Origin of the sequence: Ectothiorhodospira shaposhnikovii (assembly GCF_016584105.1) — a bacterium.
Lineage (GTDB): Bacteria > Pseudomonadota > Gammaproteobacteria > Ectothiorhodospirales > Ectothiorhodospiraceae > Ectothiorhodospira > Ectothiorhodospira shaposhnikovii.
On record NZ_NRSM01000010.1, the window covers coordinates 1 to 57671 of the forward strand.

Annotated in this window: 57 protein-coding genes and 1 pseudogene (1 of these 58 running past the window's edge); 16 read left to right on the forward strand and 42 right to left on the reverse strand. The window is 62.6% G+C overall.

What is annotated here, in order from left to right:
- The first annotated feature begins 79 nt into the window (after positions 1–79).
- The 4 genes from CKO35_RS07190 to CKO35_RS07205 all read left to right on the forward strand — a co-directional run bounded on the left by CKO35_RS07190 (position 80) and on the right by CKO35_RS07205 (position 1971).
- Entirely contained in the window at positions 80–583 is a 504-nt protein-coding gene (locus CKO35_RS07190; protein ID WP_200174100.1) for a hypothetical protein, read from the forward strand.
- Positions 558–827: a hypothetical protein gene (locus tag CKO35_RS07195; protein WP_200174103.1), complete on the forward strand. Its 270-nt coding sequence runs from the start codon at positions 558–560 to the stop codon at positions 825–827. The genes CKO35_RS07190 and CKO35_RS07195 overlap by 26 nt, the downstream gene beginning before the upstream one ends.
- A gap of 89 nt (positions 828–916) precedes the next feature.
- On the forward strand, positions 917–1783 hold the full coding sequence (locus tag CKO35_RS07200) for a PH domain-containing protein (protein ID WP_200174111.1): 867 nt from the start codon (positions 917–919) through the stop codon (positions 1781–1783).
- A gap of 11 nt (positions 1784–1794) precedes the next feature.
- Entirely contained in the window at positions 1795–1971 is a 177-nt protein-coding gene (locus CKO35_RS07205) for a hypothetical protein (RefSeq protein ID WP_200174113.1), read from the forward strand.
- A gap of 32 nt (positions 1972–2003) precedes the next feature.
- Here CKO35_RS07205 and lpxA read toward each other — a convergent pair whose 3' ends face one another.
- From lpxA to rpsB, 13 genes are all read right to left on the reverse strand, one after another.
- A complete protein-coding gene (gene lpxA / locus CKO35_RS07210; protein WP_200174115.1) occupies positions 2004–2795 on the reverse strand; it encodes an acyl-ACP--UDP-N-acetylglucosamine O-acyltransferase in 792 nt (263 codons plus the stop codon).
- Positions 2792–3238, reverse strand: a complete 447-nt coding sequence (gene fabZ, locus CKO35_RS07215) for a 3-hydroxyacyl-ACP dehydratase FabZ (RefSeq protein WP_420870744.1) — start codon at positions 3236–3238, stop codon at positions 2792–2794. The genes lpxA and fabZ overlap by 4 nt, the downstream gene beginning before the upstream one ends.
- A gap of 210 nt (positions 3239–3448) precedes the next feature.
- Positions 3449–4507, reverse strand: coding sequence for a UDP-3-O-(3-hydroxymyristoyl)glucosamine N-acyltransferase (gene lpxD / locus CKO35_RS07220; protein WP_200174124.1), 1059 nt, complete (start codon positions 4505–4507; stop codon positions 3449–3451).
- Positions 4508–4521: 14 nt separating this feature from the next.
- Positions 4522–5055, reverse strand: coding sequence for an OmpH/Skp family outer membrane protein (locus tag CKO35_RS07225; protein ID WP_242467079.1), 534 nt, complete (start codon positions 5053–5055; stop codon positions 4522–4524).
- Between the two features lie 79 nt (positions 5056–5134).
- Positions 5135–7432, reverse strand: a complete 2298-nt coding sequence (bamA, locus tag CKO35_RS07230; protein ID WP_242467080.1) for an outer membrane protein assembly factor BamA — start codon at positions 7430–7432, stop codon at positions 5135–5137.
- A gap of 6 nt (positions 7433–7438) precedes the next feature.
- Positions 7439–8800 (reverse strand): RIP metalloprotease RseP, encoded by a 1362-nt coding sequence (gene rseP, locus CKO35_RS07235; protein WP_200174127.1) that lies wholly within the window; start codon positions 8798–8800, stop codon positions 7439–7441.
- Positions 8797–10011, reverse strand: a complete 1215-nt coding sequence (gene ispC / locus CKO35_RS07240) for a 1-deoxy-D-xylulose-5-phosphate reductoisomerase (protein WP_200174129.1) — start codon at positions 10009–10011, stop codon at positions 8797–8799. The genes rseP and ispC overlap by 4 nt, the downstream gene beginning before the upstream one ends.
- A gap of 60 nt (positions 10012–10071) precedes the next feature.
- Complete coding sequence (locus tag CKO35_RS07245) at positions 10072–10896, reverse strand: phosphatidate cytidylyltransferase (RefSeq protein WP_200174131.1); 825 nt, start codon at positions 10894–10896, stop codon at positions 10072–10074.
- Positions 10889–11641, reverse strand: coding sequence for a polyprenyl diphosphate synthase (uppS, locus tag CKO35_RS07250; protein WP_200174133.1), 753 nt, complete (start codon positions 11639–11641; stop codon positions 10889–10891). The genes CKO35_RS07245 and uppS overlap by 8 nt, the downstream gene beginning before the upstream one ends.
- Before the next feature lie 22 nt (positions 11642–11663).
- On the reverse strand, positions 11664–12221 hold the full coding sequence (gene frr, locus CKO35_RS07255; protein WP_200174135.1) for a ribosome recycling factor: 558 nt from the start codon (positions 12219–12221) through the stop codon (positions 11664–11666).
- A 5-nt stretch (positions 12222–12226) separates the two neighbouring features.
- Positions 12227–12955 (reverse strand): UMP kinase, encoded by a 729-nt coding sequence (gene pyrH, locus CKO35_RS07260; RefSeq protein WP_200174137.1) that lies wholly within the window; start codon positions 12953–12955, stop codon positions 12227–12229.
- Positions 12956–13072: 117 nt separating this feature from the next.
- The gene (gene tsf / locus CKO35_RS07265; RefSeq protein ID WP_200174139.1) at positions 13073–13948 is read right to left on the reverse strand and encodes a translation elongation factor Ts; all 876 of its coding nucleotides are present in this window, start codon (positions 13946–13948) and stop codon (positions 13073–13075) included.
- Between the two features lie 70 nt (positions 13949–14018).
- Positions 14019–14783, reverse strand: a complete 765-nt coding sequence (gene rpsB, locus CKO35_RS07270; RefSeq protein ID WP_200174141.1) for a 30S ribosomal protein S2 — start codon at positions 14781–14783, stop codon at positions 14019–14021.
- Between the two features lie 253 nt (positions 14784–15036).
- On the opposite strand from rpsB, the gene map reads away from it, so the two are divergent.
- The 4 genes and pseudogenes from map to dapD all read left to right on the forward strand — a co-directional run bounded on the left by map (position 15037) and on the right by dapD (position 20673).
- Positions 15037–15810 (forward strand): type I methionyl aminopeptidase, encoded by a 774-nt coding sequence (gene map, locus CKO35_RS07275; RefSeq protein WP_200174143.1) that lies wholly within the window; start codon positions 15037–15039, stop codon positions 15808–15810.
- 11 nt (positions 15811–15821) lie between these two features.
- Positions 15822–18485 (forward strand): annotated as a pseudogene (gene glnD, locus CKO35_RS07280) ([protein-PII] uridylyltransferase); the annotation flags it as partial.
- Positions 18486–18596: 111 nt separating this feature from the next.
- Positions 18597–19793, forward strand: coding sequence for a succinyldiaminopimelate transaminase (dapC, locus tag CKO35_RS07285; protein ID WP_200174353.1), 1197 nt, complete (start codon positions 18597–18599; stop codon positions 19791–19793).
- Between the two features lie 58 nt (positions 19794–19851).
- Positions 19852–20673, forward strand: a complete 822-nt coding sequence (gene dapD, locus CKO35_RS07290) for a 2,3,4,5-tetrahydropyridine-2,6-dicarboxylate N-succinyltransferase (RefSeq protein ID WP_200174145.1) — start codon at positions 19852–19854, stop codon at positions 20671–20673.
- Positions 20674–20680: 7 nt separating this feature from the next.
- On the opposite strand, the gene CKO35_RS07295 is transcribed toward dapD, so the two are convergent.
- Genes CKO35_RS07295 through cysM form a run of 4 tightly spaced genes read right to left on the reverse strand, consistent with a single transcriptional unit; the run spans position 20681 to position 23896 of the window.
- On the reverse strand, positions 20681–20830 hold the full coding sequence (locus CKO35_RS07295) for a hypothetical protein (protein ID WP_200174146.1): 150 nt from the start codon (positions 20828–20830) through the stop codon (positions 20681–20683).
- Positions 20831–20850: 20 nt separating this feature from the next.
- Positions 20851–22185 (reverse strand): 23S rRNA (uracil(1939)-C(5))-methyltransferase RlmD, encoded by a 1335-nt coding sequence (gene rlmD, locus CKO35_RS07300; RefSeq protein ID WP_200174157.1) that lies wholly within the window; start codon positions 22183–22185, stop codon positions 20851–20853.
- Between the two features lie 17 nt (positions 22186–22202).
- Positions 22203–23009, reverse strand: coding sequence for a 3'-5' exonuclease (locus CKO35_RS07305; RefSeq protein WP_242467081.1), 807 nt, complete (start codon positions 23007–23009; stop codon positions 22203–22205).
- On the reverse strand, positions 23006–23896 hold the full coding sequence (cysM, locus tag CKO35_RS07310; protein ID WP_200174159.1) for a cysteine synthase CysM: 891 nt from the start codon (positions 23894–23896) through the stop codon (positions 23006–23008). Before cysM ends, CKO35_RS07305 begins: the two co-directional genes overlap by 4 nt.
- A 339-nt stretch (positions 23897–24235) precedes the next feature.
- Here cysM and CKO35_RS07315 point away from each other — a divergent pair, with 339 nt between their 5' ends.
- Both CKO35_RS07315 and CKO35_RS07320 read left to right on the forward strand, forming a co-directional pair.
- Positions 24236–25141, forward strand: coding sequence for a hypothetical protein (locus CKO35_RS07315; protein ID WP_200174161.1), 906 nt, complete (start codon positions 24236–24238; stop codon positions 25139–25141).
- Positions 25138–27873, forward strand: coding sequence for a response regulator (locus CKO35_RS07320; protein ID WP_200174163.1), 2736 nt, complete (start codon positions 25138–25140; stop codon positions 27871–27873). Before CKO35_RS07315 ends, CKO35_RS07320 begins: the two co-directional genes overlap by 4 nt.
- Here CKO35_RS07320 and acpS read toward each other — a convergent pair.
- The 8 genes from acpS to lepA form a co-directional block, all read right to left on the reverse strand.
- Positions 27860–28240, reverse strand: a complete 381-nt coding sequence (gene acpS / locus CKO35_RS07325; protein WP_200174165.1) for a holo-ACP synthase — start codon at positions 28238–28240, stop codon at positions 27860–27862. The two genes, CKO35_RS07320 and acpS, sit on opposite strands and share 14 nt — an antisense overlap.
- Positions 28231–28980: a pyridoxine 5'-phosphate synthase gene (gene pdxJ / locus CKO35_RS07330; protein WP_200174167.1), complete on the reverse strand. Its 750-nt coding sequence runs from the start codon at positions 28978–28980 to the stop codon at positions 28231–28233. The genes acpS and pdxJ overlap by 10 nt, the downstream gene beginning before the upstream one ends.
- Positions 28977–29681, reverse strand: coding sequence for a DNA repair protein RecO (gene recO, locus CKO35_RS07335; protein ID WP_338031767.1), 705 nt, complete (start codon positions 29679–29681; stop codon positions 28977–28979). Before recO ends, pdxJ begins: the two co-directional genes overlap by 4 nt.
- Positions 29678–30586 (reverse strand): GTPase Era, encoded by a 909-nt coding sequence (gene era / locus CKO35_RS07340; protein WP_200174356.1) that lies wholly within the window; start codon positions 30584–30586, stop codon positions 29678–29680. The genes recO and era overlap by 4 nt, the downstream gene beginning before the upstream one ends.
- A gap of 13 nt (positions 30587–30599) precedes the next feature.
- Positions 30600–31289, reverse strand: coding sequence for a ribonuclease III (rnc, locus tag CKO35_RS07345; RefSeq protein WP_200174169.1), 690 nt, complete (start codon positions 31287–31289; stop codon positions 30600–30602).
- A 3-nt stretch (positions 31290–31292) separates the two neighbouring features.
- On the reverse strand, positions 31293–31664 hold the full coding sequence (locus tag CKO35_RS07350) for a DUF4845 domain-containing protein (protein WP_200174171.1): 372 nt from the start codon (positions 31662–31664) through the stop codon (positions 31293–31295).
- 205 nt (positions 31665–31869) lie between these two features.
- Positions 31870–32664, reverse strand: coding sequence for a signal peptidase I (gene lepB, locus CKO35_RS07355; protein ID WP_200174173.1), 795 nt, complete (start codon positions 32662–32664; stop codon positions 31870–31872).
- Positions 32665–32725: 61 nt separating this feature from the next.
- Positions 32726–34549, reverse strand: coding sequence for a translation elongation factor 4 (lepA, locus tag CKO35_RS07360; RefSeq protein ID WP_200174175.1), 1824 nt, complete (start codon positions 34547–34549; stop codon positions 32726–32728).
- Between the two features lie 196 nt (positions 34550–34745).
- Between lepA and CKO35_RS07365 the strand changes: the two genes are divergently transcribed.
- Positions 34746–35252 (forward strand): hypothetical protein, encoded by a 507-nt coding sequence (locus tag CKO35_RS07365; protein WP_200174177.1) that lies wholly within the window; start codon positions 34746–34748, stop codon positions 35250–35252.
- 20 nt (positions 35253–35272) lie between these two features.
- Here the strand turns inward: CKO35_RS07365 and CKO35_RS07370 are convergent, their stop codons facing one another.
- From CKO35_RS07370 to rpoE, 6 genes are all read right to left on the reverse strand, one after another.
- Positions 35273–35515 carry a glutaredoxin family protein gene (locus CKO35_RS07370; protein WP_200174179.1) on the reverse strand — a complete coding sequence of 81 codons (243 nt, stop codon included), beginning with the start codon at positions 35513–35515 and terminating at the stop codon, positions 35273–35275.
- Entirely contained in the window at positions 35512–36960 is a 1449-nt protein-coding gene (locus tag CKO35_RS07375) for a DegQ family serine endoprotease (RefSeq protein ID WP_200174181.1), read from the reverse strand. Before CKO35_RS07375 ends, CKO35_RS07370 begins: the two co-directional genes overlap by 4 nt.
- Positions 36961–37022: 62 nt before the next feature.
- Positions 37023–37499, reverse strand: coding sequence for a SoxR reducing system RseC family protein (locus tag CKO35_RS07380; protein WP_200174183.1), 477 nt, complete (start codon positions 37497–37499; stop codon positions 37023–37025).
- The gene (locus tag CKO35_RS07385; protein WP_338031768.1) at positions 37496–38497 is read right to left on the reverse strand and encodes a MucB/RseB C-terminal domain-containing protein; all 1002 of its coding nucleotides are present in this window, start codon (positions 38495–38497) and stop codon (positions 37496–37498) included. Before CKO35_RS07385 ends, CKO35_RS07380 begins: the two co-directional genes overlap by 4 nt.
- Before the next feature lie 3 nt (positions 38498–38500).
- Positions 38501–39133, reverse strand: a complete 633-nt coding sequence (locus CKO35_RS07390) for a sigma-E factor negative regulatory protein (protein ID WP_200174185.1) — start codon at positions 39131–39133, stop codon at positions 38501–38503.
- Positions 39134–39159: 26 nt separating this feature from the next.
- Positions 39160–39735 (reverse strand): RNA polymerase sigma factor RpoE, encoded by a 576-nt coding sequence (gene rpoE / locus CKO35_RS07395; RefSeq protein WP_200174192.1) that lies wholly within the window; start codon positions 39733–39735, stop codon positions 39160–39162.
- 304 nt (positions 39736–40039) lie between these two features.
- Between rpoE and nadB the strand changes: the two genes are divergently transcribed.
- Both nadB and CKO35_RS07405 read left to right on the forward strand, forming a co-directional pair.
- Positions 40040–41674 carry an L-aspartate oxidase gene (gene nadB / locus CKO35_RS07400; RefSeq protein ID WP_200174194.1) on the forward strand — a complete coding sequence of 545 codons (1635 nt, stop codon included), beginning with the start codon at positions 40040–40042 and terminating at the stop codon, positions 41672–41674.
- 16 nt (positions 41675–41690) lie between these two features.
- The gene (locus CKO35_RS07405) at positions 41691–42515 is read left to right on the forward strand and encodes a sulfurtransferase (protein WP_200174196.1); all 825 of its coding nucleotides are present in this window, start codon (positions 41691–41693) and stop codon (positions 42513–42515) included.
- A gap of 11 nt (positions 42516–42526) precedes the next feature.
- Here CKO35_RS07405 and orn read toward each other — a convergent pair whose 3' ends face one another.
- Positions 42527–43072: an oligoribonuclease gene (orn, locus tag CKO35_RS07410; RefSeq protein ID WP_200174198.1), complete on the reverse strand. Its 546-nt coding sequence runs from the start codon at positions 43070–43072 to the stop codon at positions 42527–42529.
- Positions 43073–43222: 150 nt separating this feature from the next.
- Here orn and CKO35_RS07415 point away from each other — a divergent pair, with 150 nt between their 5' ends.
- Complete coding sequence (locus tag CKO35_RS07415; protein WP_200174199.1) at positions 43223–43561, forward strand: 4a-hydroxytetrahydrobiopterin dehydratase; 339 nt, start codon at positions 43223–43225, stop codon at positions 43559–43561.
- Between the two features lie 23 nt (positions 43562–43584).
- Positions 43585–44472: a ribosome small subunit-dependent GTPase A gene (gene rsgA / locus CKO35_RS07420; protein WP_200174202.1), complete on the forward strand. Its 888-nt coding sequence runs from the start codon at positions 43585–43587 to the stop codon at positions 44470–44472.
- Positions 44473–44501: 29 nt separating this feature from the next.
- Here rsgA and CKO35_RS07425 read toward each other — a convergent pair whose 3' ends face one another.
- From CKO35_RS07425 to CKO35_RS07455, 7 genes are all read right to left on the reverse strand, one after another.
- Entirely contained in the window at positions 44502–44846 is a 345-nt protein-coding gene (locus CKO35_RS07425; RefSeq protein ID WP_200174203.1) for a histidine triad nucleotide-binding protein, read from the reverse strand.
- Positions 44847–44873: 27 nt separating this feature from the next.
- Positions 44874–45470, reverse strand: coding sequence for a recombination mediator RecR (gene recR, locus CKO35_RS07430; protein WP_200174205.1), 597 nt, complete (start codon positions 45468–45470; stop codon positions 44874–44876).
- Between the two features lie 3 nt (positions 45471–45473).
- Complete coding sequence (locus CKO35_RS07435; protein WP_200174207.1) at positions 45474–45800, reverse strand: YbaB/EbfC family nucleoid-associated protein; 327 nt, start codon at positions 45798–45800, stop codon at positions 45474–45476.
- Between the two features lie 80 nt (positions 45801–45880).
- Positions 45881–47728 (reverse strand): DNA polymerase III subunit gamma/tau, encoded by a 1848-nt coding sequence (gene dnaX / locus CKO35_RS07440; protein ID WP_200174209.1) that lies wholly within the window; start codon positions 47726–47728, stop codon positions 45881–45883.
- A gap of 117 nt (positions 47729–47845) precedes the next feature.
- Positions 47846–48340, reverse strand: coding sequence for a ribonuclease E activity regulator RraA (gene rraA, locus CKO35_RS07445; RefSeq protein ID WP_200174215.1), 495 nt, complete (start codon positions 48338–48340; stop codon positions 47846–47848).
- Between the two features lie 120 nt (positions 48341–48460).
- A complete protein-coding gene (gene aceA / locus CKO35_RS07450; protein WP_200174221.1) occupies positions 48461–49771 on the reverse strand; it encodes an isocitrate lyase in 1311 nt (436 codons plus the stop codon).
- A gap of 480 nt (positions 49772–50251) precedes the next feature.
- Positions 50252–52930, reverse strand: coding sequence for an ATP-binding protein (locus CKO35_RS07455; RefSeq protein WP_200174223.1), 2679 nt, complete (start codon positions 52928–52930; stop codon positions 50252–50254).
- Positions 52931–53172: 242 nt separating this feature from the next.
- Between CKO35_RS07455 and aceK the strand changes: the two genes are divergently transcribed.
- Complete coding sequence (aceK, locus tag CKO35_RS07460) at positions 53173–54927, forward strand: bifunctional isocitrate dehydrogenase kinase/phosphatase (protein ID WP_200174229.1); 1755 nt, start codon at positions 53173–53175, stop codon at positions 54925–54927.
- A gap of 49 nt (positions 54928–54976) precedes the next feature.
- On the opposite strand, the gene pgsA is transcribed toward aceK, so the two are convergent.
- The 3 genes in view from pgsA to CKO35_RS07475 are tightly spaced (at most 3 nt apart) and all read right to left on the reverse strand, a layout consistent with a single transcriptional unit that may run on beyond the window.
- The gene (gene pgsA / locus CKO35_RS07465; RefSeq protein WP_200174231.1) at positions 54977–55531 is read right to left on the reverse strand and encodes a CDP-diacylglycerol--glycerol-3-phosphate 3-phosphatidyltransferase; all 555 of its coding nucleotides are present in this window, start codon (positions 55529–55531) and stop codon (positions 54977–54979) included.
- Between the two features lie 3 nt (positions 55532–55534).
- Positions 55535–57370: an excinuclease ABC subunit UvrC gene (gene uvrC, locus CKO35_RS07470; RefSeq protein ID WP_200174233.1), complete on the reverse strand. Its 1836-nt coding sequence runs from the start codon at positions 57368–57370 to the stop codon at positions 55535–55537.
- Positions 57367–57671: the 3' portion of a uracil-DNA glycosylase gene (locus tag CKO35_RS07475; protein ID WP_200174235.1), read on the reverse strand. Its footprint extends 355 nt past the window's final position; only the last 305 of its 660 coding nucleotides appear in the window; its start codon lies off the right edge, out of view — the gene reads right to left on this strand; the stop codon is at positions 57367–57369. The genes uvrC and CKO35_RS07475 overlap by 4 nt, the downstream gene beginning before the upstream one ends.

The following is a 57671-nucleotide window of genomic DNA, read 5'->3' on the forward strand; positions in this document are numbered from 1 at the left end:
CACAGGTGGATATTATGTGATATATGGTTAGGAGGCAACAAAACAACCAGCTTTTCCGTTGAGAAAGTGAAATTTGTGAATGAACGCCAAGGTAGAGATCAACCAGATATTCCGGTTACCCCATCTGCAGAAGAACCTCTCCCGCCACGGTCTCTCCGCCAATCCGCTGATCCGGGAGCGCTATGACGTGATCCGCCTGCAGATTGCCAGGGTACTGCGGGAAATCCGCCAGCTCCGGACCCAGGACCCGGAGACTGTCACCAGACTGTCACTGGATGCCATTAAGCTGTCGGTGCAGAAATCCGGCCGCAGCTTCACGGCGGACCTCAATGAGCTGATCCGTGGCAGACGCCTGTCCTCCTCCATCGCCACGTCGATGATGAACGACGAGAACTATGCCTTCGAGATCTGCTCGAACCTGATCGAGGCCAGCCATGCACTGCTGCTCCCACCCACGCGGGCGGAACAGTCCGCCGAAGGTCAGCTGGCACTGAATGAACAGGATATTGCGCGGATGGCCGGGGGCAACACCAATCCCAGGACTCGGACGCACACTGATGAAAACGAAAAAACTGCTGGCTAGGCTGGCCGGTTTTCTCAGCGCGGATCAGACCGCCCAGCAAAAAGAGCTCAAATCCATCCGCAAGGTGTTGAAGAAACTCAAGGCCAAGGAACGGGATCTGAATGCCAGGCTGGAACAGACCCCGCCCGGCGATGAGCACGGGGAGATTGTGCAGAAACTGCAGGTGATCTACGCCCAGCGCCGCAAGGGCGTGGAACGGGTACGGGAGCTCAAGGGACGCAAGCAGGATCCGTCCACCCCCTGATCCCGGGCATGGGCATCGGGACCGGATATGAGGCAAAATGAAGGCTCGACCCGGCCCGGGGTCCCATCGTGCCTAACTGGAGCCTCACCTTGAGTACGACAACGAAGGACACCACCCGATCTCCCCGCTGGATTCCCATCACCCTGGCCCTGAGTTCCCTGGCCAGTCTCATGGGGTCCATGGTCCTGCTGGGACAAGGGGCGCTGATCTCCCTGACCCTGTTCATCATCCTGTTCCCCATCACGCTCATCAACCTGCTGGTGCGCTGGTGGCCGCGACATCGCTGCGAACGCATGCGCAACGAAAGACGCTGGAAACGCCGCCTGAATTTCACCGCGGCGGGGGTGCTGGTGGCGGCCGGAATCAACCTGTTCGCCGGGGTGAACTTCTTCGGCACCCCGCTCGGGACCACCCTGCTGGTGGCCGGCACCCTGCTGCTGCCACCGGCCATCATCATGGCCATCCTGTCCTTTTCCCTGGGACGTTCCGACGTGACCCAGACCGTGCTGGCCGAAGACGAACACCTGGTCTTTCAGGCCGATACCCACTGGGCCATATTCCTGCCTCCCATCCAGCTCGTGACCCTGTGCCTGCTGCTGGTGCTGGGCCCCTTCGGGCTGGGGGGCGAGGTCATTGCCGCCATCATTTACCTGGCGGTGCTGCCAGGCATGATGGCCCGGGCACTGGCCATCTTCCTCAACACGGAAGTCTCCATCACCGATCGACGCATGATCACCGTGACAGGTACGGTGCTGCGCCGGACCCGGGTCATGGAACTGGGCGAGATCAAGGCGGCGGGGATTTACCGAAGCTGGCTGGGTCGTCTGCTCGGCTACGGCAAGGTGGGCATCATCTGCCATGGCGGACAGAGCCTGAAACTGCCCGGAATCGCGGATCCGGAATCCTTGAGGGACATGCTGGATCCGTCCGGACGGGTGGTCACCAGCTCATTCTGAGGTGTGTGCCGATGAAAGTGGAAGTGACCGTGGAACTGGACATCGCCCTGTCCAAGGTCAGCCTGGGTGACATGCGCAGGCTGGCGGAACAGCTGTTCGCCGACCATGAGATCGAAGCGATCAGGCAGGTGCGGATCGTGGACGTAAAATTGAAACGGGAGTCCGGGTCCGAAGACTCCCGGTTCTGAATGTGTCGGCCTTCCCGCGAAAGCGGTGCTGATCAGTCCGTGGAGCGGCGCCGGTCGGTGCGCAGGATGCCCCGGGGGCTTGCCCGCACAAATGCCACGAAATCCGCCACTTCCGGATGGACCTGAGCCAGCGGTGCCACGGCCTCCAGGCCCTGCTGCCGGTCACGCCCATCCACCAGATGCCGGAAGGCCTGATGCAGCGCACGGATGGTCTCGCCGGAAAAACCGCGGCGTCTGAGCCCGACCTTGTTGATGCCGACGGCACGGGCATAATTGCCGGAAGCCATGCAGTAGGGTGGCAGATCCCGGTTCAGGGCTGAGCCCATGCTGGTGAAGGCATGATGTCCCACCCGGCAGAACTGATGGACCAGGGTGAATCCCCCAAGCACCGCCCTGTCACCCACCTCACAATGCCCGGCCAGGGAGGCCGCATTGGAAAAGACGACATGGTCGCCCACATGGCAGTCATGGGCGATATGAACATAGGCCATGATGAGATTATCGGAACCCACCCGGGTCACACCGCCGCCCTTGGGGGTGCCGCGGCTGATGGTGACGTACTCCCGGATCACGGTGCGATCACCGATTTCCAGGGCAGTGGCCTCATCCCGGTACCCCAGATCCTGAGGGGCTTCCCCCAGGGAGGCGAACTGATAGATCTTGCAGTCCTCACCGATGCGGGTATCCCCGGTGATCACCACATGGGGACCGATCCAGCTCCCCCTGCCGATACTCACCCCGGGGCCAATAACGGAAAAGGCCCCGATCTGCACTCCCTCCTCGATGCGCGCCCCTGGGTCCACGACGGCACGGGCATCGATCATGACTCCAGATCCTTACCGGCACACATGAGCGTTGCAGTGGCCACCACCTCGCCATTCACCCGGGCCTCGGCATTGAAGCGCCAGATACCCCGAACCACCCGCAGCAGTTCCACCCGCAGGTGAAGCTGATCGCCCGGCTCCACCTGGCGACGGAAACGGGCCTCGTCAATCCCCACGAAGAGATAGAGCTGCTGTTTGTCGGTCTCGCCCCGATGTTCCTGGGTCTTGAAGGCCAGCAGACCGGTGGCCTGGGCCAGTGCCTCCAGGATCAGTACACCGGGCATGACCGGACGAATGGGAAAGTGCCCCGGGAAATAGGGCTCATTGATGGAGACATTCTTGATGGCCTCCAGATATTCACCCGGTTTCACCTCGGTCACCCGATCCACCATCAGAAAAGGAAAACGGTGCGGCAGGTAACGCAGCACCTCATGTATGCTCATGGAATCCAAGTTGTCATTCCTTATGTTGTTTCAGGAACTCCCGAACAAGCCCCCCTGACGTCACTCCCGCGGAGGCGGGAATCCAGCACTGTCAGCCCGTGACCGGGTTCCCGCTCGCGCGGGAGGGACTTGCCCGGAACATCCTTCATATGATCATTCGTTCACGATCACCCTGCAGATAACGCCTGCACACTGCCCGCGAACCACCAATTATTCGTTGTCGGAGCCATCTCCGGCACCCTGGCGTGGGGCCTTATCCTCCAGGGACCTGACCCGCCGCGACAGACTGTCGAGCCGTCGCAAATGCGCCAGGCTGCGATTCCATTCCCGCGCCGGTGAAAATGGTACGCCGGAGGAATACACACCGGGCTCCGGGATGGAGCGACTGACCAGGGTCATGCCGGTCACGGTTACACCATCGGCAATCTGGAGATGCCCCGCGATACCAACCCCTCCCCCGATGGAGCAGCCTCTGCCGATCCTGGCACTACCGGCAATACCCACGCACCCTGCAATGGCGGTGTGGGCGCCGATATGGACGTTGTGGGCCACCTGAATCAGGTTATCCAGCTTCACGCCATCTTCGATCACGGTGTCTTCCAGCGCCCCGCGATCAATGGTGGTGTTGGCCCCCACCTCCACATCGTCGCCGATGATCACCGAACCCAACTGCGGCACCCTCACCCAGGACTCCCCGTCCCTGGCAAATCCGAAACCTTCCGACCCCACCACGGCCCCAGGGTGCAACAGCCCAAAGCGACCGATCCGGACCCGCGCCCCCACCGTGACCCGGGCAAAGAGACGGGTACCCTCTCCGATGAGGGCATCCTCGCCAATGATGCAACCCGGCCCCAGAATCACATGGGCATCCAGCCGCGCCCCCGCCTCCACAACACACTGTGGCCCGACACATGCCGTAGGGTGTATCCGGGCCTGATCGCTGACCACGGCGGATGCGTGGATTCCGGGCTCTGGAAGGGGAGGCGGATGGAGCAGGGTCGCCGCTCGCGCAAAAGCCAGATGAGGATTGGCGCAGACCAGGGCGGGTACCGGACACTGGCTCTGATGGCCGGCCTTCAGAATAACCGCGCCCGCCCGGGTCTGGCGCAGATCCGGGAGGAAGCGCTCATTGTTCATGAAGCCCAGTTGCCGGGGCGTGGCCTGGCCCAGGGTAGCCACCCCTTCAAGGACCAAAGCCCCGGCGTCGATGCCGGCCGCATGAATCTCGGCCCCGATGGCTTGCGCCAGCGTCTTGAGTGAAACCCCCATCACCCGTGCCCGGATCAGCGCCGACTTCTCTGGTGCTGGCGACGCAGCTCCTCAAGTACCTTGCCGGTGATGTCGATGCGATCGCTGGCGAACATGACCGTGCGCTCGGTGACCACCAGGTCCACGTTTTCGGCACGGGCAATCTCCATGATCACGTTGTGCACCAATCGCTGGAGCTTGGCCAGTTCATCATTGCGCCGTACGTTCAGGTCTTCCTGAAACATGTCCTGGTCGCGGGTGAAGTCCCGGGAACGGGTACGGAATTCGCGCTCAAGCTCGGCGCGGCGATCCGCTCCCATCACATCTGCATCCCGCTGCAGACGTTCCTGCATGCTGCGCAGGGCATCCCGTTCCGCCACCAGCCGCGCATCCCGGGGGGAGAATTCCTCTTCCAGGGCTCGCAGGGATGCCTCCGCCTGGGGAGACTGCTCCATGACACGATTGATGTTCACGAAGGCCACCTTGGCATTGGCCGCGGCAGTACCAGAGATCGCCAACAGACACACCAGCAGCAGGCTGGTCGTGATTCTCAGGATGTTGCGGTTCAAACTGTTTCTCCAATACATGTTCGGACAGGAGGCATATCAACCTCGCGGAACGACTACACCGTGGTCCCGCGGGATGCCATCAGAAGGATGCACCGATGCTGAACTGAAAAGATTGCAGGCGATCTTCGGGCTTGTCATTTAACGCCTGCGCCAGACTGAATGTCAACGCACCAACGGGGGACAGCCAGGTCATGCCGGCACCGATGGAAGCCCGGATCTCTCCGGTTTCGAAATCATCATAGCTGGCAAACACCTGGCCGGCATCCAGGAACAGGCTCATGCGCACATTGGGCGCTTCATCCATGAACGGCGGCGGGAAGATCAGTTCGGCACTGCCCAGTACCCGGAAATTACCGCCAAACGGATCGTCGCGGCTGTCCCGGGGACCCAGGCTCAGATCCCGGTAACCACGCACCGAGCGGGTACCACCGGCGAAGAATTTCTCGAAGAACGGCAGATCACTGGAATCACCGTAGGCATCACCATAGGCCACCTCTCCCGACAGGGCGAAGGTCAGCCCCGGCCGTACGGGGACGAAAAGCTGGTTGCGGTAATCGACCTTGTAATATTCAAGATCGCTGCCCGGCAATGAAGCCTCCAGGCTGATCCGCTGCAAATTGCCCTTCTCCGCAAACACCGTCCGATTGCGGGTGTCATGGATAAAACTGGTGTTCAGGGTATAGAGGTCATAGCGTTCGCCATTATCCTCAAGATACTGGAAGATCTCGTCCGGGGTGTTGTCGGAAGTGAGGATCTCCACCCGCTCATACCCTGGCGTGATGCGGAACGTGTTGTATTCGGTCAGTGGTATACCATAGGTGACGTTGGCGCCCAGCCGATTGGAAGAGTAACGGGATATGTCCGCCCGATACGCGTCGGTTTCCCGGTAGAAGATGTTGAACCCGCGACTGACGCCATCCAGGGTATGGTAGGGATTGGTGAAGGACAGGCTATAGAGGGTGCTCACCCGGCTGTTGTTCAATGCCAGGGAGACCCGGTTGCCGGTGCCGAAGAAGTTTTCCTGGGACAGGCTGGTATTGAACAGCACGCCCTGGCTCTGGGAATAGCCGGCACCGATCATGAAGCTGCCGGACATGCGTTCCGATACTGTGATGTCCAGGTCCACCTGATCATCGGTTCCGGCTACCCGGCGTGTCTCGACATTCACGTCCTCCACATAGGACAGGCGTTGCAGCCGGACACGGGAACGATCCACATTGGACGCGGAGTACCACCCTCCTTCCATCTGACGCATCTCGCGTCGGAAGACCTCATCCCGGGTACGGGAGTTGCCGGTGAAGTTGATCCGGCGCACATAGACCCGCTGACCGGGATCGACGAAGAAGGTCAGCGAAACCGTCTGATCGGTTTCATCCAGCTGGGGAATGGGATTGACGTTGGCGAAGGCATATCCTTCGTCCCCCAGACGCCGGGTAATCCGGTTGGAAGTCTCGGTGATCCGGCTGCGGGAAAATATGTCACCCGGACTGATGGCCAGCAGATCCCGGAGTTCCTGTTCATCCACGATGAGGTTGCCCGCCAGGCTCACCTCGCTGACCCGGTACTGCTCTCCTTCATCGATATTGATGGTCACGTAAATATCCTTGCGATCCGGCGTCAGGGTGACCTGGGTGGAATCCACATTGAAATTGATGAAGCCGGAATCCAGGTAACGGGTACGCAGTTTTTCCAGGTCCCCCGCCAAACGTTGCTTGGAATAATGATCGCGGCGGCTGAACAGGGCGTACCAGCGGGGTATGCCGGAGTCGAAACGGCGGATCAGATCCGGCTCGGAATAGGCCTCGTTACCCACCACCCGAACCTGCTGGATCCTTGCCACCTGCCCCTCGGCGATCTCGATGACCACGTCCACCCGGTTGCGGGGTAGCGGCTCCACCTCCACATCCACCTGCACGTTGTACTTGCCGCGGGCGAAATACTGCTGCAGCAGTTCATTCTCCATGCGCTCCAGCACGGTGCGATTGAAGACACGCCCCCGGGCCATGCCCACCTGCCGGAGGGCATCCATGAGCTGATCGGTCTTGATGTCCCGATTGCCACTGATGCGGATCTCGTTGATGGCGGGCCGTTCCTCCACCACCACCACCAGCACATCGTCACGACGGCGCAGGGAGATGTCGGAAAAAAAACCGGTACGGAACAGGGCCCGGATGATCTCCGGTGCCTGGCCGTCATCAAAGGCGTCCCCCACGGCTACTGGAAGATAGGTAAACACCGTGCCGGCAGCAATGCGCTGCAGACCCTCCACCTCGATGTCCTGGATCACAAAGCCGTTATCGGCCAGCGCCGATGTTGACCAACCCAGCATGGCGGCAAGGGCCAATCCGGCAAGCAGACGTCGTGAGTCATGGGACATTCGGTATCAACCCAGGATTCGCATGAAATCATTGTAAAAGGCAAGCGTCATCAAAAGACCAATCAGCATGATTCCGACCCGCTGGCCGATGGCCTCCACCGTCGGTGACACTGGACTGCCCTTGATGAGCTCCACGCAGTAATACAGCAGATGACCACCGTCGAGAATGGGGATCGGCAACAGATTGATGATCCCCAGACTGATGCTGACGATGGCAAGAAAACCCAGAAATGCGGAGAATCCGATCACAGCCGTCACGCCCGCATATTCGGCAATGCTGATGGGGCCCGCAATGTTGCTGACCGCCGCCTCGCCGGTCAGCAGGCGCCACATCACCCGCAGGGTCATGATGCTCATGTCCCAGGTCCGTTCCACGCCCTGGACGAATGCAGTCCAGGGCCCATGACGGACATGGGCCCGCATGGCCTCTGCAGTGAGCTCGTCCACGTGAGGATAAGCACCAATCAGACCCACCCGCTCGCCGTTGACCTCGCGGCTGTCGGTCCGGATCACCAGAAATTCCTGCCGCCCCTCACGTTCGATCCACAGATCCATCGACTGCTCGGGGCGGGCCTGGACATGACCCACCCAAGACTGCCAGCTGTCGATGCGGATACCGTCCGCCTGCAGGATCCGGTCTCCGGATCGCAGTCCGGCGCGGGCCGCGGCGCCCTCAGGGATCAGCTCCCCCAGCACCGGCTCCGACCAGGCGTGCCAGGCAACGATGCCCAGCTTGTCCAGCAGAGGGCCCTCATCCAGCAGTCGGCGCCGATCGCTCAGGTCCAGTGAACGAATCACTTCCCTGCCCTGAGCATCACGCACCAGCACATCCACCCGGCGTCCATCCAGCCCCTGTTCGAGCAGATTCAGTGCGGCAAGTTCCCAGGTGGCCGTCTCGGTATCGTTCACCCGCAGAATCAGGTCCCGGGCCTCGAAACCGCCCTCGGCCGCCAGGGAACCGGGTTCCACATGGCCCACCACGGGCTTGATGCCACTGACTCCGACCATGAACATCAGACTGTAGGCAAGGATGGCAAAGAGGAAATTCGCCGCCGGGCCGGCGGCGACGATGGCCATGCGCCGACCCACGGTCTGGCGGTTGAAGGCGCGATGAAGCTCTGTCTCCGGCACCGGCTCCTCGCGCTCATCGAGCATCTTCACGTAACCACCCAAGGGGATGGCGGCGATGACATATTCGGTGCGATCCCGGCCTGCCACCCGTGTCCACAGGGGACGACCGAAACCGATGGAGAAACGCTGCACCTTCACCCCGCAGCGCCGGGCCACCCAGTAATGGCCGAACTCATGCACCGTCACCAGCAACCCGATGGCGACGATGAAAGCAAGAATGCTGATCAGAATGCTCATGAATGCAGTGATCGCTCAAGCAGTCGGCCTTCACGCACCGCAGCAGCCGTCACTTCCCGGGCCTCCTGATCCGCCGCCAGGATCCGCTCCAGGGAGTCGGCTTCCTGATGGGGCAGGGTTTCCAGGGCATGGGAGATCAGGCGGGGGATATCGGTGAAGCGGATGCGCGCCGACAGAAAGGCATCCACGGCCACCTCGTTGGCGGCATTGAGAATGGCAGTGGCGGTACCGCCGGCGCTGAAGGCCTCGTAGGCCAGGCGCAGGCAGGGGAAACGCTCCATGTCGGGGCGCTCGAAGTCCAGGCGGGCAATCTCCATGATGTCCAGCGGTGCCACGCCCGAGGTGATACGCTCCGGCCAGGCCATGGCGTGGGCGATGGGGGTGCGCATGTCCGGGTTGCCCAACTGGGCCAGCACCGAACCATCAGTGTAGGCCACCATGGAATGAATCACACTCTGGGGATGCAGTACCACCTCGACACGCTCGGGCGTGGTATCGAACAGCCAGCAGGCCTCGATCAGTTCCAGGCCCTTGTTCATCATGGAGGCGGAATCCACCGAAATCTTGCGGCCCATGACCCAATTGGGATGGGCGCAGGCCTGATCCGGCGTCACCGCCTCCAGATCCTGGGCGGGCAGACGCCGGAAGGGGCCGCCGGATGCGGTCAGAAGGATTTTTTCCACCCCCACCTCGGGCAAGCCACGGGAAAAGTCCGGCGGCATGCACTGGAAAATGGCATTGTGCTCACTGTCGATGGGCAACAGCTCCGCGCCCGAGGCCCGCACCTGATCCATGAACAGGCGTCCGGACATCACCAGCGCCTCCTTGTTGGCCAGCAACACCCGCTTGCCCGCCCGGGCCGCGGCCAGGGAAGGCAGCAACCCCGCCCCGCCGACGATCGCGGCCATGACGTAATCGGTTTCCGGCAGAGCAGCCACCTCGGCCAGGGCCTCGGGGCCGGCCATGACGCGGGTGGACAGGCCGGCGGCACGGATGCCGGCCTGCAGCGCGCCGGCATGTTCCGGATCGGCCACCACCGCATAGTCGGGCCGATGGGTCCTGCACTGCTCCAGCAAGCGTTCCACATTGCCGTTGGCGGTGAGGGCCACGGCGCGATAGCGGTCCGGATGGCGAGCGATGACGTCCAGGGTGTTGACGCCGATGGTTCCTGTGGCGCCAAGGACGGTGACGCCCTTTGGTGAAGCACTCATTGGAAGTCTCCCGGTAAACTGACCTTGGGGTGAAACGGCAAGCCGGGCCCCGGCAAGGGCTTATCTTGCCATAATTACGCCCCACAGGAGGCCCGTCAGGAAGACGGGGGCTGCCGCGGTGAGGCTGTCGATGCGATCCAGGATGCCGCCGTGGCCCGGCAGCAGGGCGCCACTGTCCTTGGCGCCGGCTTCCCGCTTGAGCACGCTTTCAAACAGATCACCCGCCACGGATATGAGGGCCGTGACCAGGCACAGGCAGACGAAGAAGAACCACAGGGCGGGGACCACGCCAAAATACCACGCACCCAGCAGACCGAAGGGAACAATGGCGATCAGGGCACCCAGCAGCCCCTCGCGGGTCTTGCCGGGGCTGATGCGGGGCGCCAGCTTGCGGCGACCGAAGCGGCGTCCGGCAAAATAGGCTGCGCTGTCCGCCGTGGCCGTCAGCAGGATGAGGTAGAGTACCAGGGACGGCTGTACCTGATGCAACCAGACCAGAGCGATGAAGGCGGGAACCAGGGTCAACACCCCGGCACTGCCCAGTCCATAGCGTCGCAACCGCTCCCGATCCTCCCGGACAGCCGGCTCATAGAAGGCCAGCACCACGAGAACCCCGCCCCACCACACCACACCCAGCACCACGGGCCAGATCTGCTCCAGGGTAAAGGCGGCAAGGGCACCCAGCCCGGCCAGGGTGGCGACACCGACCACATACAGACCCCGCTGCCGGACGGATTCCAGCCCGCAAAGCCGGGCCCATTCCCAGGCACCTCCCAGACACACGGCCAGTACCGCAAGACCGAACCAGAAGGACGGCAGCACCAGCACCGCCGAAAACACCACCACGGCCAGCAGAAGGCCGGTTATGACTCGCTGTTTAAGCACCACTGCCTCCGGCCAGTTGCTCTTCGATATATCCGAAACGGCGCTGACGGCCGGCAAAACAGGCAAAGGCCTGGTTCAGGTCGTCCTCGCTGAAATCCGGCCAGAGCACGTCGGTAAAGAACAGCTCCGTATAGGCGAGCTGCCACAGCAGGAAATTGCTCACCCGTTTTTCCCCGCCGGTGCGAATGAACAGGTCGGGGTCGGGCAGACCGGCGGTGGAGAGATGGGCATCCAGGATCTCCGGCGTGATCTGCTCGGGTGTCAGCACACCGGCACGGACCTTTTCGGCCACCACGACCGCGGCATGGGTAATGTCCCAGCGCCCGCCGTAGCTCACCGCCACCACCAGGTCCATCAGGGTATTGTCCCGGGTACGGCGCTCCGCCTCCGCCATGCGTTCCTGCAGCCGCGCGGAAAAGGCACTGCGGTCACCGATGAAACGCAGCCGGATGCCCTTTTCCTCCAGCTCCGGCAGTTCGCGGCGGATCGAGCCCACGAACAGCTCCATCAGGGTCCCGACTTCCTGCCGCGGCCGACGCCAGTTCTCGCTGCTGAAGGCGAACAGGGTCAGCACCTTGACCCCCCGGGAGGCGCAGGTGCGCACCACCATGCGTACGGCATTGACGCCCTGGCGATGGCCTTCGGTACGGGGAAGGTGGCGGGCACGGGCCCAGCGACCGTTACCATCCATGATGACGGCCACATGACGCGGAATACCCGGTGTACTGGCGGGCGCTTGAGTCACTATCGGTGGTTCATCCCGCGGCTCAGACGGCCATCAGTTCCTTTTCCTTTTCCGCCAGTACCCGATCGACTTCGGCGATGTACTGGTCGGTCAGCTTCTGCACTTCTTCCTGGCCCTTGCGATCCTCATCCTCGGAGATGGACTTGTCCTTGACCAGGTTCTTGAGTTCGTTATTGGCGTCACGACGGATGTTGCGGATGGCCACACGGGCATTCTCCGCCTCGTGGCGCACCACTTTCACCAGATCCTTGCGACGCTCCTCGGTGAGGGCCGGCATGGGAACACGGATCACGGCACCCACCGTGGAGGGGTTCAGACCCAGATCCGAGTTCATGATGGCCTTCTCCACCTTGGCCACCATGGGCCGCTCCCAGGGGGTCACGGTCAGGGTGCGGGAATCCTCCACGCCCACGTTGGCCACCTGATTGATGGGTACCTCACTACCGTAATACTCCACCATCACGTGGTCCAGCAGGCTGGTGTGGGCTCGACCCGTGCGGATCTTGGCCATTTCCTGGCGCAGGGAATCGATGCTTTTGCCCATGCGGGTTGCGGCATCCTTCTTGATAGCTTCAATCATGCTGTTCAACCTCTCTCGACCAGGGTACCCACATTCTCGCCCATGATCAGGCGCAGCAGGTCCCCTTCCTTGAATATGTTGATGACCCGCAACGGCATGTCATTGTCCCGGCACATCACGATGGCCGTGGCATCCATGACACCCAGGCGGCGGGTAAGCACTTCCTCGTAGGTGAGGCGCTCGTAGCGGCGGGCATCGGGATTGGTCATGGGGTCCGAGTCATAGACACCATCCACCTTGGTGGCCTTGATCATGACATCGGTGTTCATCTCGATGGCCCGCAGGCTGGCCGCCGTGTCGGTGGTGAAGAAAGGGTTCCCGGTGCCTGCGGCAAAGACCACAATGCGCCCCTTTTCCAGATGACGCACGGCACGACGACGGATGTAGTCCTCGCAGATCTGGTTGATCTTGAGGGCGGACATGACGCGACAGAACTTGCCTTCCCGCTCCAGGGCATCCTGCATGGCCAGGGCATTCATGACCGTGGCCAGCATGCCCATGTGATCGGCCGTGACCCGGTCCATGCCACCCTGGGCCATGCCGGCGCCGCGGAAGATGTTGCCGCCGCCGATGACGATGGCCACTTCCACGCCCAGGCGGCTGAGTTCGGACACCTCGCGAGCAACCCGGGCCAGGATATTCGGACAGATGCCGAAATCCAGGTCACCCATCAGGGCCTCGCCACTCAGCTTCAGAAGGATACGCTTATAGGCGGGACGCTTGTCGTCACTCATGGGAAACCTTGTTTGTATTGTGTCGAGCCTGAAACCGGGTGACGCCGGCGAGCCGGCACACTCATGCAAACGGCGGCGGCCCCATCCGGAGCCACCGCCATCAGGATACAGAAGATATCAAGCGCCCTTGGCCTGGGCCATCACTTCTTCGGCGAAATTTTCCACCTTCTTCTCGATCCCTTCACCCACTTCGTAACGCACGAAGCGGTTCACCTTGGCGCCGGCATCCTGCAGCAGCTTGCTCACAGTGTTGTCGGGGTCCTTGACGAAAGGCTGACCCACCAGGGTGATTTCCGCCAGGTATTTCTTGATGCGGCCACCGATCATCTTTTCGATGATTTCGGCCGGCTTGCCGCTTTCCTCGGCCTGGGCACGGAAGATGTTCTTTTCCTGCTCCAGCAGTTCCTGGGGCACCTGGGACTCATCGACGCAGACCGGACGGCTGGCGGCAACGTGCATGGCCACGTCACGGACCAGGTCATCATTTCCACCGTTCATTTCCACCAGCACGCCGATACGGGTGCCGTGCAGGTAATGGCCCAGACGGCCTTCGCTGTTGATCACTTCGAAACGACGCACCTGGATGTTCTCGCCGATCTTGGCCACCAGGCCGGCACGGACTTCTTCCAGGGTCCCTTCCGGGGTGGACAGGGCCATCAGGGCCTCCACGTCGGCGGGGGCCTGGGCCACCAGGGTGTCGGCCACCAGGCGGACGAAGCCCTGGAAGTTGTCATCCTTGGCCACGAAGTCGGTTTCGCAGTTGACTTCCACGATGGCGGCACGACGACCGTCTTCGCTGGCGGCGACCATCACCTGACCTTCGGCGGCCACGCGACCGGCCTTCTTCACCGCCTTGGCGGCGCCGGACTTGCGCATCTGTTCGATGGCGGCTTCCATGTCGCCGCCGGCTTCGACCAGCGCCTTCTTGCATTCCATCATGCCCGCGCCGGTACGTTCGCGCAGTTCCTTAACCATGGATGCGGTAATCTGCATGGGGTGACTCCTGATTCAATTCTGTGTCGCCGGGGCCGTTCCCGCGGATGGGCGCGGCCCCGGCAGCGTGTTACTTGTCGCCGGCTTCGGCGGCAGGCTGGGCAGCAGCGGCCTCTTCCACCTCGACGAACTCGCTGGAGGCGGTGGTGCGGGCCACGTTGAGGCCATCACACACGGCATCGGCCGCGGCGGAGAGATAGAGCTGAATGGCACGCATGGCGTCATCGTTGCCGGGAATGACGTAGTCGACACCTTCGGGGGAGTTGTTGCTGTCCACCACGGCGACCACGGGGATGCCCAGCTTGCGGGCTTCGCTGATGGCGATGCGCTCATAGCCCACGTCGATCACGAACATGGCATCGGGCAGACCGGGCATGTCCTTGATGCCGCCCAGGCTGCGCTCAAGCTTTTCCATCTCGCGGGTGCGCATCAGGGCTTCCTTCTTGCTCAGGCGGTTCAGGGTGCCGTCTTCCTTCATGGCCTCCAGTTCCTTGAGGCGACGGATGGATTCGCGCACGGTCTTGAAGTTGGTGAGCATGCCGCCGAGCCAGCGGTGGTTGACGTAGGGCATCTTGCAGCGCTGGGCATGTTCGGCCACCAGGTCGCGGGCGGAGCGCTTGGTGCCCACGAACATGATCTTGCCGCCATTGGAGGCCATCTTGCCCAGATAGTTCATGGCATCATTGAAAAGGGGGACGGTCTTTTCAAGGTTGATGATGTGGATCTTGTTGCGATGCCCGAAGATGTACTGGTCCATCTTGGGGTTCCAGTAACGGGTCTGATGGCCGAAATGGACACCGGCTTCGAGCATTTGACGCATGGTCACGTTAGGCATGATGAGAATATCTCCTCGGGGTTGGGCCTCCATGCGCCCCGAACAGCAACCCCTGTGACAGGGCACCCAGCTGAACGTGTCGGCGCATGTGTGGAATCAGAAACACGGATTGGATAAAAAGCGCCCCCACAGTTTGGTTTGCATGGAGCGCGGGCGCTTTATACCATAAACAGTCTTTCACAACAAACGCATAGCGCGGCCCGCCAATCCCACCGGCGAAGCCGAAGCGTTTTACCCCCGGACCCTCCCCAGCATGCCCGTCAACATCAAGACCCCGGAAGAAATCGAAAAAATGCGCCTGGCCGGCCGCTGTGCCGCCGAGGTCCTGGAAATGATCGCCCCCCATGTACAGGCGGGCATCACGACCGGTGAACTGGACCGGCTCTGCCACGACCACATCACCCGGGTACAGCAGGCCATCCCCGCCCCGCTGAACTACCGCGGCTTTCCCCGGTCCATCTGTACATCCATCAATCACCAGGTCTGCCACGGCATTCCCGGTGACCGCAGGCTCAAGGACGGCGACATCCTCAACATCGACATTACCGTGATCCGGGATGGCTATCACGGGGACACCAGTCGCATGTTCATCGTCGGCAAGCCCTCCGTGCAGGCCCAGCGGGTGGTGGATGTGGCCCATGAAGCCCTTTGGCGGGGCATCAGCATGGTGGCCCCCGGCGTCCGCCTGGGTGACATCGGTCATGCCATCCAGACCTACGTGGAAGGAGAGCGCTTCAGCGTGGTGCGGGAATACTGCGGTCACGGCATCGGCCGCGAGTTTCACGAAGACCCCCAGATCCTGCACTTCGGACGGCCGGGAGAAGGGGTGGAACTCAGGCCCGGCATGACCTTCACCATCGAGCCCATGGTCAATGTGGGCAAGCGACATACCCGACTCCTGGCCGATGGTTGGACCGTCGTCACCAAGGATCACAGCCTGTCCGCGCAGTGGGAACATACCCTCCTCGTAACCGATGACGGCCACGAGATCCTCACCCTGCGCCGGGACGAGACCCCACGTTGCTGAGACTGCCCCCCATGAGCCTCCTGACCCCCCTGCCGGACCACATCGCCCACCGTCTGGGCTGGGAGGCGGCATACCAGGCCCTTCGCGACGGGCAACTGCCTGAGCGGCAACGGTATGCGGCCCTTGTCACCCGGGTACGCAAGGACCTGGAAGCGGCCTTCACCGACGGGGTGGATGTCACCGACCTGGTCCAGGCCAGGGCCGCCGCCATGGACCGCCTGCTGGTGGCGGCCTGGGAAGCCCTGTCACTGGACCGGCAGGCAGGACTGGGCCTGGTGGCCGTGGGCGGCTACGGTCGGGGCGAACTGCATCCCGGCTCGGACATCGACATCCTGGTGCTCTTCGACACGTCCCTGAGCCGGGAACAGGAAGAACGGATCGGTCAGTTCCTCACCTTTCTCTGGGACATCGGCCTTGAGGTCGGACACAGCGTGCGCACCCTGGATGACTGCACCCGGGAGGCCGCGCGGGACATCACCGTCGCCACCAATCTGCTGGAATCACGCCCCCTGCTGACGCCACCGGGTCAATTCGAGGCCCTGCGGCAACGGATCGCCCCGGCGCGCATGTGGAACAGCCGCGAGTTCTTCGCCGCCAAGCTGGCGGAACAGGAAGCCCGGCACCTGCGCTTCGGCGAAACCGCCTATCGCCTGGAACCCAACCTCAAGGAAGGTCCCGGCGGCCTGCGGGACATCCAGATGATCGGCTGGGTGACCCAGCGCCACTTCGGTGCCAGCGCCCTGGCGGAACTGGTCTCCCACGGCTTTCTCACCGAAGCGGAATGCCACGACCTGGTGGCCGGGCAAAGCTATCTGTGGCGGGTGCGCTTTGCCCTGCACATGCTCAGCGGCCGCAAGGAAGACCGGTTGCTGTTCGATTTTCAGCGCCGCCTTGCCAACCTGCTGGGCTTCACCGACCAGGACCACAATCTGGCCGTGGAACAGTTCATGCAGCAATATTTCCGCACGGTGATGGGGCTGGAGCGTCTGAACGAGATGCTGCTGCAACACTTCAGCGAGGCCATCCTGCTGGAGGACCACCGTGACGAGGTGGTGCCCATCAATCGCCGCTTCCAGGCCCGACGGGGATTTCTGGAGATCACCCACCCCCAGGTCTTTCGCCAGTACCCCCCCGCCCTGCTGGAAACCTTCCTGATGCTGCAACAACACCCGGAACTCAAGGGCATCCGGGCGTCCACCATCCGCGAGATCCGTGCCCAGCGGCATCTGATCGATGACGAGTTCCGCCGTAATCTCGCCTGCCGCACCTTGTTCATGGAAATCCTGCGTCAGCCCCATGGGGTTACCCGGCAGTTGCGGCGCATGAACCGTTACGGGGTACTGCCCGCCTATCTGCCGGCCTTCGGGATGATCGTGGGACGGATGCAGTACGATCTGTTCCACATCTACACCGTGGACGAGCATATCCTGGGGGTGATTCGCAATCTCAGGCGATTCGCGGCACCCGAACACGAGAGCGACCTGCCCGAATGCGCGCGGATCTTCCGCCAGATTCCCAAACCCGAACTGCTTTATCTGGCCGGGCTGTTTCATGACATCGCCAAGGGGCGCGGCGGTGACCATTCCGAACTGGGCGCCGACGAGGCGCGCGCCTTCTGCCTGCATCACGGCCTTGCGGTCCATGACGCCAGTCTGGTGGCCTGGCTGGTGAAAACCCATCTGCTCATGTCCCTGACTGCGCAACGGCGTGACATCTCCGATCCGGGGGTGGTGATGGAATTCGCCGCCCAGGTGGGCAACAGCATGCGTCTGAACCATCTCTACCTGCTGACCGTGGCGGACATCCAGGGCACCAATCCGCAACTCTGGAATTCCTGGAAAAGCTCGCTGATCTCCAGCCTCCATGCCTCCACCCAGCGCATGCTGCGCCGCGGCCTGGACAATCCACCGGGACAGGACGAACTGGTAGGCGAGGTGCAGACCCATGCCCTGGAACTGCTCAAGGCCCAGGGTATGAAGGCACCCGACTGTCTGGAAATCTGGGCGCATTTCGACGCGGAATACTTCCTGCGCCACTCCGCCGACGAGATCGCCTGGCACACCCGCGCCATCCATGAAGTGGATGAAGCGGATCTGCCGCTGATCCTGGTCCGCCAGGAAACCGCCCGCGGCAGCACCGAGATATTCCTCTACACCCAGGATCATCCCCATCTCTTCGCCCTGACCGCCACGGCCCTGACCCAACTGGGACTGGACATCGTGGATGCCAGAATCATCACCACCCGCACCGATCGAACCCTGGATACCTTCCTGGTACTGGAAGACACCGGTCAGCCCATTGCCAGTGCCGGGCGGGTCCAGGAGATCGGCCGACTGCTCAGGGAAAGGCTCAATGATCCGGACAAGCGTCCCGGGGTCATCCGGCGCACCACACCCCGCCGACTCAAGCATTTCGACGTGGCCACCCAGGTGAGCTTCGATCCCCTGCCCCACCACAACCGCACGGTACTGTCCATTTCCACGGCCGACCGGCCGGGATTGCTGTCACGGATCGGCATCGTGCTGATGGACTGCGGGGTCAAGGTCTACAACGCCAAGATCGCCACTGCCGGAGAACAGGCCGATGACGTGTTCTACGTCACCGACCTGGATGACCGGCCGATCCAGGATCCGGAACGTCGTCAATTGATCGCCGACCGCCTGCGGGAGGCGCTGCAGGACCCGGCCCCCCCCCCCAGACCGCGTGAGGACCACCGGATCGGCCGGATCATGTCGTTATGGCGTATACTGTCGCGCCGCTTAACCGACCACCGACGACACGGCACGATGAATCCCGATCTGGATCGACTGCAACCCTACCCTTTCCAGAAGCTGGCCTCCCTCAAGCAGGGGGTGACACCCCCAGCCGGACTCGGGCACATCGCCCTGTCCATCGGAGAGCCCCGTCACGCGGCGCCCGCCGTGGCCCGGGAGGCCCTCATCGCCCATCTGGACGGCCTGTCGGGCTATCCCCTTACCCGGGGTTCGGATGCCCTGCGCGAGGCCATCGCCGGATGGGCCGGCCGACGCTTCGGCCTGCCCGCGGGCCTGTTGGACCCCCAGCACCATATCCTGCCCGTGAGCGGCACCCGGGAAGCCCTGTTCGCCCTGGCCCAGTGCGTGGTGGACCGTGGCCGGCAACCGGTGGAAGTCTTCATGCCCAACCCGTTCTACCAGATCTACGAAGGAGCCGCCCTGCTGGCCGGTGCCAGGCCCCACTTCATGGACCTGCTGCCGGAGCACGGCTTCCTGCCGGACCTGGATGCCGTCACACCGGCACAGTGGGACCGCTGCCAGCTCCTGTATCTGTGCAGCCCGGGCAATCCCAGCGGCAGCGTGATGCCGGAGGACTACCTGGTGCGGGTGCTGGAACTGGCCCATCGCCATGATTTCATCATCGCCGCGGACGAGTGCTATTCCGAGATCTATTTCAACGACCAGCCACCGCCGCCGGGCCTGCTCGGGGTCGCGGCCCGGCACCAGGGCGACTTCAACCGGGTGGTGGTCTTCCACAGCCTGTCCAAGCGCTCCAATCTGCCGGGCCTGCGTTCCGGCTTCGTGGCCGGTGATGCCCGGGTCATGACGGCCTTTCATCAATACCGGACCTACCACGGCTGCAGCATGGCGCCCCCGGTACAGGCAGCCAGCATCGCGGCCTGGAATGACGAGACCCATGTGGCGGAAAACCGGGATCTCTACGGCCGCAAGTTCGACGCCGTCCTGGAGATTCTGGGTGATGTCCTGCCCATGAGCCGCCCTGATGCGGGGTTCTATCTATGGCCGGAAATCCCCATGGATGACGAGCATTTCGCCCGCGAACTCTTTGCCCGCCAGAACATCACCGTCCTGCCCGGCAGCTACCTGTCCCGGGACACCGCCGCCGGCAACCCCGGCCGCAACCGGGTACGCATGGCCCTGGTGGCCCCCCTGGCGGAATGCGTGGAAGCCGCCAGGCGCATCCGGGCGTTCCTGGCGGATCACTGAACCTGCCGATCCCCGGCCTATAATCACCTTCATCACACCGTATCAGCGGAGTTTTTCCATGACCGACATCCAGACCCTCATCGAAGACGCCTTTGAAAGACGCGTCGAGATCAACCCGCGCAATGCCGACACCCGCCTCAAGGATGCGGTGATGGAAGCCATCGACATGCTGGATCGGGGCACCGCCCGGGTGGCCGAAAAGCGCGACGGCCAGTGGGTGGTGAACGAATGGCTCAAGAAGGCCGTTCTGCTGTCGTTCCGCATCAACGACAACCAGCTCATGAAGGGCGGTTTCACCAACTATTACGACAAGGTGGACGCCAAGTGGGCCGACAGCAATTCCCGGGAACTGCGGGAGAGCGGCGTGCGCATCGTGCCGCCCGCCACCGCCCGGCGCGGCGCCTACGTCGCCCCCGGCGTGGTGCTGATGCCTTCCTACGTGAACATCGGCGCCTATGTGGATGCCGGCACCATGGTGGACACCTGGGCCACCGTGGGTTCCTGCGCCCAGATCGGCAAGAACGTGCACCTCTCCGGGGGCGTGGGCATCGGCGGCGTGCTCGAACCCCTGCAGGCCTCTCCCACCATCATCGAGGACAACTGCTTCATCGGCGCCCGCTCCGAAGTGGTGGAAGGGGTGATCGTGGAGGAAGGCTCGGTGATCTCCATGGGGGTCTACATCGGTCAGAGCACCCGCATCTATGACCGGGAGAAGGACGAAGTGACCTACGGCCGCATCCCCGCCGGATCGGTGGTGGTGTCCGGCAACCTGCCGTCCAAGGACGGCAAGTACAGCCTCTACTGCGCCGTGATCGTGAAGCGGGTGGATGAAAAAACCCGTTCCAAGGTGGGCATCAACGAACTGCTGCGGGATCTCTGATCCCGCTTCAGGTGCGGTCCGGGGGCGGGGATTCCCGCTCCCGCCGCCGCGCCGCCAGGGCGCGGCGCACCGACAGGATCTGCCATCCGCACAGGCCCAGCAGCACGGCGGCGGTCAGCAGTCCCTTGCCCAGGACCAGGGTGGTGGTGTCGATCATGACGGCACTGCCTCGCAGGTTCAGGCCCGGACGAACAGTGCCATGGACTCCACATGGGCCGTATGGGGAAACATGTCCATGACACCGGCGGCGACCAGACGATACCCGTGCTGGTGGACCAGCTCCCCCGCATCCCGCGCCAGAGTGGCCGGATTGCAGGACACATAGACCATGCGCTCGGCCCCCAGACGGGCCAGCGGCGCCAGCACCTCCCGGGCCCCGGAACGGGGCGGATCCAGCAGCACCCGGTCCACCGGACCCGACAGCCAGGGGGCGTTGCCCGGGTCGGCGGCCAGATCGGCGGCATGGTAGCGGGTATTGTCGATGCCGTTTTCGACCGCATTGCGGCGCGCCCGTTCCACCATGGCCCCATCCCCTTCCACGCCGATGACTTCCCGCGCCATCCCCGCCAGGGGCAGGGTGAAATTGCCCAGGCCGCAGAACAGATCCAGTACCCGGTGTTCCGGCGCCACCTCCAGCAGGGACAAGGCCCGCGGCACCATGGCCCGGTTGATGGGGGTGTTCACCTGGAAAAAATCCACCGGGGCAAACGGTACCCGGGTGCCGTACCCGGGATGGCCATAGGTCAGCACCGGAGGGGAGGTCGGCCACAGCGGCGTGATGGTTTCCGGACCGCCGGGCTGCAGCCAGACCTGCAATCCGGTTTCCTGACCAAAACCCGTCAGGATCGCCTCGTCCGCGGCATCGAGCGGGTCCAGATTACGGAACACCAGGGCCACCTGGTCGGCGTCATCCACCGCCACCTCGATCTGGGGAATGCGGTCCCGGGCCCGTAACCGGCCCATCAGCTCACGCAGTACCATGATCCGCTGCCCCACCGCCGGATGCAGCACCTCGCAGGTGGTCAGGGCCGCCAGGTAGGGGCTGCCCTTTTCCCGGAATCCCACCAGCACGCCCCCCTTTTTCGGCACATGCTTCACCCCCAGCCGGGCCTTGCGGCGATAGCCCCAGACCGGGCCGGTGATGGGATCCAGGATGTCTTGCGGGGCCACGTCACCGATGTGCCGCAGATCGTCCAGCAGGACCTGCTGCTTGGCCCGCACCTGGGCCGCCGGGTCCATGTGCTGCAGGGCACAGCCGCCGCACAGGCCGAAATGGGGACAAAGGGGCTCGACCCGGTCCGGCGAGGCCTCCAGCACCGTCTCCACCCGGCCCTCGTCATAGCGCCGATGCTGCTTGTGATAGCGGAAGGTGACGGTTTCCCCGGGCAGGGCGCCGTCGATGAAGACGGTCTTGCCCTCGATACGGGCAACGCCCCGGCCTTCGTGGGTGATGGCGTCAATACGGGTCTGGACTGCCTCCTGGGGCAGCCGGGATCGGCGTCGGGAACTCATGGATGTGATTGGTCGATTCAGGTGGAAGAAACGGAGGCACCCTGCCAGGCTGCCAGAAATTCCTGCAGATGGGGCTGGGATGCGGCGGCCAGCATCTCGGCCAGGCGGGACTGTTCGCGGGCCAGCCCGTCAGGACTCAGGCGACCGCGCAGATGCTCGAAACGCAGGTAGACCAGATAGGTATTGAGGACGTCGGTCTCGCAGTAATGGCGGATACCCTGGATGTCGCCGGCCAGCCAGGCATCCCAGACACCGGCGCCGCTCATGCCCATCTTGCCGGGAAAACCCAGCAGGGTGGCCACCTCGTCCAGGGGGGCATTAGCGCGCATCTGGAAGCCCGCCAGTACGTCCATCAGGTCCAGGTGACGCCAGTGGTAGCGGGAGAGATAGTTGTTGTAGCGAAAATTGCGGTCATCATCGCCGGTATCCCAGTAGCGCGGGGCCGACACCCCATGCAACAGACTGCGGTAGTGGAGCACCGGCAGATCGAAGCCGCCGCCGTTCCAGGTCACCAGGGTGGGTGCATAGCGCTCAATGCCTTCGAAAAAGCGCCGGACCAGCTCGCCCTCGTCGGATTCCGGTCCCCCCAGGGACCAGACCCTGAGCTGATCCCGGGTGGCGAGCACCACCGAGATGGCCACCACCCGATGCAGGTGGTGGGCAAGGAACTCACTGCCGGTCTTCTGGAGCCGAAGCTGGAACATGGCCTTGGCGGCTTCCGCGTCTCCCAGCCCGTCCAGACCCAGGAGCCGGCGACCACCCGCCACGTCGGGAATGGTCTCGATATCGAAGACCATCACTGGTTCGGACAATGCCACACTCATGCGGGGTAGATCCCGGTGGAGATGTAGCGATCCCCCCGGTCGCAGATGATGGCCACGATCACCGCATTCTCAAGTTCCGCCGACAGGCGCAGGGCGGCGGCCACAGCGCCGCCGGAAGAGACGCCGGCAAAGATGCCCTCCTCCGCGGCCAGACGGCGCATGGTGTCCTCCGCCTCGGCCTGGGTCACGTCCATGACCGAATCCACCCGGGCAGGGTCAAAAATTCTGGGCAGATACGCCTCGGGCCAGCGCCGGATACCTGGAATGGCGGCCCCCTCCGCCGGCTGCACGCCGACGATATTCACTCCGGGGTTCTGCTCCTTGAGGTAACGGGAAACCCCCATGATGGTGCCGGTGGTACCCATGGCGCTGACGAAGTGGGTGACGCCGCCCTCGGTATCGCGCCAGATCTCGGGTCCGGTGGTTTCATAGTGAGCCAGGGGATTGTCCGGATTGGCAAACTGGTCCAGCACCCGCCCCTTGCCCTCGGCCTGCATCTGCTGGGCCAGGTCGCGGGCGCCTTCCATGCCCTCCTCCTTGCTGACCAGGACGATCCGGGCACCGAAGGCCTTCATGGCGGCCCGCCGTTCCGCGCTCATGTTGGCCGGCATGATGAGGATCATGGGATACCCCTTGATGGCCGCCGCCATGGCCAGGGCAATACCCGTATTGCCGCTGGTGGCCTCGATCAGGGTATCGCCGGGACGAATGTCACCACGGGCTTCGGCACGTTGTATCATGTGCAGGGCCGGGCGGTCCTTGACGGAGCCGGCGGGATTGTTTCCTTCCAGTTTGGCAAGAATGGTGTTGGAGGTCTGCCCTGGCAGACGCTGCAGGCGGATCAGGGGCGTATTGCCCACAAAGGATTCCAGGGTTGGATGATTCATGCGAAAACAGCCTCAAAAGACGGACCCCATTATATACATGGTGTCACCGGAGTTAGAAAGACGGCGGGACCGCGCTGAAGCCCACGCCATGGATGACGATTTCATCCCACCTGGCAACGCCGGAAACATCCGCCGTGCCCAGCCGGGAATCCAGGTCGGGACATTCCGGTTACCCAGTGCGGCTGGGAAGGCAAACCACCGGGACGATCCGCCACCCAGAGGGCGTGGGCTCGCCATCATGCCGTCGGTCCGGATCATCGGTCCCGGTAAAAGATGGACTCCGTCTTCCTGAGCGCCACATTCCGGCACATGTCAACGGGCTCTGGATAAGCTATTTCCATGACAAGGACAGCCGCATTTCTCAATCCAGTGATGATCCTGTTGACCTGGATCGGGATATGGATATCCCCGGCCACGGCACAGGCTACAGATATCTTTCATGAAGGGGTTCCCCGCATCCTTTTCGTGGCCAGTCAGGACAGCGAGATCCATCAGAGTGCCTATGCACCGCTGCGTCGCGGCCTGGCCTATCCCCCGCCGCTGTTCATATCCGCCGACGACACCAATGCGGCCCAGTGGATAGGACATTTCGATTGCCGTGACTGCATGATCGTCACATCGGGGACCAGAGCCTTGCAGGACGTGTTGAATTTCACGCAACAGGCACGGGTACTGAGTTTCATGATTCCCATGGAAAGCCATGAGCGACTCATCCGGTCGGTGGCGGATCAGGAACGCTTTGCCGCCCTTTACATGGACATCCCCCTTGAAAAGCGCATGCTGATTGCCAGACGGCATGTACCGGCCCTCAGACGTTTCAGCGTCGTGGAAAGCCAGCCCCAGTCACAAACCGATACCGGCACCCCCGTCGAAAACCTGCAATATTTCGTAAAACAACCCGATCAGAATCTTCTTGATGTATTCATTCAGGCGGCCCGGCACTCGGACGCCATACTCACCCTTCCGGATCGGGAGATCTACAATCCCAGGAACATCGTCAGCATCATGATGACCACTTACCGCCTTGGGACGCCACTGATCGGTCACTCGGAAGCACTACACCGCGCCGGTGCCCTGATCTCCATTTATGCCGAACCTGAAATGCTCGGTGAAGAAGCCCTGGCAGTGATCCGCGGACAGGCAAGGGAAGGCTGGAAGGCGCTTCGCCGGCATACCGAACTCTACCAGGTATCGGTCAATCATCAGGTGGCCAGATCCCTGCGCATCACCGTGGAGGCGCCATGACGCAGTGGCGCATCCGCTATCGGGTCCTGACTCTGTCACTGTTACCCACCCTGCTGGTGGCCATTGTGCTGACCATCTACTGGGGCAGTGTCAAGGTCATGGAACTGGAGGCCCAGACCCGGGAACGGGGAGAAACCCTGGTTGCGTTCCTCGGACCCGCGGCGGAATACGGGATCATTTCCGGTAACCAGGCTTATCTGGATGCCATCACCGCCAAGGCCAAGGCACAGCCGGACGTAGCGAGCATCCTCATTCAGGATCATCAGGGGAACCTGATCTACGCCTACGAAAATCACCACGGACAGGGCGACATTCCTCACTGGAAATATCGCTTCGCAACCCGCCTGTTCCCGGAAAAAAGTGCGCTGTTCCACCAGGACATTCTGCTGAGTGCCCTGGACCTGCGCGACCTGCCGATGCCCGAAGGCACCGGTTCGTCCATGCAGGACCCCCGGCTGATCGGCAGTGTGCAGATCAGCCTGAGCAACCTGCACACCAGCGTTCAGCAGTTCCAGTGGATGCTGCAGAGTGTTGCGCTGATCATACTGATCGTCATCGGGATTCTGATGATCATCCCACGCTGGACCCTTTCCCTGTCCCGTCCGCTGGAAAGGATCGCCGCCACCGTCACCCAGATTCAGCAAGGTGACCTGGCGGCCCGAAGCCGCGTGCGGGCGGGTGGCGAGATCGGCACATTGCAAAAGGGCATCAACAGCATGGCCGAAAGCATTGAACGCTCTCACCAGCTGATGATTGACCGGATCAATGCCGCCACCGTGACCCTGCGGGAAAAACTGGACCTCATCGATGAAAAGAATCAGGCCCTCACTGCCGCTCATGAAAGGGCCGAACTCATCAACCAGCGCAAAACCCGGTTCCTGGCCAGCATCAGCCACGAGCTGAGAACCCCCCTGAGCGCCATCAAGGGGTATTCCGAGTTGCTATGCCAGCATGGCAGCCTGGATGAGCAGGAACGGCAGTGGGTCAACGTGATCGAGGATGCCAGCCGTGACAGCCTGAAACTGGTCAACGACCTCCTGGACATCTCACGCATCGAAGCGGGCACGGTGGCCATCCACCATACCCGTTTCGACCTCAGACAGATGCTGCAGGAAGTCATCGGCCTCTGCCGCAAGGGCTCCGGCCGGCAAAATGTGGACATCACACTGCTCATGCACCCGGCCACCCCCAGCTGGATCACCAGCGACCCGTTGCGCATCAAGCAATTGCTGACGAACGTGATGACCAACGCCGTTAAATTCACCGGCAACAATCATGTCATCCTGCGTGTCGGCCCACACCCGGATGCCCAGGGGATTCTTTCACTGTCAGTGGAAGATTTCGGTCCCGGCATAGAGAAGGAGTATCTGGACCAGATTTTCGAACCGTTCTACCAGATTCGCAAGAATGAACACGCCCTGCAGGTGGGGTCGGGTCTTGGCCTGAGCATCGCCCGCGGCCTGGTGAGCGTACTCAGTGGGGAGCTGGTGGTAGACAGCGAACCGGGCGAAGGCTGCATCTTCCATCTGCATCTTCCAGTCATGGGCGGCCCCGTTCACCCGCCGCGTTCCTGTCACGATATCTGCCCGGAAGGTGTCATCCTGCTCACCGATGATGCCGAGGTTCGATTCATCGCCCGTAGCCACCTGGAAATGCTCGGTCTTGATGTAACCAGTGTTCAACGTGCCTCGGCATTCCTCAAGGGGCTTGAAAGCACCAGCGGAACCATTGGCCTGATATGGCTGCGAGAACCCTACCAGGAACTGATCGAAACCATAATTCGCCACGAGCACCTGGCCAGAAGGGTGATCCTGACCGCCTTCATCACGATCCCGGAGACATTACTCCAGCAACTCAGACGCCAGGGTGTACTGCTGATCCCCCCCTTCCTCACGCTGGACATGCTGCAAGCGCATCTGGAGCGCCGGTTGCGGGTCGGCCCGAATAACGGGGCCCTTGAACCAACCGATGACAATTCCCCCCGGAACGAGAGCCTGTCCGGACTTCGGGTCCTGGTGGCCGACGACAATGCAACCAACCGGCGGCTGCTGTGTGAGTTCGTGCTGAATTGCGGTGCCCGGGTCGATGAGGCGGAAAACGGTGAGCAGGCCATGTACCAATATCTGACCAGCTACCATGATCTGATCCTGATGGACATGCACATGCCCGTGATGGATGGCATGACGGCACTTCTGGAGATCCGCCGGCAGGATCCCGGGGCCAGAATCATTGCGGTCACCGCGGATGCCCGCCAGTCCGTGCACCAGCGTCTCATGACTACGGGTTTTGATCATGTACTCACCAAGCCCGCCAGCCAGTCAGATATCAGGGACTGCCTGACACGATTCCCGCGGGATCTGCCCGCCACCCCTGCCCCCGCACAATCGGTCAATACAGCGTTAACCCATGACCCGGAGCGCGCCTTGCGCATGGCCGGAGGGTCCGCGGAACTGGCCCACGAACTGGCGACGCTTTTTTTCAGGGATCTCAAGCGGGCGCGTCAGCAACTCAAGGACAGCGGACTCAAGCGCCAGATCCTGCTCAAGCTCGCCCACCAGCTCAAGGGGGCTTCCCGCTACTGCGCCACACCCAGACTGGAAACCGCGGCCAGCGCCCTGGAAAGTGCGCTGCGCGACGGGCGGGAAACCTCCATTCCCAGACTCCGGCTGGCGCTGCTCACGGAGGTCGAGGATCTGCTTTCACGGGAAGACGACATCCTCAGCCAGCCATGATTACGAAGGCCAGGGCGTACTCCCGCTCGTCGGACAGGCTGATCTGGATATCCCTCACTCCCAGCCCCTTCGCGGTGAGCGCGGCGGGGCCGGACAGCACCAGCAAGGGACGCCCGCGTTCATCATGATCCACGCGGGCGTCCTCGAAGCGCATGTGGGCACCGATCCCGACCCCCAGGGCCTTCGAGGCGGCTTCCTTGGCGGCAAAACGCCGCGCCAGGAAGGCGGCCGGCTGGGCGGCGGCCTGGAAACCGGCATATTCAGCGGGGTGCAGGATGCGCCGGGCCAGGCGATCACCGTGGCGCTCCAGCATCGCCGTCATGCGCACGATGCTGGTGATGTCGGTGCCGATGCCGATCAGGCGCATGCACGCCCCGCGTCCATGGCTGCCCGCATCTGCACCACCGCCTCGCGGATGCCGCAGAACAGGGCCCGGGCGATGATGGCATGGCCGATATTGAGTTCATGCAGCTGGGGGATGGCGGCAATGGCGCCCACATTGTCGTAGTCAAGACCGTGACCGGCATTGACCGTCAGACCGATCGACTGCCCATGGGCGGCCGCCCGGCGGATCCGAGCAAGCAGTGCTTCCCGGCCAGCCGGATCCGTCGCCGAGGCATAGGCCCCGGTATGCAGCTCCACCACCGGGGCGCCGATGCGCGCGGCCGCATCCAGATGGGCCGGCTCCGGCTCCACGAACAGCGACACCTCGATGCCCGCCTCGACCAGACCCGCGCAGTAATCCCGCAGACGCGCCTCGTGGGTCAGCACGTCCAGCCCGCCTTCCGTGGTCAGCTCCTGCCGGCGCTCGGGCACCAGGCAACAGGCCCGGGGACGCACCTCCAGGGCGATGGCATGCATCTCCTCGGTGGCGGCCATCTCCAGATTCATGGCGGTCCTGATCACGCCGCGCAGACCGCGCACATCCGCGTCCTGGATATGGCGCCGGTCCTCGCGCAGGTGCAGGGTGATGATATCGGCGCCGGCATCCTCGATCAGGCCCACCGCCTGGGCCAGATCCGGATAGACGGTGTGGCGCTGCTGGCGGATGGTGGCGATGTGATCGATGTTGACACCCAGGCGCAGGGGTGAGGGAACTGAATTCATGATGAAACATCCGGTCGCCCGCGGGCGAAGAGTTGACGTGACAGAATGGGTTTGCCATCCAGATGATGATCCAGCAACCCGCGCAGCAGCCGCTTGGCCTGGATCCGGTGGGCGGGCGTATCCAGACGGTCGGTGAGCAGGGCCGCCAGGGCCTCCCCCTGGATGGTCCGGGGAGATGAAGGCGTGTCGTGGGGATCGGCCTCACGAACCCCCGACAGGGGGTCGACCCGGTAGAGTCGCCGTGGTTCCAGATCCTCGACCACCACGAACTCCAGCCCCTCTCCCAGCAGGTTGAGCAGGGCCAGTTCATAGCGCCGCAGCGCCGGCTCCAGGGCCAGGCCGGGATCGCCCAGCGCGGACAGGGTCCCGGCATAGACGGCAAGGAACTCCGGTTGCGGAATTTGCCGGGGCAGCAACCTCACCGCCAGTTCATTGATATACAGACCGCAGACGGCCCGATTGCCGCTCAGGGACACACCGCCCAGCTCTTCCCAGCCCGTCAGGGTACGCAGCTCGCCGCGGCCGCGCCAGGTCACTTCCAGCGACGCGAACAGCGGCGGCCGACGGCCCCGGTCCCGCACACCGCGCAGGACGGCCCCCATGCGCCCCTCCGCGGCCGTCAGCAATTCCAGCAACAGACTGGACTCCCGGTACGGGCGGGCATGCAGCACGAAGGCGATAGTGCCGGAGACCGTCGTCACGGCTCCACGTCGATCCCCATGCGGCGGATGCCGTCGATATCGCCCTGCCAGCCTTCCCGCAGCTTCACCCAGAGCTTGAGCATCACCTTGCGCTGGAGCAGGTCCTCCAGTTCATGCCGGGCACCGGTGCCCACCGCCTTGATCATGCGACCGCCCTTGCCGACGACGATGGATTTCTGGCTGTCCCGCTCCACCCAGATCACCGCCCCGATATGGATCGCGGTACCGGTGTCCTCCCAGGTTTCCACGTCCACCGAGGTGGCATAGGGGACTTCCTGTCCCAGGCGTTCCAGCAACTGTTCCCGGATCACTTCCGCGACCCGGAACCGCTGGCTGCGGTCCGTGATCTCGTCATCGGGGAACAGGTGCGGTCCTGCCGGCAACAGGTCGATGAGGGTGGTCACCAGGGGGTCCACGTTCACCCCGCGCAGGGCGGACAAGGGCACCACGTCATGGAAATCCAGCTTGCCGCGCACCTGATCGATAAACGGCAGCAGGATGTCCTTGTCCTTGAGCTTGTCCACCTTGTTGATCACCAGCACCACCGGGCGGCTGCCGGCGGCCAGCCAGCCGGCCAGCTGCTCGTCTCCCGCCTCCCAGCGACCGGCCTCGACCACGAACACCACCCCGTCCACATCATCCAGGGTGGCGCGGGCGGTACGGTTGAGGACCTTGCCCAACAGCTTGGGCGTGGACGGGTCCACCCCGGGGGTATCCACCAGCACCAGCTGATCCGCGCCGCGCGTGACCACACCGCGAATGCGGTGTCGGGTAGTCTGGGGCTTGCGGCTGGCGGCCGCGATCTTCTCCCCCACCAGATGGTTGAGCAGGGTGGACTTGCCCACATTGGGACGACCGACAATGGCCACATAACCACAGCGGGAGGGCATCTCTTCCGCTGCCATGGATTCGGATTCTTCAACCAAACTGCTGTTCCTCGGTATTGGTCAGGGCCGCAAAGGCCTTGACCGCGGCGGCCTGCTCGGCCCGGCGACGGCTGCTGCCCTCCCCGATCACCGAGATGTTGCGGGACTTGATGTGACAGGCCGCCTTGAAATGCTGGTCATGGGGCTTGCCGGTCACTTCCAGCACCTGGTAGCTGGGAATGTCCAGGTTCTTGCGCTGCAGCCACTCCTGCAGCCGGGTCTTGGGGTCCTTGAGGTCTTCCGCACTGGGCAGGGCGGCAAACCGCCGCCCGTACAGACGCAACACAAAGTCGCGGGTGGTGACAAAGTCCGTGGCCAGGTAGACCGCGCCGATGACCGCCTCCAGGGCATCCGCCAGGATGGAATCCCGCCGGTGCCCCCCGCTCTTTCGCTCCCCGTCGCCCAGGCTGAGCAGGGTGCCCATGCCCTGGTCGCGGGCGATCTGGGCCAGACTGTCCTGGTTGACCAGGGAAGCCCGCAGCCGGCTCAACTCCCCTTCCGGGGCCTCTGGACGCAGTGCAAACAAATGCGCCGCGACAATGAAGTTCAGGGCACTGTCCCCCAGATACTCCAGTCGCTCGTTGTGGCATTGGCTGGCGCTGCGGTGGGTCAGCGCCTGCCGGAGCAGATCCGATCCATGCAGTGACGCCGGCAACAGCGCCTCCAGACCCCTTGACGTCATGCCTTACTCCGACAGGGTGAAGCTGCGATCAAAACTGACCACGGCATCCACATTGGCAATCATGGGGGTGCGCACCTCGTATTTCACCCGCAGGCTGCGTACACCGCTTTGCTCGACGATGGTCACGTCATCACGGGTGACATGGGTCACGCCATTGATCTGGAAACGGCGATCCACCTCGCCCCAGAGCACGCGAATGTTCTTGCCGGACGCGCCGGATTCAGCGGATACATCCTTGATCACCGAAATCACCGTCATGTACTGGGTATAGACCGGGAAGAGCCGCAGACCCACGGTGCCGATCACGACCAGAAAACCGGCGATGATCAGAAAACCGATCAGGCCGATGCCCGACTGCCTGTTGATGCGATTCATGCGTAGACCCCCATTGAAGATATCTATTGTATTGCCATCAGAAATTGACTTGATCGGAACTGCCTGAGTAAACCACCACCAAGGCAACGCCGCCTTTTAATGCCGTCAGTCCCATCTCTATTTCGTCACTCCCGTGCAAGCGGGAGTCCAGAACTCCCGGTCCAAGACTGGATTTCCGCTTGCACGGGAATGACTCAGAGCATCCCTAGCGGATGCGGGTACCCAGGCGACTGAAATCCATTTCCTTGGCAGCATGATCCCAATGCATCCAGATGAACAACGCCTTGCCCACCAGGTTTGCCTCCGGTACGAACCCCCAGAACCGGCTGTCGTTACTGTTGTCCCGGTTATCACCCAGGGTGAAGTAGTGCCCTGCGGGGACGATGATCTCGCCCTCCACGGAAGGTCGGTCCGGCCACAGCAACACCTGGTGGGAAACACCGTTGATCCGCTCCTCCATCAGGTGGGCACCATCCATCACCGTCCCGGAGCCACTACCCTCATAGCGTCCCTTGAATACCTGCTCCACCGGCACATCATTGATATAGAGCTGCTTACCGTAAAATGCCACCTTGTCACCCGGCAGACCCACGATGCGCTTGATGTAGTCCTCCCGCGGATTCTCTGGATAGCGGAACACCGCCACATCTCCCCGTTCCGGTTGCCCCAGATCGATGACGCGGGTCCGCACCACCGGCAGCCGGATACCGTAGCTGTACTTGCTCACCAGGATGAAGTCCCCCACCAGCAGGGTGGGCATCATGGAGCCGGAGGGAATGCGAAAGGGCTCGGCCACGAAGGAGCGCAGGACCAGCACGATCAGCAGCACGGGAAAAAAGGAGCGGGCATAATCCACATACCAAGGCTCGGAGGGCCGGGTCTTGCCGGCCTCTTCCATTCCGCCCCCCCGGGCCTTGCGCCACCACACCACATCCGCCAGCCAGATCAGGCCGGTCACCAGCGTTCCCAGAACCAGAATCAATTCCAGATCAAACGTCATGGGCCCTCCCCTGTCGGCACCCGTATTCCATGCTCAAATCCAAACAACCCGATCCCATCACTCAGTTCTTCTGATCCACCTGCAGCACCGCCAGGAAGGCCTCCTGGGGCACTTCCACCCGGCCGATCTGCTTCATCCGCTTCTTGCCCGCCTTCTGCTTTTCCAGCAGCTTGCGCTTGCGGCTGGCATCCCCGCCGTAGCACTTGGCGGTCACGTTCTTGCGCAGGGCCTTGACCGTGGAGCGGGCGATGATCTTGGAACCGATGGCGGCCTGGATGGCTACTTCGAACATCTGCCGGGGAATCAGTTGCGCCATGCGCTCGGTGAGGTCGCGGCCCCGGTACTGAGCCTGATCCCGGTGAGTGATCAGCGAGAGGGCGTCCACCCGGTCACCGTTGATGAGCACGTCCAGCTTCACCAGCGGGGCCGCCTGGAAGCGGGTCAGCACATAGTCAAAGGAGGCATAGCCCCGGCTCACCGATTTCAGGCGGTCGAAGAAGTCCAATACCACCTCGGACATGGGCATGTCGTAACCCAGGGAGATCTGGTTGCCCACGTACTGCATGCGGGTCTGCACCCCGCGCTTCTCGATGCACAGGGTGATCACCGCCCCCACATAGTCCTGGGGCACCAGGATGCTGGCATTGATGATGGGCTCGCGAATCTCGGCAACGGTGTTCACCGGCGGCAGCTCCGCCGGATTGTGGATGGACAGCACCTCGCCGGCGGTGGTTTCCACCTGGTAGATCACGGTGGGCGCGGTGGTGATCAGGTCCAGGTCGTATTCCCGCTCCAGGCGCTCCTGGATGATCTCCATGTGCAGCATGCCCAGGAATCCGCAACGGAACCCGAACCCCAGGGCCTGGGAGGTTTCCGGCTCGTACTGCAGGGAGGCGTCGTTGAGCTTGAGCTTGTCCAGGGCCTCCCGCAGGCTGTTGTAGTCATCGGCGCTGACCGGGAAGATGCCGGCGAACACCCGCGGCTGGACTTCCTTGAAGCCTGGCAGGGCCTGGGCGGCGGGACGGTCGGCGCCGGTGAGGGTGTCCCCCACCTTGGCGCCGGTAATGTCCTTGATGGTGGCGATGACAAAACCCACCTGCCCCACCCCCAATTCCTCCCGAGGGGTGGGCTTGGGAGTGAACACCCCCACCTGGTCCACCAGATGGGCGCGCCCGGTGGACATGGCAATGATCTTCTGCTTGGGCCGCAGAACACCCTGCATCACCCTCACCAGGGCCACCACGCCCAGGTAGTTGTCGAACCAGGAGTCAATGATCAGGGCCTGCAGGGGGGCATCCGGGTCCCCTTGGGGCGGTGGAATACGGGCCACCAGGGCCTCCAGCAGGTCGGGCACGCCGACGCCGGTCTTGGCGCTGACGTGGACGGCATCCCGGGCCTCGATGCCGATGATCTCCTCGATCTCGTGGGCCACCCGCTCCGGCTCCGCCGCCGGCAGGTCAATCTTGTTGAGCACCGGCACCACTTCCAGACCCTGGTCGATGGCCGTGTAGCAGTTGGCCACGCTCTGAGCCTCCACACCCTGGGAGGCGTCCACCACCAGCAGGGCGCCCTCGCAGGCGGACAGGGAGCGGGAGACTTCATAGGAAAAGTCCACGTGCCCCGGAGTATCAATGAAATTGAGCTGGTACTCCTGACCGTCCCGAGCGGTGTACATCAGCGACACGCTGTGGGCCTTGATGGTGATGCCGCGTTCCTTTTCCAGATCCATGGAGTCCAGCACCTGCTCGGACATCTCCCGGTCTTCCAGCCCGCCGCAGACCTGGATGAAGCGGTCCGCCAGGGTGGACTTGCCGTGGTCGATGTGGGCAATGATGGAGAAGTTTCTGATTCTGCTGATCTTGGAATCGCTGGATTGACTGCTCATGGGGCCTGCTCGGGATATGGGGACCCTGACGCACATGGTCCGGCCATGTACCCACCGGGTTGATCAAGATTGGACTGCGCATTGTACAGGCTCGACCGGGGCAGTAACAGCAACGACCATATCGTGGCGCGGCAACCATTGCCTTACGGCACCACATGCGGTAAACCCGGCACTCGCGGAATCACTGGAGATCTCGATGACAGCACAGAATCACCCACAGGCCCGGGAACTCGCGGAGCAGGCATTTGCGCAGGACCGCGACGACATCCTCTGGCAACGATGCCTGATGATGGCGGATCAGGACGCGGACGCGGCCCGGGCCGCCTACCTGGAAGAGGCCGCCGCCATGTTCACGGCCAGACTGGAAGCGGAGGCACAGGCCCGGCGCCCGGATCCGGCCTGGAAAAACCCGATGCTCGGTGCCGTCCTTCCAGCCCTGATCGCCCTGGTGATCAGTTTCCTGTTCACCCTGGCCCAGTATCCCTTCCCGTTCGTGGCCTGGTCGGTCCTGATGGGAATTTTCTTCGTGCCCTCGGCGGGCATTCTGGGCTATGTGGGCGTCTTTGCCCTGCGCTATCGCCTGGAGCCGGGCTTTCGCATCGTGAATCGTGAACGGACCGAGCGCATTGCGGTGATGGGCTTCATCGCTCTGGCCCTGGTGGGCGCCATCGGCACCTACAAGCTGGTTTACTGGCCTTACTGAAACACATCCTGAACCCTGCCTTAGTCTCCCGCCAGCTCCAGCCTGAGGCCACGCTCGTCCAGGAAGTGGCAGCACAGGATCTCCTCGCCGACGGCGAGGACGGGGATCTTGGCACTGAAGCGCTGCTTCAGTGCCGGATCCCCGTCAATATCAATCTCACGGATGTCAAAATCCAGTTCATCCTGCAGCGAACGCAGCTGATGAAGCATGCGTTCGCACAGGTGACAACCATCACGATGGTAGATGGTCAGTTCAACGTTCATTCCGGCACATCCAGCGGCAACCAGAGGGGCCCCTGGGTCCGCTGCACCAGCACCCGGGCAGCACGTCCCGGAGGCAGTGCATCCACGATCTCCTTCATCCGCTCCAGAGACTGAACGGAATGACTGTTGATCATGAGCACCACATCACCGCGGCGTATGCCGGCTCGCTGGGCGGGCCCTGCCTCCACCTCGGTGACCAATACCCCTCCGTCGGTCAGTTCCAGGCGTTCCCGCAACTCATCGGGGACCTTTTCCAGATGCATGCCAAAGGGCTTGAAATCGGGTTCGGCAGGTACCGGGGCAATGGGACGGGACTGGGCCAGTTCATCCTCTGTGGGCAACTCGCCAATCACCACCTCCACGGTCATGGGCTTGCCGTCCCGCAGAATCTCCACCTGGGCCGGCTTGCCGATGGGCGCCCGACCAACGATCGGTGGAAGTGCCGAGGAACGGGGCACCTCCACCCCATTGAAGCTGAGTATCACGTCTCCGGTACGAAGTCCCGCGGCCTGTGCGGGACTGTCAGGCAACACTCTCGCCACCAGTGCCCCGGTAGGCCGCTCCATCGTGAACGAATCCGCCAGTTCCCGGGTCACTTCCTGGATGACGACACCCAGCCAGCCACGACTCACATAACCCTTGTCCTTCAACTGGTTGACCACGTCCATGGCCACCTCGATGGGTATGGCGAAGGACAGGCCCATGAACCCCCCGGTGCGGCTGTAGATCTGGGAATTGATCCCCACCACTTCCCCATCCATGTTGAACAGCGGACCACCGGAATTGCCCGGATTGATGGCCACGTCGGTCTGAATGAAGGGAACATAGCTTTCGCTGGGCAGGTTGCGTCCCTTGGCGCTGACGATACCCGCCGTCACGGAATGATCAAATCCGAACGGCGAACCGATGGCCAGTACCCACTCCCCCACCCGCAGGCTTTCGGAATCCCCCAGGGTAAGGGTCGGCAGGTCCTGGGCCAGGATCCGCAGGACCGCCACATCGGTTCTGGGATCGGAACCCACCAGCTCGGCGGTGTAGGTTCGCCGGTCACTGAGCCGGACCTCGATCTCGTCAGCCCCCTGGATGACATGGTGATTGGTAACCACATAGCCGTCCGCGGAGATGATGAATCCCGACCCCAGAGAGGTACTGTCAAATCCCCTGGGAGGCGGGGTGCTGCTGCCGCCACGTTCACCGAAAAAGCGACGCAGAAGATCACCGAACGGCCCGTCCTCGGGTAGCCCCTCGGGCAGTTGCAACGGAGGATGACCGCTGGGCAGCTCCATGGCCCTGGACGTACTGATATTCACCACCGCCGCGCTGTTGGCCTCCACCAGGGGCACGAAATCGGGAAGCCCTCTGGCCTGAGCGGGGATTGCAGCCATGCACAGGGACACAAGCAGGATCAGCAGAAAGGCATGCAGATGTTGGCTTGCTGTCTTCATCTTCGGACTCGCATGTTGTCGGAACCGCTTCCATGGACAGGTCGCGGGAAATGGAAATGCACTCATGGGGCGAGTACACCATGAACCCGGATGGCCGGAGGCCCCAGGCGACGGACCACGACCGGCTGATACCGTGGATCCCTGCGGATGCGTCGGGTGAACCAGGCCACGGCACCCAGCCCGGCCAGCAGGCCCGTCATTCCGGCCGCCACCACGGGAAGCTCGCCATGGCCGGACCACAACCACTGCCCGAAGGCGGCAAACACCAGCATGCCCAGCAGGGGCAGAATGTAGATCGCCAGCGAGCCGCGCACCAGGGCCGATTCCTCCAGGCCGATGATCACCTCGTCGCCCAGGCTGACCCCGACGGGATCAATGACCCGCACCTGGGTGCGCCGCTGCCCGAACAGTTTGGCAATCACGCTGGTGCCACATCCCTTTTGCACGGAACAGGTCCCGCAGGCGGTCTTGCGAAGGGTCTCCACCCACGCAAAACCGACCTCATCCACTGCAATCACACGGGCGTTCTCTTCGATCACTTGCCATCCTCATCATCATGAAATACCGATTCGGCAATCAGCCGGACGGTCGCCTCCGGCACCTCCCCCAGGACCGTCACCTGGTAATCCCCCCAGGGCAGCGCCATGGCGTGCAAACCACCGGATCGGGTCACTCCGCTCGCGCGATCTTCCGCACGATCGATCCGCGTGACGAAAATGGATACCGTCGCCAGGCCATCGGTGAGGATGATGTGCTGTACCGGATGGGGGCTGGCCGCCATGTTGCGCTTGCTGACGCCGGAGACACGGAATCCCGCCGGCATGGATCCTACCCGCCACTGGGGATCCGGCTCCATGAAATGTGTCTTCGCGGGAGGCGATTCCATGGGGCGGGCCGTCATTCCCTTCCCCTCCATCCGCGCCTGCAGACGCTCATCGGCCACCCGGGCGGGAAACTCGATACGGGTGAACATGAACTGCTCGAAGATGCGTCCTTCCCGGCTCAATAACCGGGATTGCAACAACATGCCGGTGGGTTCGTGGATGCAGAGCTGATGACCATACCGAAGATGATCCCTCGGGATGATCGCCAGTTCCCGACAAGGCAGGCCGGCGACCCTGTAGCGTTCTCCCAGGCGCAGCCGGTAGTTCTCGCCCAGGCCGTCCAGGCCCTGCTGACGGATGGGCATCACACCGGACAGGCCCAGCAGGCTTTTGCCCGGATCCAGACACAGCGCCGGGTCCAGGTCGTCGGGACGGACGCAGATGATGCTGTTCTCGTCCTTGATGATCTCGCGGGGAGACCCGGTCAGAGCCACCAGCCGTTCCCGGGAGCCCCGCTCATCCCTGGCATGGATGATCTGCAGGGTTTCCATGCGCTGGTCATGGGCAAAGACAAAGATGCCCTCGTAATTGAGTTCATCCACCGCCCTGATCATCTTCTGCAACAGGCCATGGGCAGCCTGCTCCGAGGCGGCTGCCGTCGCGGTGGCCAGCAGCGCCGCCACCAGTAACGTCAGGTGCAGGCGCCTCGACACGGGTTATTCACCCATGAATCCGTGACCAACCGTCCGGGCGTAGGGGGACACCGGCCCACGTCCCACCACGGATTCAGCATGATTGATCAGATAGCTGCTGAAACGGGCATCATCCATGCCGATTCGCAGGATATGCTGCCCGCCATATTCCAGGGGTGAGTGCTGTACCTGGGCGGCACGGCTGTCCGGCTCCAGTATCGACTGCAGGGCATTGCGCTGGCCGGCATCCCATTGGGCGGCACGGATCACCGGCTCGCTGCCTGCCAGGCTGGGCTCAATACCCGGCTCGGAATGATCAGCAGTGAAGTTCTGCAATCCCACCAGAACAGCCACGGCCACGGCGGCTGCCATGCCCATGCCGGCTACCGGCTTGAGCAGACGCCCTTGAAAAGATTGGGGGGACATACTTTCCGGCGTGGATTCCTGGTCCACCGCCGCCATGACGCGGGCGGAAAAATCGGGGGGGGCGATGCGATCCAGGTTGCCCCGCATGACATCCCCCATCAGGTGATATCGGCCCCAGCGGGCCAGATCCTCGGGGTTCTTTTCAATCTCATCCAGCAATCGGCGTGTCTCAAAGGCCTCGGCCTCGTCATCCACCAACGCCGAGAGTCTTTCCTCTTTAGTGGTCGTCATGATACGTCTCGCTCTTGAAAGCACATTTAATCAAGCAATGGCCGCAAGACGCGATCAATCGCTTCCCGCGCCCTGAAAATCCTGGATCGCACCGTACCGATGGGACACCCCATGGTCTGGGCAATCTCCTCGTAGCTCATTCCCTCCAGCTCACGCAGGGTAATGGCTGTCTTCAAATCATCCGGCAATGTACCGATGGCATTCTGCACGGCAAGGCGTATCTCCTCGGACAGCAATTCCCCTTCCGGGGTTGCATATTCCTTGAGAGCGGACTCCCCTCCCATCTGTTCGGCATCCTGGGCATCCACCTCGATATCCGGCGTGCGGCGGCCCTGGGAAACCAGGTGGTTCTTGGCCGTATTGATGGCAATCCGGTACAGCCATGTATAAAAGGCACTCTCGCCCCTGAAATTGGCCATGCCCCGATAGGCCTTGATGAAAGCCTCCTGGGCCACATCGAGGGCCATGGCGGGATCGTGCACATAGCGGGAAACCAGATTGACGATCTTGTGCTGGTACTTCTGCACCAGTACATCGAAGGCTTTCTTGTCTCCGGCTTGAACACGCCTGACCAGCTCCTCGTCGGTTACTTTATTGCCCATTCGGGCACTCCCCCTCTGAGGGCACGTCCTGTACCCTAACTGCGATGGACATGAAAACCCTCGTTAAGTTCTTGCAAATGACGCCCAATCTACACCATGCTCCAGACATTCCCGGGAATTCATGGCACAGGTCAATTTGTCAGTCTGCCCGTTGCGTGTAACACTGAAAAAAACCGTGACAAAATAACCCAGATCGAGACATCGCCTCAAGCGAGCCCCCCGCTCGGACACCGGCCTTTCGTGAAGCTTCTTCGGTCGTCGTCCCCACCCGGGCCGAGGCCCATCCATTGGAGAATAACCGGCAATGCAAGATTCAACCCGGGCGGGGGCCCGCAGATCCGTTGATGTCCTGGTGATCGGCAGTGGCGCGGCCGGCCTCAGTCTGGCCCTGCACCTGGCCTCCGAACAGCGCGTGGCCGTATTGAGCAAGGGTCCCGTCTGCGAGGGCAGCACCTTCTACGCCCAAGGCGGTGTATCCGCGGTGCTGGACCGCCACGACTCCCTGGAGGCCCATGTCCGTGACACCCTGGACGCCGGCGGCGGCCTGTGCGACGAGGCCGCCGTGCGCCATACCGTGGAACACGGCCCGGAAAGCATCCAGTGGCTGCAGGAACTCGGCGTCCCCTTCACCCGGGAACCCGGAGATGACGGCCGGGTTCAGCTGCACCTGACCCGCGAGGGTGGCCACAGTCACCGCCGCGTGGTGCATGCCGCCGACGCCACCGGCAAGGCCATCGAAAACACCCTGGTGGAACAGGTCCGGCGTCATCCCAACATCGAGTTGTTCGAGCACCACATCGCGGTGGACCTGCTCACCAGCCACAAGTTCGGCCTGACGGGTCCCCGGCGCTGCCTGGGCGCCTATGTGCTCAATCTCAAATCCCACCAGGTGGAAATCTTTGCCGCGCCCTGCGTGGTCCTTGCCAGCGGCGGTGCCAGCAAGGTGTATCTCTACAGCAGCAACCCGGACGGCTCCACCGGCGACGGCATCGCCATGGCCTGGCGGGCCGGTTGCCGGGTGGCCAACATGGAATTCATGCAGTTTCATCCCACCTGCCTCTTCCACCCCAGCGCCAAGTCATTCCTCATTTCCGAGGCGGTCAGGGGTGAAGGCGGCAGACTGCTGCTGCCGGATGGCACGCCCTTCATGGAACGGTTCGACCCCCGGGAGGAACTGGCCCCCCGGGATATCGTCGCCAGGGCCATCGACCATGAAATGAAACGCCTGGGCGCCGACTGCGTTTACCTCGACATCTCCCACAAGCCGGCGGATTTCATCACATCCCATTTCCCCAACATCCATGAACGCTGCCTGGAATACGGCTTCGACATGACCCGGGACCCCCTGCCGGTGGTGCCCGCCGCCCACTACACCTGCGGCGGCGTGATGACAGACCTGGCGGCCCGCACCGATCTGGACGGACTCTATGCCATTGGTGAAGTGGCCTGCACGGGCCTGCACGGCGCCAACCGCATGGCCAGCAACTCCCTGCTGGAATGCCTGGTATTCGCCCGCTCCGCGGCCCAGGACATGGGCCTGCGGCGCCCGCAGCCGGTGCCGATGGATCTGATCCCGGCCTGGGACGAGAGCCGGGTCACCGATTCCGACGAAGAGGTGGTGGTGGCCCACAACTGGGAAGAGTTGCGCCGCTTCATGTGGGACTACGTGGGCATCGTACGCTCCAGCAAGCGACTGCAGCGGGCGCAGCGGCGCATCGAACTGCTGCAGGGTGAAATCCACGAGTACTACAGCAACTTCCGCGTTACCAACGATCTGATCGAACTGCGCAACCTGGCTCAGGTTGCGGAAATCATCATCCGCAGCGCCCAGAGCCGCAAGGAAAGTCGAGGCCTGCATTACACTCTGGACTACCCGCAGACCGATCCGGCACTGGCCGGCAGACCCACCGTACTGACCCCGCCCGGTTCCCCGGCATGAATCAGGAGATACGCCCATGAGCGAGGACACGCCACTCGTCATCGATCCTCTGGCCCTTGAGGCAAGGCTGCAGGACCAGCGCCTGAGGATCGTAGACCTGAGCCCCGCCGACCGCCACGCCGCCGGCCATGTACCGGGAGCAATCCACCTGGATTACGGGCGCCTCGTCACCTCGGCCGGTCCGGTCATGGGACTGCTGCCGGACATCGGCGCGATCCGCGCCATCCTGACGGAACTGGGCATCGGTCCCGAGACCCATCTGGTGTGCTACGACGAGGAAGGCGGCGGCAAGGCCGCCCGCATGCTATGGACCCTGGCGGTGTGCGGCCATGAAGCGTTGTCACTGCTCGACGGAGGACTGGCCGCCTGGTCGGCGGCAGGTCTCTCCACAACCACCCGGCCCGCCGCGGAAACCGCACCAACCCGGACGGAATACCCCCTCGCCTATGGCACCGAACGGGTGGCCGACCGGGGCTGGATCCTGGATCACCTGGAAGATGAGGAAGTGATCCTGGTGGATGCCCGCAGCACCGACGAGTTCACGGGCCAGGCGGCCTATGCGGCCCGGGGGGGCCATATTCCCGGCGCCGTCTCCTTCGAATGGACGCGCTGCATGGATCTTGACCGGCATCGTCGGCTGCGTCCCGAAGATGCCCTGCGCCGGGATCTGGAGGCGCAGGGCATCACACCGGAGAAGGAGATCGTCGTCTACTGCCACACCCACCACCGCTCCGCCCTGAACTGGCTGGTGCTGGAACACCTGGGCTATGCACGGGTGCGAGGATATCCGGGTAGCTGGTCCGACTGGGGCAATCAGGATGACACCCCCATCGAAACCTGAAGCAGGCCGGCTCAGACCTTGAGCATGTGCTCCCGGTAATGACGCAGCTCGGCGATGGAGTCGCGAATGTCCTGCAGGGCCTTGTGGGTGGCATCCTTGGACAGGCTGTTGAGCACGCCGGGGGCCCAGCGACGGGCCAGTTCCTTGAGGGTGCTCACATCCAGATTGCGGTAATGGAAGAAGGCCTCCAGGTCCGGCATGCAGCGGAACAGGAAACGCCGGTCCTGGCAGATGCTGTTGCCGCACATGGGTGATGAGCGCGGCGGCACATACTGCTTGAGGAACCGCAGGGTTTCCTGCTCCGCCTCCACCTCGTTGTAGAGGCTCAGCTTCACCCGATCCAGCAGGCCGGAACGGCCATGGGTATTGCGGTTCCAGTCATCCAGCCGGCTCAGGATCTCCTCGCTCTGATGGATGGCGATCACGGGCCCCTCCGCCAGGACATTCAGTTCCTTGTCCGTCACGATGGTGGCAATCTCGATGATGTAGTCGGACTGCGGATCCAGGCCGGTCATTTCCAGGTCTATCCAGACCAGATTCTCCGGATTGGGATTCATGGGCATCCTTTGTGCCGTGACGGCACGCTCTGAGCGTTCATTGCAAGAGGATCGTCACCGGGGGCGAACGCCAACGGCGGGGCCACAGTCTACACTGTACATGAACGCTTTTTCGAGGTCGGGCAAGCCCGCCAGGAAAGGAGGAATCCCATGAGCCAGCTCCATGACCGACACTGCACCCCCTGCGAGGGTGGCAGCCCCACCATGGACATGGTGGACATCCAGAGTTTCATGAAATCCCTGGCCCCGGACTGGGAAGTGGTGGATGAGGGCCGCGCCATCGAACGTATGTTCCGGTTTCCCGACTTTCATCGGACCATGGCCTTCGTCAACGCCGCCGCCTGGGTGGCCCATCGGGAAGATCACCACCCTGAGCTTCAGGTAGGCTATGATCGCTGTCTGGTGCGGTTCACCACTCACACCATCGGCGGTTTGTCGGAGAATGACTTCATCTGCGCCGCCCGGGTGGACCGCTTGCTGGACAACTGAATCGGACATCCAATGGGACGGCAATGAAGGCATCCAGACCCGGCAGGGTCATCACCCGTTTTGGTTCACAGGTGCTGGTGGAGGACGAGGACGGCCATGTCCACCGCTGCACGCCCCGCCGCCGGCTTGAACACGTGGTCTGCAATGATGCCGTGTCATGGCATCCCGAGCCCAGCGGGGATGGCGTGGTCACCGACATCCATACCCGCGGCAATCTGCTGGAACGTGTCGATCCCCGCGGACAGCGCAAGAACATCGCCGCCAACGTGGATCAGGTGGTGGTCGTCGCCGCCGCCGCCCCTGCCCCCAGCTGGCCGCTGGTGGATCGCTATCTGGTGGCCATCGAAGGATTGCCGGCCCGGGCACTGATCCTTTACAACAAGGCGGACCAGCCCGCCCCGGACCCGGAGGGCACGGCCGCCGCCCTGCAAGGGTATGAGGCCCTTGGCTATCCGGTGCTCAGAACCAGCGTGGCAAATGGACAGGGCATGGAAGCACTGCGAGCCTTCCTGGCCATGGGCACCAGCGTGCTGGTGGGTCAGTCAGGCGTGGGCAAGTCATCCCTGGTCCAGGCCCTGCTGCCGGATCTTGAGATCCGCATCGGCGCCCTGTCGGAACTCAGCGGCGAGGGACGCCACACCACCACCAACGCCACCGTTTACCGCCTGCCCTGCGGCGGTGCCCTGATCGACTCCCCCGGCGTGCGCGACTTCAGCCCCGGCCCCACCCCCCAGCGGGAACTGGCGCAAGGATTCGTGGAATTGAGGGCCCTGGCACCGGAGTGCCGGTTTCACAACTGCACCCATACGGTGGAACCGGGCTGCGCGGTCAAGGCCGCCCTTGAACAGGGGCGGATCAATCCACGGCGCTACGAGAGCTACCGCACCCTGCTGGAAGCAGCCGAAGCATAGCGATCCGCACTCGCCCCCGTCGCCATTGATCAGCCCGGGGGCCACTCCATCTGCCTGCCACCCAGAACGTGCATGTGCAGGTGATAAACCGACTGGCCGCCATCGGCGTTGCAGTTGATGACAAGACGGAAACCGTCCTCCACCACGCCCGCCTGCCGGGCCACTTCAAGACCCACCCAGTGCATGTGACCCAAAAGGTCCATGTCGGCCCGGGTCATGTCGGCGACGGTATCGAAATGCTGCCTGGGGATCACCAGCACATGCAGAGGAGCCTGGGGGTTAAGGTCGCGAAACGCCACCACCCGGTCATCCTGATGAACGATATCCGCCGGGATCCTGCCCTCGGCGATCTTGCAGAAGATACAGTCTGTCATTCTCTTTCCACTCGATGGATGACCGGCCTAGAGATCACGCCGGCCTGAAAATGCATGGGAGAGGGTGCCGCGGTCCACATATTCCAGTTCGCCGCCCAACGGGATGCCGTGGGCAATGCGGGTGGTCCGCACCCCGAGCGCCCGGGCCATGTCCGCGATATAGTGGGCGGTGACCTCCCCTTCCACCGTGGTCCCGGTGGCCAGGATCAGCTCCCGGATCTCGCCTTCGGCCAGACGGGCCTCCAGCCGGTCCAGACCCAGATCTTCCGGGCCGACGCCATCCAGGGGAGAAAGCTGGCCCAGCAACACATGGTACTGGCCACGAAAGCCGGTGGCCTGCTCGATCGCCATCTGGTCCGCCGGGGTCTCCACCACACACAGTGACTGCCTGTCCCGATGGCTATCGGCACAGACCCGGCAGAGCTCGTGCTCGGTCAGGGTGCGACAGCGCCCGCAATGACCGATGCGCTCGACCGCGTCCTTCAGCACCGCGGCAAGCCGCAGCGCCCCTTCCCGGTCCCGTTCCAGCACATGCAGAGCCATACGCTGGGCCGATTTGGGACCCACACCGGGGAGACAGCGCAACGCCTCCACCAGACGATCGAGAAGGGGCGCCCCGTCCATGAATCAGAACGGCAGCTTGAATCCGCCCGGCAGACCCATGCCCTGGGTGACGGCCCCCAGATGTTCGCGAGTCATGTCTTCCACCTTCTGGACCGCATCATTCATGGCAGCCGTCAGCAGGTCTTCCAGCATGTCGCGATCTTCTTCCAGCACGCTGGGATCGATGGTCACCCGGCTCACGGAGTGCTTGCCGGTCATGACCACACTGACCATGCCGCCACCGGCCTGGCCGGTCACTTCCATCCCGGCCAGCTCGGCCTGGGCACGGGCCATATCTTCCTGCATCTTCTGGGCCTGTTTCATCAGGTTCCCAAGTCCGCCTTTGAGCATATCTATCACCTTTCTAGGGTTCAGTTAATCCAGGGAGGGGTAGTGTAAAGCCTCCCGATGCATGAAACACGCACCCGTGATCAATCTCCCTCCACGGGGCGCACGGAGCCGGCCACCAGCTCCGCATCGAAACGGTCCCTGAGGGCACCGGCCACGGGGTCTGCCTCCATGTCCTGTTCCGCCGCCTGCTGGCGCTGGGCACGGGCCCTGGCCACCGCCGCCGCCGGGGTATCCGAAGCCGGCTGTCCCAGCCGGATGCGCACCCTGACATGCCGACCCAGCCGGGACTGCACGGCGGACTCAAGCCGTTGCAGGGACATGTCCGTCTTCAAGTGGTCATACTTGGGCTCCAGACTCAGCACCAGCTCCTGACCGTCATAGCCTTCCAGGGCGCAGTGACTCACCAGCTGCCCGGCCACCGCCCCCAGGCCCAGGGTGGACACCAGTGCTCCCCAGTCCAGGCCCCCTCCTGAATCCGCATCGGCCGGCGCCGGGAGAGGACGACCGACGGGTTCCGGCACAGGCGCTTCAGCGGCCGGGGCGGATGGCACCGCGGCGGGTGGAGACGAGAACTCCTCGTCCAGCCAGGGTGGAGGCTCGGGCAAATCAGGCTCGACCGGCCCTGGCGGCGCGGCCCGCGGACGGGGTACCGGCACCGGCTCAGGTACGGATGGCGCAGGCGGGGGATCGGTACGTCCAGCCGGCGCGGAGGCACGCCCGCCCTCCAGTTGGGCGAGGATATCCCGTGGCCCCCGGGGAACCGCCCCCGGCGTTGCCGGCTTCGGTTCGGTCCGGGGCGGCCCGGGTTGCGCGACCGGCGCCTGTACCCGTGGCGAGGCATCCGCCAGGGGACGAAAGGCCAGCATGCGCAGCAATATCATTTCCAGGCCACCGCGGGGTTCGGGAACCAAGGGCAGGTCGCGACGGCCGATCAGGGCAATCTGATAAAAAAGCTGGATGTCCTCGGGCGCCAGTCTCCGGGCCAGTTCGGCCAGGGCCTCCCGTTCATCCGGCAGGTTGTCCAGCACCTCGGGCACCTGCTGGGCCAGGGCCAGATGATGCAGCAGGGTGATCAGTTCGCCCAGCACCTCCCCATAGTCCGGAGACTGGGCCGACAGCTCCTCCACCATCGCCAGCACCGCCCTTGCATCTCCGGCGGCCAGAGCCTCCAGCAGACGCAACAGGTGATCCCTGGACATGGTACCGAGCATCTCCCGCACCTCCTCGGCGCGCAGCGCACCGTCGCCAAAGCCGATGGCCTGATCCAGCAGGCTCAGGGCATCGCGCATGCTGCCGGAGGCGGCGCGGGCAATCTGCAGAACAGCGGCGGGCTCGGCCTCGATCTCCTCGCTTTGCAGCACCTGGCGCAGGTGATCCGCGATCATCGGTGCCGGCATGGCCTTGAGATTGAACTGCAGGCAGCGGGAGAGGATGGTAACGGGCAGCTTCTGGGGATCGGTAGTGGCCAGCAGAAACTTCACATGGGGCGGAGGCTCTTCCAGGGTCTTGAGCAGGGCATTGAAACTGTGGGTGGAGAGCATGTGCACTTCGTCGATCAGATAGACCTTGAAGCGGCCCCGGGTGGGGGCGTAGGGCACGTTCTCCAGCAGTTCCCGGGTGTCTTCCACCCGGGTGCGGGAGGCGGCATCCACTTCGATCAGATCAATGAACCGCCCGGCGTCGATCTCGCGGCAGGCACCGCAACGACCGCAGGGGGTGGCGGTCACCCCCGTTTCACAGTTGAGGCACTTGGCCAGGACCCGGGCGATGGTGGTCTTGCCCACCCCCCGGGTGCCGGTGAAGAGGTAGGCATGGTGCAGCCGATCCTCGCGCAGGGCGTTGGACAGGGCACGGACCACATGGGGTTGTCCAACCAGTTCCTCGAAACTGCGGGGGCGCCACTTGCGGGCCAGGACCTGATAGCTCATGAATCTCGCTGGAGTTGCCGGAAAGGGTCGGACGCCCGCACCGACCGAAGGCCGCGGGCACGAGCGGTCATGATAGCGCAGCCGGGACCTCAGGTGGTGCGGTGATGGCGGCCAGGGTCAGGCCGGCAGCACGACGATGCCGTCCTCGTCGGCAAACAGCCGATCCCCGGTCTTGAAACAGATCCCGGCGAACTTCACCGGTATGTTCACCTGCCCCACTCCCAGCTTGCGGCTCTTGAGGGGATGGGTGGCCAGGGCCTTGACCCCCAGGGGCATGCCGGCGCAGGCCCGGGAATCCCGGATGCAGCCGTACATCACCACACCGGCCCAGCCGTTCTTGACCGCCAGCATCGCCAGCTGATCCCCCAGCATGGCACAGCGCAGGGAGCCGCCGGCATCCACCACCAGCACCTTGCCGCGCCCATCTTCACCCAGCATCTCCCTGACCTTGGTGTTGTCCTCGAAACACTTGAGGGTCACGATTTCACCGGAAAAGGCCCGCTCGCCGCCGAAATCCCTGAACAGGGGCTCGGCCACCTGCAGGCCCGGATGATCTTCATATTCATCACACAGATCCGCCGTTCCCTGAAAATTCAGCGCATCGGAAGCCATTGTCCATCACCTTTTTCAAATGTGTAAAAAAGCAGGGCCGTACCGCCATGCAGCGAGTACGGCCCGACCGGTTCACGGTATGTCCCGGACACCCGCCAGGGGCATCCGGGACGGACTGCATCAACCGTGGAACTGCTCTTCTTCGGTGGAACCGGCCAGCGCCTTGACGCTGGAGGAACCGCCCTGGATGACGGTGGTGACATCGTCGAAGTAACCGGCACCCACTTCCTGCTGGTGGGACACGAAGGTGTAACCACGCTCGCGGGCCTTGAACTCCGGCTCCTGCACCATGTCCACGTAGTGCTTCATGCCTTCGCCACGGGCATAGTTGTAGGCGAAGTTGAAGGTATTGAACCAGTTGACGTGGATACCCGCCAGGGTGATGAACTGGTACTTGTAGCCCAGCGCGGACAGCTCGTCCTGGAACTTGGCGATGGTCTTGTCGTCCAGGTTCTTCTTCCAGTTGAAGGACGGGGAGCAGTTGTAGGACAGCAGCTTGCCGGGGCAGGCAGCATGCACGGCCTGGGCGAACTCACGGGCAAAGCCCAGATCGGGCGTGCCGGTCTCGCACCACACCAGGTCAGCATAGGGGGCGTAGGCCACGCCGCGGCTGATGGCCTGTTCCAGGCCGTTCTTGACCCGGTAGAAGCCTTCCTGGGTCCGCTCGCCGGTGAGGAACGGCTTGTCGTTCTCATCGTGGTCAGAGGTGATCAGGTTGGCGGCCTCGGCATCGGTACGGGCCAGCACGATGGTGGGCACGCCCATGACGTCGGCGGCGAAGCGGGCAGAGATCAGCTTTTCGACGGCCTCGCGGGTGGGCACCAGCACCTTGCCGCCCATGTGACCGCACTTCTTCACCGCGGCCAGCTGGTCTTCGAAGTGCACACCGGCGGCGCCAGCGGCGATCATGTTCTTCATCAGTTCGAAGGCGTTGAGCACACCGCCGAAACCGGCTTCGGCGTCGGCCACGATGGGCAGGAAGTAGTCCACATAACCTTCGTCACCGGGATTGATGCCGCGGGACCACTGGATTTCGTCGGCGCGCTTGAAGGTGTTGTTGATGCGACGCACCATGGTGGGCACGGAATCATAGGCGTACAGGGACTGGTCCGGGTACATGGTCTCGGAGGTGTTGCCGTCGGCGGCCACCTGCCAGCCGGACAGGTACACGGCCTCAAGACCGGCCTTGGCCTGCTGCATCGCCTGACCGGCGGTGATGGCACCAAAGGCATTCACATAACCCTTCTTGGCCTCACCGTTGACGCGCTTCCACAGTTTCTCGGCGCCCATGCGGGCCAGGGTGTACTCAGGCTGAACGGAGCCGCGCAGGCGCACCACATCAGCGGCGGTATAACCACGCTTCACGTCCTTCCAGCGGGGATTGTTGGCCCAGTCCGCCTCAAGCGCCTTGATCTGTTCTTCTCTGTTCATGTTGCCTTGGTCCTCTATGATGTCTGAGTCGTTCCGGCCCGGTCTCCACGGAATGAACCCGTGGAAGGCGGCGTTCATGATGAAGCGCCTCCCGGCTTGACTTGCCTCCCGGCTCCACGGAACGGCGATCCTGTCGACCGCTGTTGGGTCACGATGAAGTCCGGCGTCATTTGCGGGACTGTGTTAGGTCTTCATTCGGAAAGGATCAACCGGCCACCCGATCCCGCAAGCCAGGGGCCAGGGCGTCGCACCCGGCAATGGCCAGATGCTTATGCCCAAGCATTCTGGTTGACCTTTCAGCATGAAGGCAGCAAGCGTAGTCCAGACTGAGACCGTAGCGGGAAATAAATTTCAATATTTAACATTAAAAAAACAAATGCTACTTCAACGCTGCTTTAATCCGGGTTAATAATAAACCCGGAGAAACGCCGATAATTTGACGTAAGCTTTTGTAAATAAGGTTATTTCCAGAATGCGCCCTCATTGCCGGGCGTCACTGCCGTCCATCACGGAATGGATGGCGGCGACCAGTTCATTCAACTTGATCGGCTTCGTCAGGTAGTCATCAAAACCAGCCTGCTGTCCCTGTTTCACATCATCCTCCATGGCCATGGCGGTAAGGGCGATGACCGGCATGCCCTTGCCGAAGCTGCTGGTGCGCAGGGCACGGAGCACCGCATATCCATCCGCATCCGGCAAATTGATGTCCACCAACACCACATCCGGCCGGCCAGTACGGGCCAGTTCCATACCTGAAGAGGCGCACCGGGCAACCATCAGGTGATAGCCACCCGCGCGGGCCAAAACACGCTGTACCAATCTGAGGCTCGCCGGATTGTCCTCGATGTAAAGCACCTTCAGTGGCGAGAGGCGGAAGCCGGGCAGTTCTTCCAGTCCGTCAGATCCGGCGTCCTCCGGCAGCCCCGCTTCGCTCGGCGACCGGGCGGCCGGCAGCTCGAACCAGAAACAGCTACCGATACCTTCGGTACTTTCCACCCCGATGCTCCCATTCATGAGCTCCACCAGTTGTCTGGACAGCGCAAGACCGATACCCGTCCCTTCTATCTCTCCATTTTCCCTTCCCAGGCGACTGAACATCCTGAACAACTCCCCCCGGCGCGACCCGGGTATTCCATAGCCGGTATCCGCCACGGAAATCCGGACCCGATCCCGGGCCTGATCAAGACACACATCGACCCTGATTTCCCCCCCCACCCGATTGTATTTCGCCGCATTGGAAAGAAGATTCATCAGGATCTGCCTGAAACGCTGACGATCCGCATACACCTGGAGAGAACCCTGACACTGCGCCTGTAGATGCACTGAATGCTTTTCAAAGAGTGGGTGCATCAGCGCCACCACTTCGTTCAGCACTTCACCACAATCCACCCTCTCCAGCTCCAGGGTCGCATTGCCGCTTTCCACGCGAGCAAGATCCAGTATCTCGTTGATCAGCTTCAACAGGTGTTCACCCGCGGCGACGATCTGTTCCACGCACTCAAGTTGCCCATGATCAAGCGAACGCTCGTCCTGAAGCAGCTGGCCAAACCCCAGAACCGCATTGAGGGGCGTACGCAACTCGTGGCTCATGGAAGACAGAAAATCACTCTTTGCGTGATTTGCCGCCTCGGCCTGCTCCTTGAGTTCAACCAACCGCCGTCGGGTTTCAATACCCATCAGGGCATTTCGCAGGATCTGGCACACCACGGTGAGTCCCTGGATCCTGCTTTGCGACCATTCCAGGCGCCGACGCACCGATTGCAGCCCGAGGGCACCAAATGCCCGTGATTCACCCTGGATCGGGACGAACAGGGCTGACCGGATGCCGTTGGATCGCATGATCGCCTGCTCGGTTGCCCATCCGGGAGGCAGCTCGTGGACATCCGGAATCTGTAGCACGGAGTTGTCCTGGATCACACGGCGATAGATTTGCGGGACATCAGACACCGGGTGGTCAATGAACCTGTCCTGCAAGGCGGACAGTTCAGACCGATACCATTCATGGGTCTTGGTGAACGTCTTGTGGTCACTGGACAACTGGAACAGTTGGCAACGATCCACTGCGAAGTATTCACCGATTCGACTCAAGGTGTCTTCCAGCTTCCGGTCGATATCCAGGGGACTGACAGCGATGAATTCCGAGGCGATGTCCGCCAGCATGCTCTGCAGGCACACCTGATCCGCAAGGCGTTCCTCGGCCTGCTTGCGATCCGTGACATCCCTGACCACGGCAGTGACACCGGTCTGCCGGCGCAGCCGCGAATAAAAGGGGGTCGCGCAAAGATCGTACCACCTGCGGCAATCCTTGGTATCCAGCCAGTATTCCACGCGCTGACTGACTCCCGTGGCGAGGGTCTCCGCCAGCGCCCGCCTGATCAGGCCCGCCACAGGCTGCGGAATGTCAAGGTCATCAAAATGACAACCGATGCTCTTTTCCGTGAACAGCGACGCCGACTGGGAAGCGGCATGATGGACGATCCTGACGATCAGGCGCTCATCCAGCAGCAATACCAGGTCATGCATGCTGCCCAACAGGGACTGATAGCGCTGCTCACTCTCTTCCACTCTTGCCAGGGCAATACAGCGACGCTTGTGGTTGAGCAGCATCTGTGCAAACAGACCCAGCAGATGGCATTCCTCCCGTGAATACGAACGGGTCTCCCGAACCGAATCAAAACCACATACGCCGATGCAAAGCCCCCCATCCATGATGGGCATGGACACCATGCTCCTGATGCCCTGGGGTTCCAGTTGGCGCCGCATGGGGCTGTCCAGGGGCAACACTGAAACATCCGGGATATGCAACAATTCACCCCGCTCGAACAGCGCCAGACCGTCCGCCACTTCCGCAAAGGAAACCGCCTGAAGATTCCGGATCTGGGCAGTGACTCCCGGCGCGCACCACTCATGCGTATTGATAAACAGACGCTTCTCGCGCAGACATTCGAACACGTAGGCACGGTCCGCGCCCACAAAGGCGCCGATCAGGGCCAGGGACGCCTGGACGGTGGCATCGATATCTTCAGCGGGACAGGTGATGTATGAGGTGGCCAACTCCAGCATGAGAGACTGCAGCTGCCGCACATTGACGGACTGGGCATCCTGACGGGACGGCCGGGCGCCTGATAACGAAGACTCCCCGTCCACAGGAGGAGGCATACCTGACCCGGTTCGGCGCCCCAACTTGACCCGATATCTCATGTCCGAACAGATCCCTTTGCCCCCTCGGGAAAACGGGGAAATGTTGTTATTGTGGATCCGGTCCACCAGAGGAAAGCAGCCCCGCAACACACGACCCACGGCCCACCGCTGTCAGACCCGCTACCCTTCCCTCCGGAGTGTAGTACATTTGGCTATTACCAAACGCCAACCAGCCCACAGTCACAGGCAGCCAGACCATCATGATCGAACGCGCGAGACAGATCGCCCGCTCCATCCTCACCGGTTTCGAGCGTCATTTCTCGTTCTTCCAGGAAATCACCAGCAGTGCACGAGAACGCTTCGAGAATGCAGACTGGGACGCGGTCCGGGCGGCATCGGTCAAGCGGATCAGTTCCTATGATCAACGGGTGCAGGAAACGCTGACCAAGGTTCGCGCCACCTTCGGCATCAATGGGCTTGAGGAAAGTCTGTGGCAACAGGTCAAGATCTCCTACATGGACCTGTTGCAGCATCACTCCCGCCCGGAACTGGCTGAAACCTTCTACAACTCCGTGTTCTGCCGTTTGTTCGAACGCAAGTATTACAACAACGACATGATCTTTCTGGAGTCAGTGGCCAATCGCCGTGAGCTGGCAGAACGCTACCGGGGTTATCTGTCCTTCCATACCCGTGATGGTGGCGTGGATACCTGCATATGGGAAATCCTGTCGGCCTTTTATTTCAACCTCTCCCACGCAGATCTGTCCAAGGATGTACACAACATCGCCAGGGCCCTCGAAAGCCGCTCGGCCTTTGGCCCCGATTCCATGGGAGACCTGCGCATCGATGTGCTGGAATTTCCCTTTTTTCGCAACAAGGCTGCCTACCTCATTGGCCGCGTGGTCCATGATGGACTCAGCCACCCCTTCATCATCCCCCTGAATAATATTGAGGGCATGGGTCTGGTGGCGGATGCCCTGCTCACCACCGAAGAGGAGGCTGAAGCCATTTTCAGCTTCGCTCGGGCCTATTTCGTGGTCAAGACCCCAGTGCCGGCCGCAACAGTCGAATTCCTGCAGGACCTGATGCCGGGCAAGCCGGTGGCCGAACTGTACATGAGCATCGGTTTTCACAAGCAGGCCAAGAACGAGTTCTATCGGGATTTCCTGCGCCACCTGGCCAACAGCACCGATCACTTCACCATCGCCCAGGGTACCCCGGGGCTGGTCATGGTGGTGTTCACCCTGCCTTCCTATCCCTATGTGTTCAAGGTAATCAAGGATCATTTTCCGCCTCAGAAAGACGTCACCCATGAACTGATCGAACGACGCTACCTGCAGGTGAAGCTGCACGACCGTGTGGGGCGCATGGCGGATACCCTGGAATTTTCAGAAGTCGCCTTCCCGCTGGAGCGTTTCTCACCCGCGCTGCTCGAAGTACTCAAAAACGAGGTGACGTCCCAGGTTGAAATCAGTGATGGCAACCTGGTCATCAAGCATCTCTACATCGAAAAGCGCATGTTGCCGCTGGACGTCTATCTGGAACAGGCGGACGAAACCGGCACCCGGGCCGCCCTGGAAGAATGGGGCCTGGCTGTCAAGCAACTGATTGGTGTGAATATCTTTCCAGGAGACCTGCTGTTCAAGAACTTCGGGGTGACCGACAGCGGCAAGGTGGTGTTCTACGATTACGACGAGATCTGCTATCTGACGGAATGTCATTTCCGGAAGATTCCCCCGTGTCCTTTCCCTGAGGACGAACTCAGCTCCGATGCATGGTATTCAGCCGGCCCCAACGAGATCTTTCCGGAAGAATTCCCCACCTTCCTGAGTACCGATCCGCGGATACGGCGCATGCTGATGCAACTGCATCCGGATCTGTTTGACTACCGCTACTGGCAGCGAAAGCAGGAAGACGTCAGGAAAGGCATCCATGGTGATGTGTTCCCCTATCCCCAGAACATGCGTTTCGACCCCAGCCTGAGACCGGAGGCACAGGGAGCGACTTCCCTTTGACCCTGGAACCGGTCAACGGACTGACACGGCGCCGGCACACCTCCCCGGCCTAGCTCTCGGCCACGCCCATGGCCGCACGCAGATAGTGGAACATGGACCACAGGGTCAGCGCAGCGGCCACATAGAGCAGGATCAGTCCCAGGGTGAACGTGGGCAGCCCCAGGATGGGCTGACCGAAAAGGAGCAGAAAGATGGCAACCATCTGGGCGGTCGTCTTGAGCTTGCCGATCCAGGATACGGCCACCTTGCCCCGCTGCCCCAGCTCGGCCATCCACTCGCGGAGCGCGGAAATGGCGATTTCCCTTCCGATGATGATGGCGGCCGCCACGGCCAGCAGCATGCCCCCGGGATTATCCACCAGCAACACCAGGGCGGTGGCCACCATCAGCTTGTCCGCCACCGGGTCCAGGAACGCACCAAAACTGGAGGTCTGCCCCAGTCGCCTCGCCAGGTAACCGTCCAGCCAGTCGGTGATCCCCGCAAGGGCAAAGATCATGGCGCTCACGGGTCCGGACAATGGATGCGGGTAGTAGTAAGCCACCACGATCAGGGGGATCAGCGCGATGCGCAGCCAGGTGAGCAGGTTGGGAATCGAAGGTGTCATGGATCAGTCGTCATGTAGCGAATCGAATATCTGCTGCGCCAGCTTGCGACTGATGCCGGGAACCTTGGCGAGCGCTTCCACATCGGCACGGTGAACGCCCTGAAGTCCGCCGAAGTGCTTCAGTAACTGCTGGCGTCGCCTGGGACCCATGCCGGGTATCTGTTCCAGCGGAGAGGTACTGCGGGCTCTGGCGCGGCGCTGCCGATGCCCGGTGATGGCGAAACGATGGGCCTCGTCACGAATCTGCTGGATGAGATGCAGCGCCTTTGAACCCGGCGAAAGTATAGACGGCTGCGCCGTATCGCTCAAGACGAGGGTTTCCAGACCGGGACGCCGGGTTTCTCCCTTGGCCACGCCAATAACCATGACACCGCTGACCTGCAATTCCTCCAGCACCTCCAGGGCCTGACGCACCTGCCCCTTGCCCCCGTCGATGAAGAGGATATCCGGCAACTTGCCCTCTCCCTCCTTGAGGCGCGTATAGCGCCGCATGAGGGCCTGGCGCATGGCGGCATAGTCGTCTCCGGGCGTGATGTCCTTGATGTTGAAACGACGGTAATCAGACTTGACGGGGCCCTCAGCGTCAAAGACCACGCAAGAGGCCACGGTGGCTTCGCCCTGGGTATGACTGATGTCGAAGCATTCCATCCGTCCGGGCGGGTCATCCAGATCAAGGGCATCCTGCAGTGCCTCCAGACGCGCCTGCATGCCGGCACGACCGGCCAGCCGGGTGGCCAGGGTCATCTGTGCGTTACGGCAGGCCATTTCCAGCCAGCGGGCGCGATCGCCCCGGACATTCCAGGCCAGCGCCACCTTCTGACCGCGCCGCAGGGTGAGCATTTCCAGCAGGACATGGTGATCCTCGGGAGCATGACTGAGAATGATCTGGGGTGGAATATCGCGACTCAGATAATACTGCCCCAGAAACGCGGTCATCAGTGATTCTGGAGGGGTTTCTTCCGGCACCCGGGGGAACAGCGACCGGTTCCCCAGATTCAGCCCGCCACGGATGGAGAATACCTGGAAACAGACCTCTCCCGATGCCTGGGCGAGCGCGATGATATCCACGTCCCCACCCTCGCCGCTGACATACTGACGCTCGGAGAGCTGGCGCAGCCGGGCGATCTGATCACGGATCCGCGCGGCCCGCTCATACTCCTGGACTTCCGCCGCCTGCTCCATCCCGCGAACCAGATCGGCAATCACCTTTTCGCCCCGTCCCTCCAGGAAATCCACCGCATGCTCCACATCCCTGTCATAGGCGGTGGAATCAATATGCCCGACACAGGGGCCGCTGCAGCGCTGAATCTGATATTGCAGGCAGGCCCGTGAGCGGTTCTGAAAGAAACTGTCCTCGCAGGGGCGCAACAGAAACAGTTTCTGCAACAGATTGATGGTTTCACGGACCGCGCTACCGGAAGGATAGGGTCCAAAGTAACGGCCCGAACTCTTGCGGGCACCCCGATGGAAGGCAAGCCTGGGGTATGGGTGGTGGGAGATGAAGATGTAGGGGTAGGACTTGTCATCCCGCAGCAGGATGTTATAGCGGGGACGATGCTCCTTGATGAGGTTGTTTTCCAGCAGCAGGGCCTCTGCCTCGCCGCGGGTGACGATGATCTGGACATCACGGATCTGGGCCACCATGGCAGCGATGCGAGTGCTGGCAACGGTGCGCCGGAAATAACTGGCCACCCGCTTTTTCAGGTTTTTGGCCTTGCCCACATAAAGCACCTCCCCGCCTTCACCCAGCATCCGGTAGACGCCGGGCTGCGTGGTCAGGCTGGCAAGAAAACGCCTTGGCTCAAATGTCTCGGCCGGGGAGCCTTCACTAATGATCATGGGCTGTCCAGACACCGCCTGGCCTGCTCAAAGACAGCCCTGAACATCGGCTCCGTCAGTCGCCCCGTCTGGGTGTTGTAACGGCTGCAATGGTAGGAGTCCACCAGCACCAGCCCGCATTCCAGGACGTGCTCATGCCCATGCCCAAACCGATGGGCCGACTGCCTCAACCCCAGGGCCCGCAGCACGGCATTGTGGGCGATGGTTCCCAACGCAAGCACAACGCTGCCGGCGGCGAGCAAGGCCAGTTCGCGGGCCAGATAATCATTGCAGGCCTGTATTTCACGGGTGAGTGGCTTGT

Bases quoted from the DNA above. Each gene is read 5' to 3' on its own strand.
- CKO35_RS07190 (WP_200174100.1), top strand. From the start codon at position 80: ATGAACGCCAAGGTAGAGATCAACCAGATATTCCGGTTACCCCATCTG.
- CKO35_RS07195 (WP_200174103.1), top strand. From the start codon at position 558: ATGAAAACGAAAAAACTGCTGGCTAGGCTGGCCGGTTTTCTCAGCGCG.
- CKO35_RS07205 (WP_200174113.1), top strand. From the start codon at position 1,795: ATGAAAGTGGAAGTGACCGTGGAACTGGACATCGCCCTGTCCAAGGTC.
- lpxA (WP_200174115.1), bottom strand. From the start codon at position 2,795: ATGATCGATGCCCGTGCCGTCGTGGACCCAGGGGCGCGCATCGAGGAG.
- fabZ (WP_420870744.1), bottom strand. From the start codon at position 3,238: ATGAGCATACATGAGGTGCTGCGTTACCTGCCGCACCGTTTTCCTTTT.
- lpxD (WP_200174124.1), bottom strand. From the start codon at position 4,507: ATGGGGGTTTCACTCAAGACGCTGGCGCAAGCCATCGGGGCCGAGATT.
- bamA (WP_242467080.1), bottom strand. From the start codon at position 7,432: ATGTCCCATGACTCACGACGTCTGCTTGCCGGATTGGCCCTTGCCGCC.
- rseP (WP_200174127.1), bottom strand. From the start codon at position 8,800: ATGAGCATTCTGATCAGCATTCTTGCTTTCATCGTCGCCATCGGGTTG.
- ispC (WP_200174129.1), bottom strand. From the start codon at position 10,011: ATGAGTGCTTCACCAAAGGGCGTCACCGTCCTTGGCGCCACAGGAACC.
- frr (WP_200174135.1), bottom strand. From the start codon at position 12,221: ATGATTGAAGCTATCAAGAAGGATGCCGCAACCCGCATGGGCAAAAGC.
- pyrH (WP_200174137.1), bottom strand. From the start codon at position 12,955: ATGAGTGACGACAAGCGTCCCGCCTATAAGCGTATCCTTCTGAAGCTG.
- tsf (WP_200174139.1), bottom strand. From the start codon at position 13,948: ATGCAGATTACCGCATCCATGGTTAAGGAACTGCGCGAACGTACCGGC.
- rpsB (WP_200174141.1), bottom strand. From the start codon at position 14,783: ATGCCTAACGTGACCATGCGTCAAATGCTCGAAGCCGGTGTCCATTTC.
- map (WP_200174143.1), top strand. From the start codon at position 15,037: ATGCCCGTCAACATCAAGACCCCGGAAGAAATCGAAAAAATGCGCCTG.
- dapC (WP_200174353.1), top strand. From the start codon at position 18,597: ATGAATCCCGATCTGGATCGACTGCAACCCTACCCTTTCCAGAAGCTG.
- dapD (WP_200174145.1), top strand. From the start codon at position 19,852: ATGACCGACATCCAGACCCTCATCGAAGACGCCTTTGAAAGACGCGTC.
- CKO35_RS07295 (WP_200174146.1), bottom strand. From the start codon at position 20,830: ATGATCGACACCACCACCCTGGTCCTGGGCAAGGGACTGCTGACCGCC.
- rlmD (WP_200174157.1), bottom strand. From the start codon at position 22,185: ATGAGTTCCCGACGCCGATCCCGGCTGCCCCAGGAGGCAGTCCAGACC.
- CKO35_RS07305 (WP_242467081.1), bottom strand. From the start codon at position 23,009: ATGAGTGTGGCATTGTCCGAACCAGTGATGGTCTTCGATATCGAGACC.
- cysM (WP_200174159.1), bottom strand. From the start codon at position 23,896: ATGAATCATCCAACCCTGGAATCCTTTGTGGGCAATACGCCCCTGATC.
- CKO35_RS07315 (WP_200174161.1), top strand. From the start codon at position 24,236: ATGACAAGGACAGCCGCATTTCTCAATCCAGTGATGATCCTGTTGACC.
- CKO35_RS07320 (WP_200174163.1), top strand. From the start codon at position 25,138: ATGACGCAGTGGCGCATCCGCTATCGGGTCCTGACTCTGTCACTGTTA.
- acpS (WP_200174165.1), bottom strand. From the start codon at position 28,240: ATGCGCCTGATCGGCATCGGCACCGACATCACCAGCATCGTGCGCATG.
- pdxJ (WP_200174167.1), bottom strand. From the start codon at position 28,980: ATGAATTCAGTTCCCTCACCCCTGCGCCTGGGTGTCAACATCGATCAC.
- era (WP_200174356.1), bottom strand. From the start codon at position 30,586: ATGGCAGCGGAAGAGATGCCCTCCCGCTGTGGTTATGTGGCCATTGTC.
- rnc (WP_200174169.1), bottom strand. From the start codon at position 31,289: ATGACGTCAAGGGGTCTGGAGGCGCTGTTGCCGGCGTCACTGCATGGA.
- CKO35_RS07350 (WP_200174171.1), bottom strand. From the start codon at position 31,664: ATGAATCGCATCAACAGGCAGTCGGGCATCGGCCTGATCGGTTTTCTG.
- lepB (WP_200174173.1), bottom strand. From the start codon at position 32,664: ATGACGTTTGATCTGGAATTGATTCTGGTTCTGGGAACGCTGGTGACC.
- lepA (WP_200174175.1), bottom strand. From the start codon at position 34,549: ATGAGCAGTCAATCCAGCGATTCCAAGATCAGCAGAATCAGAAACTTC.
- CKO35_RS07365 (WP_200174177.1), top strand. From the start codon at position 34,746: ATGACAGCACAGAATCACCCACAGGCCCGGGAACTCGCGGAGCAGGCA.
- CKO35_RS07370 (WP_200174179.1), bottom strand. From the start codon at position 35,515: ATGAACGTTGAACTGACCATCTACCATCGTGATGGTTGTCACCTGTGC.
- CKO35_RS07375 (WP_200174181.1), bottom strand. From the start codon at position 36,960: ATGAAGACAGCAAGCCAACATCTGCATGCCTTTCTGCTGATCCTGCTT.
- CKO35_RS07390 (WP_200174185.1), bottom strand. From the start codon at position 39,133: ATGACGACCACTAAAGAGGAAAGACTCTCGGCGTTGGTGGATGACGAG.
- rpoE (WP_200174192.1), bottom strand. From the start codon at position 39,735: ATGGGCAATAAAGTAACCGACGAGGAGCTGGTCAGGCGTGTTCAAGCC.
- nadB (WP_200174194.1), top strand. From the start codon at position 40,040: ATGCAAGATTCAACCCGGGCGGGGGCCCGCAGATCCGTTGATGTCCTG.
- CKO35_RS07405 (WP_200174196.1), top strand. From the start codon at position 41,691: ATGAGCGAGGACACGCCACTCGTCATCGATCCTCTGGCCCTTGAGGCA.
- orn (WP_200174198.1), bottom strand. From the start codon at position 43,072: ATGAATCCCAATCCGGAGAATCTGGTCTGGATAGACCTGGAAATGACC.
- CKO35_RS07415 (WP_200174199.1), top strand. From the start codon at position 43,223: ATGAGCCAGCTCCATGACCGACACTGCACCCCCTGCGAGGGTGGCAGC.
- rsgA (WP_200174202.1), top strand. From the start codon at position 43,585: ATGAAGGCATCCAGACCCGGCAGGGTCATCACCCGTTTTGGTTCACAG.
- CKO35_RS07425 (WP_200174203.1), bottom strand. From the start codon at position 44,846: ATGACAGACTGTATCTTCTGCAAGATCGCCGAGGGCAGGATCCCGGCG.
- recR (WP_200174205.1), bottom strand. From the start codon at position 45,470: ATGGACGGGGCGCCCCTTCTCGATCGTCTGGTGGAGGCGTTGCGCTGT.
- CKO35_RS07435 (WP_200174207.1), bottom strand. From the start codon at position 45,800: ATGCTCAAAGGCGGACTTGGGAACCTGATGAAACAGGCCCAGAAGATG.
- dnaX (WP_200174209.1), bottom strand. From the start codon at position 47,728: ATGAGCTATCAGGTCCTGGCCCGCAAGTGGCGCCCCCGCAGTTTCGAG.
- rraA (WP_200174215.1), bottom strand. From the start codon at position 48,340: ATGGCTTCCGATGCGCTGAATTTTCAGGGAACGGCGGATCTGTGTGAT.
- aceA (WP_200174221.1), bottom strand. From the start codon at position 49,771: ATGAACAGAGAAGAACAGATCAAGGCGCTTGAGGCGGACTGGGCCAAC.
- CKO35_RS07455 (WP_200174223.1), bottom strand. From the start codon at position 52,930: ATGCCTCCTCCTGTGGACGGGGAGTCTTCGTTATCAGGCGCCCGGCCG.
- aceK (WP_200174229.1), top strand. From the start codon at position 53,173: ATGATCGAACGCGCGAGACAGATCGCCCGCTCCATCCTCACCGGTTTC.
- pgsA (WP_200174231.1), bottom strand. From the start codon at position 55,531: ATGACACCTTCGATTCCCAACCTGCTCACCTGGCTGCGCATCGCGCTG.
- uvrC (WP_200174233.1), bottom strand. From the start codon at position 57,370: ATGATCATTAGTGAAGGCTCCCCGGCCGAGACATTTGAGCCAAGGCGT.